The sequence below is a fragment of the Bradyrhizobium murdochi genome (genome assembly GCF_000472965.1).
GTDB classification, from domain to species: domain Bacteria; phylum Pseudomonadota; class Alphaproteobacteria; order Rhizobiales; family Xanthobacteraceae; genus Bradyrhizobium; species Bradyrhizobium murdochi.
This window is the reverse complement of the sequence record NZ_AXAU01000017.1, coordinates 57672-115342: the sequence shown is the minus strand read 5'-3', so window position 1 is coordinate 115342 and position 57671 is coordinate 57672. Positions and strand designations below refer to the sequence as shown.

Annotated in this window: 49 protein-coding genes and 1 pseudogene (2 of these 50 cut by a window edge); 30 read left to right on the top strand and 20 right to left on the bottom strand. The window is 63.0% G+C overall.

From position 1 onward, the window contains the following. The 3 genes from YUO_RS0127255 to bla form a co-directional block, all read left to right on the top strand. On the top strand, positions 1-868 hold the 3' portion of the coding sequence (locus YUO_RS0127255; RefSeq protein ID WP_028350116.1) for a transketolase. The gene continues 1499 nt to the left of window position 1, outside the view; only the last 868 of its 2367 coding nucleotides appear in the window; the start codon falls outside the window, past its left edge; its stop codon occupies positions 866-868. Between the two features lie 360 nt (positions 869-1228). Then, positions 1229-2659 carry an aldehyde dehydrogenase family protein gene (locus YUO_RS0127245; RefSeq protein ID WP_028350115.1) on the top strand — a complete coding sequence of 477 codons (1431 nt, stop codon included), beginning with the start codon at positions 1229-1231 and terminating at the stop codon, positions 2657-2659. A gap of 147 nt (positions 2660-2806) precedes the next feature. Beyond that, positions 2807-3697 carry a subclass B3 metallo-beta-lactamase gene (gene bla, locus YUO_RS0127235; RefSeq protein WP_028350114.1) on the top strand — a complete coding sequence of 297 codons (891 nt, stop codon included), beginning with the start codon at positions 2807-2809 and terminating at the stop codon, positions 3695-3697. A 2-nt stretch (positions 3698-3699) separates the two neighbouring features. On the opposite strand, the gene YUO_RS0127230 is transcribed toward bla, so the two are convergent. Continuing rightward, a complete protein-coding gene (locus tag YUO_RS0127230) occupies positions 3700-4668 on the bottom strand; it encodes an SMP-30/gluconolactonase/LRE family protein (protein ID WP_028350113.1) in 969 nt (322 codons plus the stop codon). 94 nt (positions 4669-4762) lie between these two features. On the opposite strand from YUO_RS0127230, the gene YUO_RS0127225 reads away from it, so the two are divergent. Beyond that, positions 4763-5587 carry an NAD-dependent epimerase/dehydratase family protein gene (locus YUO_RS0127225; RefSeq protein WP_028350112.1) on the top strand — a complete coding sequence of 275 codons (825 nt, stop codon included), beginning with the start codon at positions 4763-4765 and terminating at the stop codon, positions 5585-5587. Here the strand turns inward: YUO_RS0127225 and YUO_RS0127220 are convergent. Then, positions 5584-6276 carry a GntR family transcriptional regulator gene (locus tag YUO_RS0127220; protein WP_028350111.1) on the bottom strand — a complete coding sequence of 231 codons (693 nt, stop codon included), beginning with the start codon at positions 6274-6276 and terminating at the stop codon, positions 5584-5586. The two genes, YUO_RS0127225 and YUO_RS0127220, sit on opposite strands and share 4 nt — an antisense overlap. 299 nt (positions 6277-6575) lie before the next feature. Here YUO_RS0127220 and YUO_RS0127210 point away from each other — a divergent pair, with 299 nt between their 5' ends. Continuing rightward, the gene (locus YUO_RS0127210) at positions 6576-8282 is read left to right on the top strand and encodes an IlvD/Edd family dehydratase (protein WP_028350110.1); all 1707 of its coding nucleotides are present in this window, start codon (positions 6576-6578) and stop codon (positions 8280-8282) included. 161 nt (positions 8283-8443) lie between these two features. Here the strand turns inward: YUO_RS0127210 and YUO_RS0127205 are convergent, their stop codons facing one another. Further along, positions 8444-9235: an enoyl-CoA hydratase/isomerase family protein gene (locus YUO_RS0127205; protein WP_028350109.1), complete on the bottom strand. Its 792-nt coding sequence runs from the start codon at positions 9233-9235 to the stop codon at positions 8444-8446. 260 nt (positions 9236-9495) lie between these two features. Here YUO_RS0127205 and YUO_RS0127200 point away from each other — a divergent pair, with 260 nt between their 5' ends. Next, positions 9496-10716: an NAD(P)/FAD-dependent oxidoreductase gene (locus YUO_RS0127200; RefSeq protein ID WP_028350108.1), complete on the top strand. Its 1221-nt coding sequence runs from the start codon at positions 9496-9498 to the stop codon at positions 10714-10716. 19 nt (positions 10717-10735) lie between these two features. On the opposite strand, the gene rbsK is transcribed toward YUO_RS0127200, so the two are convergent. Both rbsK and YUO_RS0127190 read right to left on the bottom strand, forming a co-directional pair. Beyond that, on the bottom strand, positions 10736-11650 hold the full coding sequence (gene rbsK, locus YUO_RS0127195; RefSeq protein WP_028350107.1) for a ribokinase: 915 nt from the start codon (positions 11648-11650) through the stop codon (positions 10736-10738). A 24-nt stretch (positions 11651-11674) separates the two neighbouring features. Beyond that, positions 11675-12568 carry a sugar kinase gene (locus YUO_RS0127190; protein WP_028350106.1) on the bottom strand — a complete coding sequence of 298 codons (894 nt, stop codon included), beginning with the start codon at positions 12566-12568 and terminating at the stop codon, positions 11675-11677. 241 nt (positions 12569-12809) lie between these two features. On the opposite strand from YUO_RS0127190, the gene YUO_RS0127185 reads away from it, so the two are divergent. The 14 genes from YUO_RS0127185 (at position 12810) to YUO_RS0127115 (ending at position 27092) form a co-directional block, all read left to right on the top strand. Then, complete coding sequence (locus tag YUO_RS0127185; protein WP_028350105.1) at positions 12810-14069, top strand: Glu/Leu/Phe/Val family dehydrogenase; 1260 nt, start codon at positions 12810-12812, stop codon at positions 14067-14069. Further along, positions 14066-14938, top strand: a complete 873-nt coding sequence (locus YUO_RS0127180; RefSeq protein ID WP_028350104.1) for a VOC family protein — start codon at positions 14066-14068, stop codon at positions 14936-14938. The genes YUO_RS0127185 and YUO_RS0127180 overlap by 4 nt, the downstream gene beginning before the upstream one ends. Before the next feature lie 97 nt (positions 14939-15035). Continuing rightward, the gene (locus YUO_RS0127175) at positions 15036-15743 is read left to right on the top strand and encodes a TetR/AcrR family transcriptional regulator (RefSeq protein WP_198028104.1); all 708 of its coding nucleotides are present in this window, start codon (positions 15036-15038) and stop codon (positions 15741-15743) included. Positions 15744-15999: 256 nt separating this feature from the next. After that, the gene (locus tag YUO_RS0127170) at positions 16000-16809 is read left to right on the top strand and encodes an ABC transporter permease (RefSeq protein WP_028350102.1); all 810 of its coding nucleotides are present in this window, start codon (positions 16000-16002) and stop codon (positions 16807-16809) included. A 55-nt stretch (positions 16810-16864) separates the two neighbouring features. Next, positions 16865-17863 (top strand): ABC transporter substrate-binding protein, encoded by a 999-nt coding sequence (locus YUO_RS0127165; RefSeq protein WP_028350101.1) that lies wholly within the window; start codon positions 16865-16867, stop codon positions 17861-17863. 190 nt (positions 17864-18053) lie between these two features. Continuing rightward, a complete protein-coding gene (locus tag YUO_RS0127160) occupies positions 18054-18902 on the top strand; it encodes an ABC transporter ATP-binding protein (RefSeq protein WP_028350100.1) in 849 nt (282 codons plus the stop codon). Positions 18903-18913: 11 nt separating this feature from the next. Then, the gene (locus tag YUO_RS0127155) at positions 18914-20317 is read left to right on the top strand and encodes an enolase-like domain-containing protein (RefSeq protein WP_028350099.1); all 1404 of its coding nucleotides are present in this window, start codon (positions 18914-18916) and stop codon (positions 20315-20317) included. Then, positions 20314-21465 (top strand): Gfo/Idh/MocA family protein, encoded by a 1152-nt coding sequence (locus YUO_RS0127150; protein ID WP_028350098.1) that lies wholly within the window; start codon positions 20314-20316, stop codon positions 21463-21465. The genes YUO_RS0127155 and YUO_RS0127150 overlap by 4 nt, the downstream gene beginning before the upstream one ends. Before the next feature lie 12 nt (positions 21466-21477). Then, complete coding sequence (locus tag YUO_RS0127145; protein ID WP_028350097.1) at positions 21478-22671, top strand: dihydrodipicolinate synthase family protein; 1194 nt, start codon at positions 21478-21480, stop codon at positions 22669-22671. Next, entirely contained in the window at positions 22671-23534 is an 864-nt protein-coding gene (locus YUO_RS0127140) for a sugar phosphate isomerase/epimerase family protein (protein ID WP_028350096.1), read from the top strand. Before YUO_RS0127145 ends, YUO_RS0127140 begins: the two co-directional genes overlap by 1 nt. A gap of 234 nt (positions 23535-23768) precedes the next feature. Next, entirely contained in the window at positions 23769-24059 is a 291-nt protein-coding gene (locus YUO_RS0127135) for a hypothetical protein (RefSeq protein WP_156908787.1), read from the top strand. A 190-nt stretch (positions 24060-24249) separates the two neighbouring features. Beyond that, a complete protein-coding gene (locus YUO_RS0127130) occupies positions 24250-24630 on the top strand; it encodes a hypothetical protein (protein ID WP_028350094.1) in 381 nt (126 codons plus the stop codon). Between the two features lie 112 nt (positions 24631-24742). Next, on the top strand, positions 24743-26104 hold the full coding sequence (locus YUO_RS0127125; RefSeq protein WP_028350093.1) for an MBOAT family O-acyltransferase: 1362 nt from the start codon (positions 24743-24745) through the stop codon (positions 26102-26104). Positions 26105-26216: 112 nt separating this feature from the next. After that, on the top strand, positions 26217-27092 hold the full coding sequence (locus YUO_RS0127115) for a hypothetical protein (protein WP_156908786.1): 876 nt from the start codon (positions 26217-26219) through the stop codon (positions 27090-27092). 37 nt (positions 27093-27129) lie between these two features. Here YUO_RS0127115 and YUO_RS0127110 read toward each other — a convergent pair whose 3' ends face one another. From YUO_RS0127110 to YUO_RS0127100, 3 genes are all read right to left on the bottom strand, one after another. Then, positions 27130-27480 carry a c-type cytochrome gene (locus YUO_RS0127110; protein WP_156908793.1) on the bottom strand — a complete coding sequence of 117 codons (351 nt, stop codon included), beginning with the start codon at positions 27478-27480 and terminating at the stop codon, positions 27130-27132. A gap of 152 nt (positions 27481-27632) precedes the next feature. Beyond that, complete coding sequence (locus tag YUO_RS0127105; RefSeq protein ID WP_235782842.1) at positions 27633-29093, bottom strand: Spy/CpxP family protein refolding chaperone; 1461 nt, start codon at positions 29091-29093, stop codon at positions 27633-27635. A 458-nt stretch (positions 29094-29551) separates the two neighbouring features. Further along, entirely contained in the window at positions 29552-30802 is a 1251-nt protein-coding gene (locus YUO_RS0127100; protein ID WP_028350089.1) for a cytochrome P450, read from the bottom strand. 329 nt (positions 30803-31131) lie between these two features. On the opposite strand from YUO_RS0127100, the gene YUO_RS0127095 reads away from it, so the two are divergent. From YUO_RS0127095 to cnbZ, 4 genes are all read left to right on the top strand, one after another. Further along, positions 31132-31833: a TetR/AcrR family transcriptional regulator gene (locus tag YUO_RS0127095; protein WP_028350088.1), complete on the top strand. Its 702-nt coding sequence runs from the start codon at positions 31132-31134 to the stop codon at positions 31831-31833. Between the two features lies 1 nt (position 31834). Further along, on the top strand, positions 31835-33028 hold the full coding sequence (locus YUO_RS0127090) for an efflux RND transporter periplasmic adaptor subunit (RefSeq protein ID WP_028350087.1): 1194 nt from the start codon (positions 31835-31837) through the stop codon (positions 33026-33028). 106 nt (positions 33029-33134) lie between these two features. After that, positions 33135-36227 (top strand): MexW/MexI family multidrug efflux RND transporter permease subunit, encoded by a 3093-nt coding sequence (locus YUO_RS0127085; RefSeq protein ID WP_028350086.1) that lies wholly within the window; start codon positions 33135-33137, stop codon positions 36225-36227. A gap of 122 nt (positions 36228-36349) precedes the next feature. Further along, a complete protein-coding gene (gene cnbZ, locus YUO_RS0127080; RefSeq protein ID WP_028350085.1) occupies positions 36350-37093 on the top strand; it encodes a 2-amino-5-chloromuconate deaminase CnbZ in 744 nt (247 codons plus the stop codon). A 142-nt stretch (positions 37094-37235) separates the two neighbouring features. Here the strand turns inward: cnbZ and YUO_RS0127075 are convergent, their stop codons facing one another. The 12 genes and pseudogenes from YUO_RS0127075 to YUO_RS0127020 all read right to left on the bottom strand — a co-directional run bounded on the left by YUO_RS0127075 (position 37236) and on the right by YUO_RS0127020 (position 51410). Further along, complete coding sequence (locus YUO_RS0127075; protein ID WP_028350084.1) at positions 37236-38123, bottom strand: ABC transporter permease; 888 nt, start codon at positions 38121-38123, stop codon at positions 37236-37238. 4 nt (positions 38124-38127) lie between these two features. Continuing rightward, a complete protein-coding gene (locus tag YUO_RS0127070) occupies positions 38128-39069 on the bottom strand; it encodes an ABC transporter permease (RefSeq protein ID WP_028350083.1) in 942 nt (313 codons plus the stop codon). Positions 39070-39232: 163 nt separating this feature from the next. After that, entirely contained in the window at positions 39233-40744 is a 1512-nt protein-coding gene (locus YUO_RS0127065) for an ABC transporter substrate-binding protein (protein ID WP_028350082.1), read from the bottom strand. A 22-nt stretch (positions 40745-40766) separates the two neighbouring features. After that, a pseudogene (locus YUO_RS41865) lies at positions 40767-41875 on the bottom strand (ABC transporter ATP-binding protein). A 163-nt stretch (positions 41876-42038) separates the two neighbouring features. Beyond that, the gene (locus YUO_RS0127055; protein WP_028350081.1) at positions 42039-43028 is read right to left on the bottom strand and encodes an ABC transporter ATP-binding protein; all 990 of its coding nucleotides are present in this window, start codon (positions 43026-43028) and stop codon (positions 42039-42041) included. Continuing rightward, positions 43025-43735, bottom strand: coding sequence for a DUF1028 domain-containing protein (locus tag YUO_RS0127050; RefSeq protein WP_028350080.1), 711 nt, complete (start codon positions 43733-43735; stop codon positions 43025-43027). Before YUO_RS0127050 ends, YUO_RS0127055 begins: the two co-directional genes overlap by 4 nt. Before the next feature lie 12 nt (positions 43736-43747). Continuing rightward, positions 43748-45553: a gamma-glutamyltransferase family protein gene (locus YUO_RS0127045; protein WP_028350079.1), complete on the bottom strand. Its 1806-nt coding sequence runs from the start codon at positions 45551-45553 to the stop codon at positions 43748-43750. A 202-nt stretch (positions 45554-45755) separates the two neighbouring features. Continuing rightward, the gene (locus YUO_RS0127040; RefSeq protein ID WP_028350078.1) at positions 45756-46754 is read right to left on the bottom strand and encodes an ABC transporter ATP-binding protein; all 999 of its coding nucleotides are present in this window, start codon (positions 46752-46754) and stop codon (positions 45756-45758) included. Then, complete coding sequence (locus tag YUO_RS0127035; protein ID WP_028350077.1) at positions 46751-47749, bottom strand: ABC transporter ATP-binding protein; 999 nt, start codon at positions 47747-47749, stop codon at positions 46751-46753. The genes YUO_RS0127040 and YUO_RS0127035 overlap by 4 nt, the downstream gene beginning before the upstream one ends. Next, positions 47746-48717, bottom strand: coding sequence for an ABC transporter permease (locus YUO_RS0127030; protein WP_028350076.1), 972 nt, complete (start codon positions 48715-48717; stop codon positions 47746-47748). Before YUO_RS0127030 ends, YUO_RS0127035 begins: the two co-directional genes overlap by 4 nt. Positions 48718-48728: 11 nt before the next feature. Then, complete coding sequence (locus YUO_RS0127025) at positions 48729-49709, bottom strand: ABC transporter permease (protein WP_028350075.1); 981 nt, start codon at positions 49707-49709, stop codon at positions 48729-48731. A 105-nt stretch (positions 49710-49814) separates the two neighbouring features. After that, positions 49815-51410: an ABC transporter substrate-binding protein gene (locus YUO_RS0127020; protein ID WP_028350074.1), complete on the bottom strand. Its 1596-nt coding sequence runs from the start codon at positions 51408-51410 to the stop codon at positions 49815-49817. Positions 51411-51599: 189 nt separating this feature from the next. Between YUO_RS0127020 and YUO_RS0127015 the strand changes: the two genes are divergently transcribed. The 6 genes from YUO_RS0127015 to YUO_RS0126990 form a co-directional block, all read left to right on the top strand. After that, positions 51600-52853 carry an NAD(P)/FAD-dependent oxidoreductase gene (locus YUO_RS0127015; RefSeq protein WP_028350073.1) on the top strand — a complete coding sequence of 418 codons (1254 nt, stop codon included), beginning with the start codon at positions 51600-51602 and terminating at the stop codon, positions 52851-52853. A gap of 101 nt (positions 52854-52954) precedes the next feature. Then, on the top strand, positions 52955-53206 hold the full coding sequence (locus tag YUO_RS0127010; RefSeq protein ID WP_028350072.1) for a DUF6489 family protein: 252 nt from the start codon (positions 52955-52957) through the stop codon (positions 53204-53206). Between the two features lie 66 nt (positions 53207-53272). Further along, on the top strand, positions 53273-54007 hold the full coding sequence (locus YUO_RS0127005; RefSeq protein WP_235782844.1) for an esterase/lipase family protein: 735 nt from the start codon (positions 53273-53275) through the stop codon (positions 54005-54007). A 171-nt stretch (positions 54008-54178) separates the two neighbouring features. Continuing rightward, entirely contained in the window at positions 54179-55723 is a 1545-nt protein-coding gene (locus YUO_RS0127000; RefSeq protein ID WP_028350070.1) for a WS/DGAT/MGAT family O-acyltransferase, read from the top strand. Positions 55724-55733: 10 nt separating this feature from the next. Continuing rightward, positions 55734-56729, top strand: a complete 996-nt coding sequence (locus YUO_RS0126995; protein WP_028350069.1) for an alpha/beta fold hydrolase — start codon at positions 55734-55736, stop codon at positions 56727-56729. Between the two features lie 153 nt (positions 56730-56882). Then, positions 56883-57671, top strand: partial view of a bifunctional cytochrome P450/NADPH--P450 reductase gene (locus YUO_RS0126990; protein ID WP_028350068.1) — the start only. It continues 2451 nt past the right edge of the window; 789 of the gene's 3240 nt are visible here — the first part of the coding sequence; it begins with the start codon at positions 56883-56885; the stop codon falls past the right edge of the window.

The window sequence follows — 57671 nt, the reverse complement described above, 5'->3', positions numbered from 1 at the left end:
CCTCGGGCTGTCGCATCAGATCAACGGCGAGCGGCTGCTGCCGGTCGGCACGTTGTACGATCCCTTCATCGAGCGCGGCCTCGATGCGCTGAACTACGCCTGTTACCAGGACGCGCGCTTCATGGTGGTGGCGACGCCATCCGGCATCACGCTGGCGCCGGAAGGCGGCGCGCATCAGTCGATCGCGACGCCCTTGATCGGCATGGCGCAGGACGGGCTGGCTTCGTTCGAGCCGGCGTTCGTCGATGAACTTGCCGTGATCATGGGGTGGGGCTTCCGCCATATGCAGCGCGAAGACGGCGACGGCGGTTCGGTCTATCTGCGGCTGTCGACCCGCACGGTCGACCAGCCGCAGCGCATCATGACGCCGGCCTTACAGAGTGACATCACCGCGGGCGCTTACTGGCTGCGCGAGCCCGGCGCCAATTGCGATATCGTGATCGCCTATACCGGCGCGGTCGCGCCCGAGGCGATCGAGGCGGTGGGCTTGATCGGCGAAAGCCACCGCGATGTCGGTTTACTGGCGGTAACCTCCGCGGACCGGCTCCATGCGGGGTGGTCCGCCGCGCGGAACTTGCGCCGTGACCGCCGTGGCATCCAGCATCTCAGTCATATCGAAAAGCTGCTGGCGCCGCTGTCGCGCGATTGCGGCCTCGTCACCGTGATCGACGGCCACCCGGCGGCGCTCGGCTGGCTCGGCAGCGTCCGCGGCCACCGCACTGAAGCGCTCGGCGTCGAGCAGTTCGGCCAGACCGGCACTATTCGTGACCTCTACCGCCACTACGGCATCGACGCCAACGCCATCATCGACGCCGCCGAAAGCCTCACCGTAGGCGCGCCGGTGCGGCATCGGAAGATGGCGGTGTGATTTCACCCTCCCCCGGAGCGGGAGGGTCGACGAGCATTGAGCGCAGCGAAATGTGAGACGGGGTGGGGTGATCTCTCCACTCGGGCACTGTTGGATGTGGAGAGACCGTCACCCCGCCCCGCCGCGCGTTGCACGCGCGTCGACCCACGAGCGAGCTTTGCTCGTCTCGGACCCCTCCAGGGGAGGGTAAGCAAAGAGGTACGCACCTTGCCTCCCTCCGCTCGCCGTCCTTATATCCAGCGCCTGCCGCATCGCGGCATCCCGCATATGGCGGGTTCAACTGCCCTGGCTTTCGTGCAAGGATGCCTGCCGAACGCTTCCGTTCCTCCCTCCATTGCTCCGAGATTAAAGAGGTTTCCGATGGTCAATCGCATGCAGTTCTACATCGATGGCGCCTGGGTCGATCCTGTCGTCAAGAAGTCCACGCCCGTCGTAAATCCGGCGACCGAAGAAACGATGTATGAAGTTGCGCTCGGCTCCAAGGCCGACCTCGACAAGGCCGTTGCCGCCGCCAAGCGCGCCTTCGTGACCTATTCGCAGACCAGCCGCGAAGAGCGCATTGCGCTGTTCGAGAAGATCATCGAGATCTACAAGGGCCGCATGAAGGAGATCGGCGCCGCCGTGTCCGACGAGATGGGCGCGCCGCTGCCGATGGCCGAACGCCTGCAGGCCGGCGCCGGCCTCGGCCACATCGCCTCCACGCTCGAGGTGCTGAAGAACTATCATTTCGAGGAGACGCTTCCTTCGGCCGTCGTCGTGCGCGAGCCGGTCGGCGTCGTCGGCATGATCACGCCGTGGAACTGGCCGCTCAACCAGATCGCCTGCAAGGTCGCGCCCGCGCTCGCCGCCGGCTGCACCATGATCCTGAAACCTTCGGAATTCACGCCGACCTCGGCCCTGATCTTCGCCGAAATCCTCCATGAAGCGGGCGTGCCGAAGGGCGTATTCAACCTGCTCAACGGCCTCGGCCCCGAGGTCGGCGCCGCGATGGCCGAGCACCCGGATATCGACATGATCTCGTTCACCGGCTCGACCCGCGCCGGCGTCGACGTCGCCAAGCGCGCAGCGCCGACCGTGAAGCGCGTCAGCCAGGAACTCGGTGGCAAGTCGCCGAACGTCATCCTCGAAGGCGCCGACCTCACCAAGGCCGTCACCGGCGGCGTAATGCACATGTTCAACAACTCCGGACAGTCGTGCAACGCGCCATCGCGGATGATCGTGCCGCTATCGAAGATGAAGGAAGTCGCCGCCATCGCCAAGGGTGTCGCCGACAAGACCAAGGCAGGCGATCCGCGCGCCGAAGGCACCACCATCGGCCCCGTGGTCAATCGCGGCCAGTGGGACAAGATCCAGGCGCTGATTAAGAAGGGCATCGACGAAGGCGCCACGCTGGTTGCCGGCGGCCCGGGGCTGCCTGAGGGCGTCAACAAGGGCTTCTATGTCCGCCCGACCATCTTCGCCGACGTCACCAACGAGATGACGATCGCCCGCGAGGAAATTTTCGGACCGGTGCTGACGATCATCGGCGCCAAGGATGAAGCCGATGCGGTGCGCATCGCCAACGACACGCCCTATGGTCTCGCCGGTTACGTCTCCGGCGATACGGTAGAAAGCGCGCGTCGCGTGGCCCGCCAGATCCGCGCCGGCAACGTCAACCTGCAGGGCGTGCCGAACGACCGCACCGCGCCGTTCGGCGGCTACAAGCAGTCCGGCAACGGCCGCGAATGGGGCAAGTACGGCCTCGAAGAATATCTCGAGGTGAAGGCGGTCGCCGGCTACAACGCGGCGTAATTGATGCGGCGCTCGCGCCGATCGTGAAAGATGCCGGCTGCGGAACCGCGGCCGGCATTTTTTTGACCAGAATCGTCGGCAAGCTGAAGCCAAGTCAATGCGCGCCGATACAGCGACGATCTAACAAGAAGAGTGTGGAGGATGCCCGTGAAGAAGATTGCCGTTGCACTCGTCGCGCTGATGTCGCTGACTGCCGCTGCGGAGGCGCAGACGCCGAAGGATCTGATCGCGGCCCTCAAGGTAAAGTGGAACACGCCGACCGAGCCATTCAAGATGATCGGCAACGTCTATTATGTCGGAACCGACGGCCTCGCGTCCTATCTGATCACGTCGCCGCAGGGCCATATCCTGGTCGATACGGTAATGCCGGAATCAACGACGCAGATCAAAGCCAACATCGAGAAACTCGGATTCAAGATCACGGACGTCAAATACCTCCTCAACACCCACGCCCACATCGATCACACCGGCGGCCTTGCCGAGATGAAACAGGCCACCGGCGGCCAGATGGTCGCCGGCGAAGCCGACAAGCCGCTGCTTGAAGGCGGCTACTATCCGGGCGCGCGGGAAGACACTTCGCTGGCGTTCCCGCCCGTTAAGGTCGACCGCACGGTTCGCGAAGGCGACACGGTCACCGTAGGTGACGTCACGTTGACCGCCCGCGAAACCCCCGGCCATTCGCCTGGCTGCACGAGCTGGTCGTTCTCGGTGAAGGACGGTGATGCCTCGCGCTCGGTCCTCATCTTCTGCAGTGGCACGGTGGCGCTGAATCGCCTCGCCGGCAACCCGACCTATTCCGGAATCGTTACCGATTACCGGAAGACGTTCGCGCGGGCAAAGGACATCAAGCCGGATGTGCTGATCGCGCCGCATCCGGAAATGTACAAGATGGCGGAAAAGCGCGCCAAGCTCGCCGAAGGTGGACCCAATCCGTTCGTCAGCCCCGGCGAGTTCGATGCCTATGCGGCGACGCTGGAGAAGGTGTTCGAAGACGCGCTTGCCAAGCAAACCGCCGCCGCGCAGGAGAAGAAGGGGTAAACCTATCCCCCCGGCGCGCCCTGCGTGTTCACATAGAGCGCGTAGATCGACTGGCTCGCGGCCATGAACAGGCGGTTGCGCTTCAAGCCGCCGAAGCAGAGGTTGGCGCAGCGTTCCGGTAGCGCAATGCGGCCGATCATGACGCCGTCTGGCGCGAACACCACGACGCCGTCGAGTTCGGGATCGCCCATGCCCCAGCCGCACCACAGATTGCCGTCGATGTCTATTCGGAAGCCGTCCGGCGTGCCTGGGCCGGCATCGACAAACACGCGCTTATCGGAAAGCTTGTCGCCGGAAGGCGCGACGTCATAAGCGAGGATCTTGCGGTTGGGCACACCACGGGACTCGATGATGTAGAGGATTTTTTCATCCGGCGAGAAGGCAAGCCCGTTCGGTCCCAGCACGCCCTCGGCAACGATGGTCGCCTTGCCGGTCGCGGCATCAAGCCGATAGACATTGGCGTCGATCTCGGACTCGGCCTTGTAGCCCTCGTAATTGCCGAGCAGGCCGAACACCGGATCGGTGAACCAGATCGAACCGTCGGACTTCACGACGACATCATTCGGAGAGTTCAGCCGCTTGCCGTCGAAGGAATCGATCAGCACCGTGATCGAACCGTCATATTCGGTGCGCGTCACCCGCCGCCCGCCGTGCTCGCAGGTGACCAGGCGTCCCTGACGGTCGCGGGTGTTGCCATTGGCGAAATTCGACGGCTTGCGGAAGATGCTGACCGCGCCGGTCTCCTCCTCCCACTTGATGATGCGCTGGTTCGGAATGTCGCTGCACAGCAGATACCGTCCGTCGCCGAACCACACCGGCCCTTCGGCCCAGCGCAACCCTGTGGTCAGCCGCTCCACCGCCGACAGCTTGAGCCAGTATTTTTCGAACCGTGGATCGAGCGCGCGGATAGCCGGATCGGGATAAGAGGTGGCCGGGCGCCAGCCGGCTGAATGCGATGTTGCATCGGACATTTGCTGTTCTCGTTGGTGCGTTCCCAGAGCGTTTGGGTTAGCTATCATTACCTGCTAATGACCGCAAATCGATCGCGAGACTAAGAGGAAACAAATGCCACGCATATTGATGACCGGCGCGGCCGGGGGGATCGGCACATCCTTGCGCAAGCTGTTGCCGCCGATCTATCCGGACCTGTTGCTGAGCGACTTGAAGCCGCCGGCCGATCTCGGCAAGGACGAGAAGTTCAAGCCGGCCGATCTCGCCGACATGGCGCAGGTCGAGGCGATCTGCGAAGGCATCGACGGCATCCTGCATTTCGGCGGCTACTCGGTCGAAGGTCCCTGGGATTCGATCCTGCAATCCAACATTATCGGCGGCTACAATCTGTTCGAAGCGGCGCGGAAAAAAGGCGTCAAGCGGGTGGTGTTCGCCTCGTCGAACCACGCGGTCGGCTTCTATCCGCGCCATCACCGGATCGGCACCGACGTCACCGCACGGCCCGACAGCCGCTATGGCGTCAGCAAGGTGTTCGGCGAGGCCGTGGGCGCGCTCTATGCCGACAAGCACGGGCTTGGCGTCACCTGTATTCGGATCGGCAATTTCGGCGAGATGCCGCTGGATCACCGCCGCCTGTCAATCTGGCTGAAGCCGGAGGACCTCGTGCAGCTCTGCCGCATCGGGCTCGATCATCCCGACATTCACTTCGAAATCTTCTACGGCGCCTCCTACAACGAGCGCGCCTGGTGGGACAACCATCGCGCCTACGAGCTGGGCTATCGGCCGGCTGGCCGGGCCGAGGATTTCCGCGAGCACGCGATGGCCGAGCAGGCCAAGCTGAAATCTGATCCGGTCGGCGATTACTACCAGGGCGGCACGTTCTGCAGCATGGAGTTCGACGGCGACGAGAGCCGGATCGTGGATTGGAGCAAGCGCTAGCGCTTGCCCTCATCCTCGGCGATGCAGCCGAGATAATCCGACTTGCTGAACTGCATATGATCGACGCAGAGCTGCGCCAGCGCCCAGCTATCGCGGCCCTTCAACAGCTCGATCATCAATTCATGCTGCCGGCGTGACAGTGCCAGTCCCTCCCTGTCGGCGAGATTCTTGGCGCGCATCGGCAGCGTCAGGTTCATGTAATCCTGCAGCGAGCGCACCAGATACGGGTTGCCGCAGGCGGAAAACAGCGCGACGTGAAACGCGTCGTTGGCCTCGTGGATGCCGCGCAGATCCTGCGCGTCGGCTCTGGCGCAATATTGCTGCTGCAGCTCGTTCAACTGCTCGATCAGGCTGGCCGGGGCGGGCAGCGCAATCATCAGCGCCGCCTGCCGCGTCAGCATTTCCCGGACCTCGTAGATCTGGCGCACCTCCTCGGCCGAGTAGAACCGCACGGTGGCGCCGATGTTTTTTTCACGCAGCACGATGCCTTGGCGTTCGAGTTGGAATAGCGCCTGGCGGACGAAATGCCGGCTGGCGCCGTAGCGCTGCATCAGCGTGTCCTCGACCAGCCGCGAGCCCGGCGCGAAGCGGCCGAAGATGATGTCCTCTTCCAGCCGGCGGATGACTTCCGCCTGTTCCTCCTCGCGCGTCGGCGCGGAAGTTTCCGTCAATGATTCCTGCGGCTTCATCGCAAGGCCTCCCGGCCCGACAGCCCATAGCAATCCTCGACGCGGGCTTGATCTGATATGCTCGCCCAGGCGATGAGATGCTGGCGGCTCATCATGCCGGCGCCGACGATGCCAATGCGCAACGGTTAGTTCATGAGCGCGTTTCCAGTTTGGACGGAAAGTCAGCACGCAAGCGCATTATTGTCAATAATACCGCGGTATGTTGGCCGATACCCCCGCCCACGGCGCAAAATGATCAAACATTGACAATAATCTGCCGGGCTCCTTAAGTGCCCATCCACGACGACAGGAAGAAGAAAATGGCCGACGGACTTCGCAAGGGACTGACGAGTTATGGCGATGCTGGCTTCTCGCTATTCCTGCGCAAGGCCTTCATCAAGGCCATGGGCTACTCGGATGATGCGCTGAACAGGCCGATCGTCGGCATCACCAACACCTACAGCGACTACAATCCCTGTCACGGCAATGTTCCGCAGATCATCGAAGCGGTGAAGCGCGGCGTGATGCTGTCGGGTGCGATGCCGATGGTGTTCCCGACGGTTTCGATCGCCGAGAGCTTTGCCTATCCAACCTCGATGTATCTGCGCAATCTGATGGCGATGGATACCGAGGAGATGATCCGCGCGCAGCCGATGGACGCCGTGGTCGTGATCGGGGGATGCGACAAGACGTTGCCGGCGCAGATCATGGCCGCTGTCTCAGCCGATCTGCCGACCGTCGTCATTCCGGTGGGCCCGATGGTGGTCGGGCATCACCGGGGCGAGGTGCTCGGCGCCTGTACCGATTGCCGCCGGCTCTGGGCGAAATATCGCGCGGGCGAAATCGATGACGTCGAAATCGAAGCCGTCAACGGCCGGCTGGCGCCGTCGGTCGGCACCTGCATGGTGATGGGTACCGCCAGCACCATGGCGTGCATCACCGAGGCGCTTGGGCTGTCGCTGCCGATGAGCGCGACGATCCCGGCGCCGCATGCCGAACGTTTTCGTTCGGCGGAGGCGAGCGGCAGGGTCGCGGCCGAAATGGCGAAAGCCAAGGGACCGAGGCCGAGCGAGATTCTGACGCCGGCATCGTTCCGCAACGCGCAGGTCGTGATGCAGGCGATCGGCGGCTCGACCAATGGCCTGATCCATCTCACCGCGATCGCCCATCGCTCGCCGCACAAGATCGACCTCGAGACATTCGACAGGCTCGGCCGCGAGGTGCCGGTGCTCGTCGATCTGAAACCGTCGGGCGAGCATTACATGGAGCATTTCCATCATGCCGGCGGCGTGCCGAAGTTGATGGCGCAACTTGGCGATCTCATCGATCTTGACGCCAAGACCATCACGGGTCAGACGCTGCGCGAGGTCGTTGCTCGTGCGGAAGATGTGCCAGGACAGGACGCCATCCGTCCGCGCGACAATCCGATCAAGGCCGAAGGCGCAATGGCGGTACTGCATGGCAACCTCGCGCCGCGTGGCGCCGTCATCAAGCAGTCGGCGGCGAGCCCAAAACTGCTGCAGCACACCGGGCGCGCCGTGGTATTCGAATCGGTCGAGGACATGACGCTGCGGGTCGACGACCCCGATCTCGACGTCAACGCCGACGACGTGCTGGTGCTGCGCAACGCCGGCCCCAAAGGCGCGCCGGGCATGCCGGAAGCGGGCTATCTGCCGATCCCGAAGAAGCTCGCGCGTGGCGGCACCAAGGACATGGTGCGGATATCGGACGCGCGGATGAGCGGAACGGCGTTCGGCACCATCGTGCTGCACATCACGCCGGAGTCGGCCGTGGGCGGGCCGCTGGCGCTGGTGAAGAATGGCGACATGATCCGGCTCGACGTCGCCAAGCGTAGCATCGACCTGCTCATCGACGAGGCGGAGCTGGAAAAGCGGCGCGCGGCGCTGGCACCGGCCGTGACGCCCGATTGGGCCAAGCGCGGCTACGCGCATCTGTTCAACGAGACGATCCTGCAGGCCGACGAGGGCTGCGATTTCGATTTTATGCGAGGGCAGGGAAAGAACTAACTTGTCGAAGCCACGATGTCGTCCCTGCGCACGCAGGGACCCATACCGCGTTGCTCTCGCGGTTAGAACAAGACGGCTCACGCCTTCGAAAACAACGAACGCTTGTGGTTATGGGTCCCTGCGTTCGCAGGGACGACAGCTAGTCTACTTGCTCGGCGCCCTCATTTCGACTTGCTGGTGAACTTCCTCACCGCTACGCGAAATTCGTCCGTTTGCATGGCGTCGATGATCTTCGCCTCCTCGGCGTCGAGCTGCTGCTTGGTCGGCGTAACCGCGGCCTGATAGATTAGCGACTTGGTGCCGCTAATCGCCGCCGGCGGGTTCTGTGCCAGCCGCTCGGCGAATTTGCGCGTTTCAGCCTTCAACTCTGCCGCCGGAACGACGCGGGCGACCAGGCCCCAATCATAGGCCTGCTGCGCAGTAAAACTGTCTTCGGCCAGAAATATCTGCAGGGCGCGGCGGGTGCCGACGGTGCCGACCATGCCGACCGTGCTGCCGCCATCCGGCGAGACGCCAATCTTCGCATAGGCCGGCGTGAAGCGGGCGTCATCGGCTGCGATGCAGAGGTCGGTGACGAATGCCAAGCCCATGCCGGCGCCGGCGGCGGAGCCGTGGACGCTCGACAACACGATCTTCGGCATCCGCCGCACCGCTTCGATGAAGGCGTGGTAGTGCTTCAACAGTTCCCCGACCACGGGCGCAATGGTGTCGTTGGCGGCGGCGGCACCGATGGTCTGCAGATCGCCGCCGGCCGAGAAGGCGCGGCCTTCGCCCTCGATCACCAGCACCCTTATGTCGTCATTGCCCTCGACCTCCGCGCCGAGTTGCTCGAGCTTTTGCGCGATCGACAGATTGATCGAGTTGAAAGCCGCAGGGCGATTGAGCGTGATCGTGGCAATCGGGCCCTCGATCCTGAGCAGGGCAGGGGCGGCGGTATCATCGGAAGTCGACATGGCAAGGCCTCCGGGGGCGCGCGGATGGGCCGAGCATTTAAATAGAGAAGGCAACAGGTGACAATCCCCGGCCAAGCCCGCAAAATGCGGCAAGGGCCGCCGTCGCCCTTGCGTCTCGTCGTTCCATGAGGTCAGATAGCGCCCGTCATCGTTCGGGACGGACACGAGCGCCGCTCCCAAGGGACGAGGCAGGCAAGCCAAAATCACTGGAGAGGAAACGACATGGGTCATTCCCGTGCGCTCGAACGTAGGATGTCCCTATGACGGCAGGAGCGGTTGTCATCATCGGCGCGGGCCACGCCGGCTATCAGGTTGCGGCCTCGCTGCGCCAGCACGGCTTTTCGGAACGCATCGTGTTGTTGAACGATGAAGGCCATCTGCCCTACCAGCGGCCGCCACTATCAAAAGCCTATCTGAAAGGAACCGGCGGGCCCGACAGCCTGATGTTCCGGCCGGAAAAATTCTATCTCGACCAGAAGATCGACCTGATCTCCGATCGCGCGGTGTTGATCGACCGCGCCGCCCGCAAGGTCGCGCTCGCCTCCGGCGCTTCGCTCGACTACGGGCATCTGGTGCTGGCGACCGGCGCGCGCAACCGTCTGCTCGACATTCCCAACGCCAATCTCGACAGCGTGCGTTACTTGCGCACGCTCGACGAAAGCCAGTCGCTGCGCGACTACATCACTGAAGGCCAACGCGTCGTCGTCATCGGCGCCGGATTCATCGGGCTGGAGTTCGCGGCGACGGCGCGGGCCAAGGGCCTCGAAGTCGACGTCGTCGAACTTGGCCCGCGCGTGATGGCGCGCGCGGTGACGGCGGAGATCTCGGAATTCTTCCAGGCGCGCCATACCGCGGCGGGCATTCGCATTCATCTGGGCGTGCAGGTCACCAGCATCGAGAGCGACGGCCACAAGGTCACGGGCGTCAGCCTTAGCGATGGCCGGCACATGAAAGCCGACCTGATTGTGGTCGGCGTTGGCGTGTTGCCGAATGTGGAACTGGCGGCGGACGCCGGCCTTCCGGTTGCGTCGGGCATCATCGTCGATGAGCACCTGCTGACCGCCGATCCCACTATCTCGGCGATCGGCGACTGCGCGCTGTTTGCGAGCCCGCGTTTCGGCGGCTCGCTGCGGCTGGAGTCGGTGCAGAACGCTACCGACCACGCGCGCTGCGTCGCGGTCCGGCTGACCGGCGATGCCAAGCCGTATGACGGTTTGCCATGGTTCTGGAGCGATCAGGGACCCGACAAGCTCCAGATTGCGGGACTGACGACCGGCTACGACCGCGTGGTGGTGCGCGGCGATCAAGCCCAGGCGGCATTCTCGGCGTTTTGCTACAGGGGCGGGCAACTCGTCGGCATCGAGTCCGTCAATCGCGCGGGCGATCATATGTTCGGACGGCGCCTGCTTGCCGCCCATGGCTCGATCACGCCCGAGCAGGCTGCCGACGCGAGCTTCGACCTGAAGGGTGCGTTGACTTAGCCCACCCTACGAAGTCAGGCTACGAACGCAAAACCGCCGTCACTTCCGCCGCCGTCGGCATCGACGGTGCGGCGCCCATTCGCTGCACGCAGATCGATGCGGCGGCATTGGCGTATTCGAGCGCGTCGTGGATTGCCTTGCCGTTGGCAAGCTGCGCGGCGAGGGCGCCGACGAAGCAATCGCCGGCGCCGGTGGTGTCCACGGCCTTTACGGCCCGTCCCGAAATCAGCGAGGGTTCGCCGCCTACAAGCGCGAGCACGCCGCGCTTGCCGAGTGTAACGCAGATGGTTTTGTCGAGGCCCGTTGGCAGGCGCCGCGCCGCTTCGACGAAACAGATGGGGTCGTCAGTGTCGTGAAGCTCGATCTGCGCGAGAAGCCCGAGCTCCGTTTCGTTGAGAACAAGGATATCGACGAGATCGAGCAACTCGTGGCTGCAGACGGTCGCCGGCGCCGGATTGAGGATGGTGGTCGCGCCGGCCGCGCGTGCCCGTTTGAAGAAGGCGATGATCGTGGTTTGCGGAATTTCGAACTGACTTACGGCAACGTCGCCTTTGGCAAGCACGGGGGCTGTGACATCCCCGGCACTGACCAGCGCGTTGGCGCCGGGTACGACGACGATGGTGTTGTCGGCGTCGGCGATGGTGATCACGGCCGTTCCGGTATGGACATTCGCAGTGTCCTTGACCAGAGCGAGGTCGACGCCTTGGGCGGAGAGAAACTGCCGCAATTGCTGGCCGAACGCATCCGCGCCCAGCCGGCCGATCAGCGTTGACGGTGCGCCGAGTTTTGCGGCGGCCACGGCCTGGTTGGCGCCCTTGCCGCCTGGAAAATAATGCACCGCTTGGCCTGCGACGGTCTCGCCGACCTTCGGATGGCGGTCGGCCGTCGCCACCACATCCATGTTGATGCTGCCGGCGACGAACACGCGCCCCATGCGTACTAACCCCTGTTCGCTTCTTCAGGCGCTGACCTGAAACTCCCGCGTGATCGCCTCGATGTCGGCGAGCGTCGGCAGGCCGGCCTCGTTGCCGAGACGCTGGACCTTGAAGGTTGAGGCGGCGCGCGCAAGCTCGAAATGCTCCTGCCAGCTTTTAGCGGGATTGGCGAGATAGGAATAGACATAGGCGCCGTGGAAGACGTCGCCTGCGCCGTTGGTATCAATAACGCGTTCGGGTGTAACCGGAAGTGCGGGAAGGCGGCGGACGGCGCCGGTCTCGTCATACCAGAGCAGGCCCTTTTCGCCCATGGTGACGCCGCCGATCCGGCATCCGCGGCTCTTCAGATAATCCAGCATGGCCTCCGGCGTCTTGTCCATCTGTTCGCACAGCCGTTCGGCCACGATGGCGACATCGATGAATTCCAGCAACTCATGGGTATTGGTGCGCAGGCCGCCGCCGTCGAGCGATGTCAGAATGCCGTCCTCGCGGCAGAGTTTGGCATAATGGATTGCAGCGTCCGGCTGATGGCCGTCGACATGCAGCGCGCGGCAACCCTTCAAGTTCAACATCGGGAAGGGATGAATGTGCTCGTCGTCGCGGCAGCGTACGATGGCGCGTTTGCCGTCTTTCGGCATGATGAACGACAGCGACGAGGAGTTGACCTTGCGCGGATGGATCGAGATTCCATATTTCGCGGCCATGTCCTGAAACATGCGGCCGAGCCAGTCGTTGGCCATGGTCGCGATCAGGTCCGGCACGATCCCAAGCTTGGCGCAGCAGAACGCCGCCGTCACGGCGTTGCCGCCAAACGACACCGCGTAGGCCGAGGCCACATGTTTTTCGTCGCCGGTCGGCATGTGGTCGGTGATGAAGGTAACATCGATATAGGTCTGTCCGATGAAGAGGGCCTGCATGCGTTTTCCGTCATATCCTGCAGAGTGTTGGGCGAAGATGCTCCCAGCGCGGCGCACACACATTAGCACTGGTTATCGGATGCATTCGCTGAAATTATTCGCAACCGTGCCGTCTTTGCTGCTTGAGATCGGAGTATAGAGGAGACTGCGACCGTCCTTAAGGGGGGCTTGGGCATACCGTCGTATAACGGCTGACGGCTGCCCGGGTTTCCCCAGCAGCGCGACAAAAGTGGAGAAAATGATGACGGTTTATTCCGGTCCCGTGTTCGACATGGCCGTTAATCAGTTTGGCGTCATAGCCAACCATCTGGAAATCCCGATGGATGAGCGCGGCCGCATCCTGATGCCGAAGCGGGCGGTTACTGTCTCTTGCCCGATCCACCGCGACGACGGCACGGTCGCAGTATTCGAAGGCTATCGTGTCCAGCACCATCTCACCCTCGGTCCGACCAAAGGCGGCACGCGGTTTGCACCCTCTGTCGACATCGGCGAGGTCGCGGCGCTCGCGATCTGGATGAGCTGGAAGTGTGCCCTTGTCGGTTTGCCCTATGGCGGTGCCAAGGGCGGCGTCAATGTCGACCTCTCCACCATTTCCAAGCGCGAGTTGGAAGGGCTGTCGCGGCGTTACATGCAGGAGATGATCCCGTTCGTTGGTCCGCATACCGACGTGATGGCGCCGGACATGGGCACCAACGAGCAGGTGATGGCCTGGTTCATGGACACCTATTCGATGTACCAGGGCCAAACCGTGACCGAGATCGTGACCGGCAAGCCGGTCTCATCCGGCGGTACGCTCGGCCGGCGCGAAGCAACCGGGCGCGGCGTGGCCTATCTCGCCAAGCGGGTGCTCAAGGAGCTATCGATCAATCCGGGCAGCGCGACCGCCGTGATCCAGGGCTTTGGCAATGTCGGCTCCTATGCCGCGCTGGAACTACAACAATATGGCCTGAAGATCATAGCGGTCAGCGATCACACCGGCGCGCTGCATGATCCAAAGGGACTGGATATTCCGGCATTGATGCGACATGCGGGCGCGCATGGAAGTATCGCCGGGTTCTCCAACGAGCTGACTTTCGATCCCGAGCAAATCCTCACGCTGCCCTGCGATGTGCTGGTGCCTGCGGCGATGGAGCGGGTGATCGATGCCAGGGTCGCCGAGAACCTGAAGTGCCGCGTGCTGGCCGAGGGCGCCAACGGTCCGACCACGCCGGAAGCCGATCTGGTGCTGGAAATGCGCCAGGGCGAAGTGTTCCTGATCCCCGACATTCTCTGCAATTCCGGCGGCGTGGTCGTCAGCTACTTCGAGTGGGTGCAGGACCTGCAGCAATTATTCTGGGAGGAAGAAGAAGTGACGCGGCGCGATTACGCGATCCTCGATCGCGCCTTCGACCAGATGCTGCAGCGGGCCAAAGCCGACAAGATCCCGCACCGCACGGCGGCGATGGCGATCGGCGTCGAGAAGGTGCGCGCCGCCAAAAACGTCCGGGGACTTTTTCCGTGATCACCGGCCTCGATCACGTCGTCGTTCTCACCGGCGACATCAACGCAGCCTCCGCCGCATACCAGACCTTGTTTGCCCGCGCACCGGCCTGGCAGAACAGCGGGGACGGCGCCGACCGCGTGCTGTTCACGCTCGACAACACCACGCTGGAATTGATGGCGCCGAGCGGCGACGGCGCCAACGCCGACCGGATTCGCAGCGTGCTTGCCGCGCAAGGCGAGGGGCTCGCAAGCATCTGCTTCCGAACCAGCGACATCACCAAAATGCATCGCAGACTCGACCGGCTGACGCTGAAGCCGGACGTGATCGCCGACGTCGAAAGCCGCGACGCGATCTCGGGCGCTGTGCTGTCGTGGAAGCGCACACGCGCGGCAACAGATGCCACGCGCGGCGTCCGCATGTTTTTCCTCGAGCGTGACAAGGAGCGCCCGCTGTCGGTTAGAACAACGCCCGGCTCGATCACGGCGCTGGACCACGTCGTGGTCTCGACGTCGGACCCGGAACGGGCCGCAGCGCTCTACGGTGCGCGGCTCGGCCTCGACATGGCGCTCGACCGCTCGCACCCCGATTGGGGCCGGCTGATGTTCTTCCGCTGCGGCGACCTCATCGTCGAGGTCACGCACCGGCCGGGCAAGGAGACGGATACGTCGCGGGACAAATTTCAGGACAAACTTCAAGACAGGCTTCGTGGCCTGTGCTGGCGCGTCACCGACATCGACGCCACCCGCGCGCGGCTTGTCCAGGCCGGCGTCGACGTCTCGGAAGTCCGCACCGGCCGCAAGCCCGGAACGCAGGTGATGACGGTACGGAGCGGCACATGTGGTGTGCCCACGCTGCTGGTGCAGCCTTCGGCGGGGAAGCCCGACTGAAGCTTACCCTACTTGGAGGGGGAGGGTGAACAAGCTTCATTCTCAAACGCTTCCCTGCATGCTACAGCTTGCCCGACGCGACCAACGGGCGATTGATTTGGCAAAGGCAAAACGCGTTCAGAAATGGCAGCGCGACCCCGAGGGGATGCGGCTTCGCATTCTCGAGGCCGCCAAGCAGGAATTCGCCGCCCATGGCCTGGCCGGCGCGCGCGTCGATCGCATCGCGGCCAACGCCGGCGCCAACAAGCGCATGCTGTACTACCACGTCGGCAACAAGGAAGACCTCTACCTCGCGGTGCTGGAAGGCGCCTATGAGAAGATCCGTTCCGAGGAGCGTGGGCTCGATCTCGAACACCTCGATCCGCCCGAGGCGATCGAACGGCTGATCGATTTCACCTGGAATTATTTCCTCCGCAACCCGGAGTTTTTGGCGCTGCTCAATACCGAGAACCTTGCAAAGGCGCGCCATCTGAAGCGCTCAACCAAGGTCAAGTCGATGCACTCGCCGTTCGTCGAGATGATCCGCACCGTGGTGACGCGCGGCGTCGAAAGCGGCGATTTCCGCGTCGCCGTCGATCCCGTCCAGCTCTATATCTCGATCGCCGCGCTGTGCTTCTTCTATCTCTCCAACAGCGCGACGCTTTCCGTGATCTTCGGCCGCGACCTCCTGAAGAAGGAGGCGAGGGACGAGCGTCTGGCGCATATGGTGGCGCTGGTGCTGGCGGCGCTGACGGGGAAATCGACCGCGGATTTCGGCAAGCCTGCGACATCTGGCGTGCGGCCGCCGGCGCATCAGCCGGTCTAACCGTCGTTCCTGCGAACGCAGGAACCCATAACCACCGATCTTGACTGTCGTGCCCGGGACGGCGGCCCCAGCGTTCGCAAAACAGACGCCTGTGTGGCTGCGTTCGCAGGGGCGACGGCGTTCTGGGGTTCATACGCCAGGGTACGTTCGCGGGACGACGGCGATAGTCCAAATTGCCGCATAAAAACCTGCTTGCCAGTATTTATCCAACGGGTTAATTTCCCCCGCCCATAAGACGATGACCAGGGAGCGGAACGTGGCCGAGCTGAAGCGCGAGAGTGGCGTGTCGAAAGCGCTGAACGCGGCGTGGGTGCGGCCATTTTTGTTTCTGCTGTTCATCGTGGTGATGTGGGACGTCACCATTCGCCTGTTCCAGATTCCGGCCTACCAGATCCCGGCGCCGGGCGATGTCGTGGCGGTGCTGCGGACGGATTGGCCGGAACTGCTGCGGCAGGCTTGGCCCACCACTTACGCCACCATATGCGGCTTCCTGTTGTCGGCCGTGTTCGGCATTCCCGTCGCCATGCTGATCGCAGGATCGAAGACGGTGGAGAGCTATGTCTATCCGCTGCTGGTGTTCTCCCAATCGGTGCCGAAGATTGCGATCGCGCCGCTGTTCGTGGTGTGGTTTGGCTTCGGCATCATCCCGAAGGTGATCTCGGCGTTTCTGCTCGGGTTTTTCCCGGTGGTGGTCTCCGCCGTGCAGGGTTTCAAATCGGTCGATCCCGACATGGTCGATCTCGCCCGCGCGATGCAGGGCAGCCGCTTCCAGGTGTTTCGCGCCGTCAACCTGCCGCATGCGATGCCGGCGATCTTCTCCGGCCTGAAAGTCTCGGTGACGCTTGCCGTCGTCGGTGCCGTCGTCGGCGAGTTCGTCGGCTCCAATTCCGGCATCGGCTACGTGATGCAGCGCTCGATCGGCACCTTCGACCTGCCGACGATGTTTGCGGCGCTGGTGATCCTGGCGCTGCTCGGCGTCGTCCTGTTCTGGATCGTCGATCGGATCGAACGCTTCGTGATTCCCTGGCATGTCAGCCAGCGCGAGGACATTGTTTTTGCTTCCTAAGCCAAACTAACAGGCGGCCTATCCAAGGGCTGCATCACCAAACGGGAGGATGACCATGATACGCGTGATAACGGCGATCTCCGCCGCCCTGATCTGGACCGCGCTTTCGGTGCTTCCGGCATCGGCCGCCGACAAGGTCGTGCTGATGCTGAATTGGTACGTCTATGGCGAGCACGCGCCGTTCTATTACGGCAAGGCCAAGGGCATTTATGCCGCCGAAGGCATCGATCTCGAGATACAGGAAGGGCGCGGCTCGGCGGCGACCACGCAGGCCGTTGCGGCCAAGACTGCCAATTTCGGCTATGTCGACGTGCCCACCATGATGCGCGCGGCTGTGAAGGGTGCGCCGATCGTGGCCACCGGCGTGCTGCTGCAGACCAGCCCGATGTCGGCGATGGGCTTTGTCGAAAAGAACATCACGAAGCCCGAGGACATCAAGGGCAAGACGGTGGCGATCACGCCTGCGGACTCGATGACGCAGATCTGGCCGCTGTTTTTGAAGAAGACCGGCCTGAAGGAAAGCGACTTCCAGACGGTGGCCGGCGACGGCCAGACCAAGCTCAACGCCGTCATCAACGGCCAGGCTGATCTGTTGCTCGGCTATGTCATGGACCAGTCGATGAAGATCAAGGACGCGACGGGTAAGGACGTCAACGCGATCAAGTTCGCCGACTACGGCATCAACATGGTCTGCTCGGGCGTCGTCGCCAACACCGATTTCGTCAAGGCCAATGCCGATCTCGTCAAGCGCTTCATGTCGGCGACGACCAAAGCGGTCGAAGCCGCCGAGAAAGATCCGAAGGGGGCGGCGCAGTCGATCCTCGATGACAACCCGAAGGGCGGCAAGATCGAGACGCTGACGAAGGGTTTTGAGCTGACGATCCCGCTCTACCGTACGGCTGAAACCAAGAACAAGCGGCCGTTCCAGGTGACCGACCAAAACATGACCGACACGGTCAATCTGATGGTCGAATATGGCGGGTTGGATGCCAAGGCCAAGGACAATCCGAAGGCGTTTTATACCAACGACTACCTGCCGCAGGGCGGTTCGTGAGCCGACGCGTGCGATCGGGCAATTGAGGCCTCGTGGTTCGAGACGCGCGGCGTTGCCGCGCTCCTCACCATGAGGGTCTCGCACCGCATCCTCGGGCCTCAAACCTCATCCTGAGGAGGCGCGAAGCGCCGTCTCGAAGGATGAAGCCCGAGCTGGTGCGGAAAGGACTTCTCTAGATGGACTCAACTTTATGAATCCTGCGACCAAACCAACCGAGATCGACCAACCAGCCGCACATCTGCGCCTGGTATCGGATCGCGCCGGCGGCGCGGCGTCCGGGATCACGCTATCCGGCGTCTCAAAAACCTATCGTTCGCGGGACGGCGACGTGCCGTCGCTGCGGCCGCTGGATTTCCACATCAACGAGGGCGAGTTCTTTGTCGTCGTCGGCCCGTCCGGCTGCGGCAAGTCCACGCTGTTGAAGATGATTTCCGGGCTGCTCGCGCCGTCGACGGGGGAGATTCTGGTCGAAGGCGAGCAGGTTACAAAGCCGCACGGCAATGTCGGCATCGTGTTCCAGAACGCGCTGCTGCTGCCCTGGCGCAACATCCTCTCCAACGTGATGTTGCCGATCGACATGAAGAAATTGCCGCGCGACGAGTATCTGCCGCGGGCGAAAGCGCTGTTGAAGCTGGTCGGCCTCGAAGGGTTCGAGAAGAAGCTGCCGTGGCAATTGTCGGGCGGCATGCAGCAACGCGCTTCGATCTGCCGGGCGCTGGTGCATGATCCTAAGATCATGCTGATGGACGAGCCGTTCGGCGCGCTCGATGCCATGACGCGCGAGAAGATGAATGTCGAGCTGATGCGCATCCAGCGCGAGACCGGCAAAACCGTGCTGCTGATCACGCACTCGATTCCGGAAGCTGTGTTCCTGGCCGATCGCGTGCTTGTCATGACCGAACGGCCCGGCGCGATCGCCGCGATCTACGACGTGCCGCTGCCGCGCCCGCGCTCGCTCGACGCGATGGCCGATCCCGCCTTCACCGAACTGGTGCAGCGGATCCGCAAGCACTTTTTCACGCAAAGCGCGCTGGACTGAAAGCTGGCTCGATGCCGTTACGCTTGGCCGTACGAGACATCTCCTTTTTCGAACGTCCGGTCACCTTCGTCCGGCCGTTCCGATTCGGCGCGGTCGTCATCAACGCGACCCCGCAGGCGTTTGTGCGCGTCGAGATCGAAGTCGAAGGCAAGGGCAGGGCTGTCGGCGCCTGCGCCGAGTTCTTGGTGCCAAAATGGTTCGACAAGCGGCCGCATCTCGCGCCAGAGCAGACAGTCGAAGAGCTGCGGCGCTCGCTTCTGATCGCACGAGGCATCTATCTGGCGCATTCCGGCTTCGAGACTGCGTTCGGCCTGCATGCGGCCTGCATCGGCGCGCAGATCGACGTCTGCGCGCGAGAAGACATTCCGCCGCTGGCGGCAGCCTACGGGCCGGCCGAGATCGACAAGGCGGTTCTCGACGCGCTGCTGCGTTGCACGGGAACCAGCTTCTTCGACGGCATGGCCGACAACATCGCAGGCGTGGATGCACGCCTTTCGCGCGATCTCGGCGATGATGACGTGTCGCGCTTTTTCGCAGGCCGAAAACGGCTGGAGCGCGTCGCGATCCGGCATACGGTCGGCATGGACGACAAGGTCGAAGGCGAGGGCGGCGTTGCCGACTTCAGAGAAAACGCCGGCGCGCGCTACTTCAAGCTCAAGCTAAACGGCGACCCCGCGCATGATGCCGATCGGCTGATCCGGATCGGCAATGAACTGGCGACGCTGTCGTACGATTACCGCGTCACGCTCGACGCCAATGAACAGTACGCCGACCTCACTGCATTGAATGCGCTTGTCGAGCAACTCGACCGCGATGCCGCGCTGCGGCCGATCGCGCAAAAGCTCCTCTATATCGAGCAGCCGATGCCACGCGACATCACGCGCCAATCGCCGCTCGGCGCACTCACGCGGTGCGATTTCATCATCGACGAGGCGGACGATTCCTACGACGCCTTCCCGGTGGCGCGGGCGCTCGGCTATCGCGGCATCTCCTCGAAATCCTGCAAGGGCATCTATAAGTCCGTCATCAACGCCACGCGCGCGGCCAAATGGAATGCCGCCGGCGAGAAATGCTTCATCGCCGGCGAGGACCTGACCTGCCAGGCGGGCCTTGCCGTGCAGCAGGACCTCGCGCTCGGTGCACTGATCGGCGTCACCCATGCCGAGCGCAACGGCCACCATTATGTGGACGGTTTTGGCGACACGCCTGCCGCGGAAGCGCAGGCGTTTCTCGCGGGCCATCCCGATCTCTACGCCCGCGACGGCAATAAGATTCGTCTCGCGATCCATGACGGCGACCTCCTGACGGGATCGCTGACCACACCTGGCTTCGCCACGGCCACGCATCCGGACTGGTCCGCGATGTCGCCGCTCGCGCAGCCCTCGCCCAGAATTCCTTTGGAGAAAGTAGTATGACGACCAAACGCCTCGGCCTGATCATGAACGGCGTGACCGGCCGGATGGGACTCAACCAGCATTTGGTCCGCTCCATCATCGCGATCCGCGACCAGGGCGGCGTGCTGCTGTCGAACGGCGACCGCATGCTGCCGGACCCGATCCTGATCGGTCGCGATGCGGACAAGGTCGAGCGTCTTGCGAAGCGCTTCAATGTGGAGCGCTGGTCGACCGATCTCGACAATGCGCTGGCCGCGAAGGACGACACCATCTTCTTCGACGCCGCGACCACGCAGGCGCGCCCCTCGCTGCTGACCAAGGCGATCGAGGCGGGCAAGCACGTCTATTGCGAAAAGCCGATCGCGACCAACCTGGAGGAGGCGGTCCAGGTGCTGAAGCTCGCCAAGGCCAGGGGCATCAAGCACGGCACGGTGCAGGACAAGCTGTTCCTGCCGGGCTTGAAGAAGCTCGCCTTCCTGCGCGATTCCGGCTTCTTCGGCCGCATGCTGTCGGTGCGCGGCGAGTTCGGCTATTGGGTGTTTGAAGGCGGCTGGCAGGAAGCGCAGCGGCCGTCGTGGAATTACCGCAGCGAGGACGGCGGCGGCATCATCCTCGACATGGTCTGCCACTGGCGCTACGTGCTCGACAATCTCTTCGGCGATGTGGAGAGCATCTCCTGCCTCGGCACGACCGACATCCCCGAACGTTTCGACGAAAAGGGCAAGAAGTACACGGCGACTGCCGATGATTCCGCCTATGCGACGTTCCGCCTCAAGGGTGGCGTGATCGCGCATATCAACATGAGCTGGGTGACGCGGGTCTACCGCGACGACCTCGTCACCTTCCAGGTCGACGGCACCCACGGCTCGGCAGTGGCGGGCCTGACCGATTGCGTGATCCAGGCGCGCCAGGCGACGCCGCGGCCGGTGTGGAATCCGGACGAGAAGCGCACCCATGATTTCTATGCCGACTGGCAGAAGGTTCCCGACAACGTTGTCTACGACAACGGCTTCAAGGAGCAGTGGGAAATGTTCATCCGCCACGTCTGCGAGGACGCGCCCTACAAATACACGTTGCTGGAAGGCGCCAAGGGCGTGCAGCTTGCCGAATGCGCGCTGCAGAGCTGGCGCGAGCGGCGCTGGATCGACGTTGCCCCGATCAAGGTGTGAGGAGGCTTAAGCATGAACAAGCCAGTCCTGCCGATGTCGTCGCTGTCGCTGAAGCTGCCGACGGCGGATCGCAAAATCGAGGATTATCGCCTGGCGGCATCGCGAACGTTTCCGGCGAAGCTTGAAGGCACGCTCAACCGCGTGGCGTTTTCTGCTGCCCATGTCGTGGCGGACCCACTCGCCGACAACGACCCGTGGCTGACATCTGCCATCGACTGGGACCGCACCATCGCGTTCCGCGAGCATGTCTGGGATCTCGGCCTTGGCGTTGCCGAGGCGATGGACACCGCGCAGCGCGGCATGGGGCTGGATTGGCCGACCTCGCTGGAACTGATCCAGCGCTCGGTGAAGGCTGCGAAAGCGAAGGGCAATGCGCTGGTGTTTTCCGGCGCCGGCACCGACCACCTCGCAGTGGAAGACGCAAAATCGATCGACGACGTGATCCGCGCCTATGAAGAGCAGATCGCGGCCGTCGAAAAGGCCGGTGGCCGCATCATCTTGATGGCGTCACGCGCATTGGCAAAGCTTGGCCGCAGCGCCGACGACTATGCAAAGGTCTACAACCGGGTGCTGTCACAGGTTCGCGAGCCCGTGATCATCCACTGGCTCGGCGACATGTTCGACCCGGCGCTATCGGGCTACTGGGGCACCGCCGATCTCGACACGGCGATGGATACGGCGGTTGCCATCATCAACGCCAATGCCGCCAAGGTCGATGGCGTAAAAGTCTCGCTGCTCGACAAGCAGCGCGAGATCGACATGCGCCGTCGCCTTGATCCCAAGGTGAAGATGTATACCGGCGACGATTTCAACTATGCCGAACTGATCGCGGGCGACGAGCAAGGCTTTTCGCATGCGCTGCTCGGCATCTTCGATGCCATCGCGCCGGCGGCGTCCTACGCGCTGTCACGGCTGGCTGCCGGCGACCAGGCCGGTTTCCATGACGTATTGGGGCCGACGGTGCCGCTGTCGCGGCATATCTTCAAGGCGCCGACGCGGTTCTACAAGACCGGCATCGTGTTCATGGCCTATCTCAACGGCCATCAGGATCATTTCACCATGGTCGGCGGGCAGGAGAGCACGCGCTCGACGCTGCATCTGGCCGAACTGTTTCGCCTTGCCGATAAAGCTGGGCTGCTCTCCAACCCCGAACTGGCAACGCGGCGCATGAAGACGGTGCTGGCAACGCGCGGCATCGAACCCTGATGCGTGATTTCTCGAGCGATCATCGCTGGCTGTCGCTGAACACGGCGACCGTCCGCAAGCAGGGCGACCTCGTTGCCATCATCGACGCCTGTGCGCGCCACGGCATCCGCGCCATCGATCCCTGGCGCGACCAGGTTGCGGCCATCGGCCTCGAGCGCGCAGTGCGGGCCGTGCGCGACGCTGGCCTTGGATTGTCCGGCTATTGCCGCGGCGGCATGTTCACGGCGGACGCAGCGCGCCGCGTCGAGGCGCGCGACGACAACCGCCGCGCGGTGGACGAAGCCAAGGCGCTGGGCGCGCCCTGCATCGTGCTGGTCGTCGGCGGCCTGCCGCAATATTCGCGGCCGGGAAGCGCGGCCTCGAAGGACATTGCGGCTGCGCGTACGCAGGTCCATGACGCGATCGCGGAAATGCTGGAGTATGCGAGAGAGGCCAACATGCCGCTCGCGATCGAGCCTTTGCATCCGGCCTACGCCGCCGACCGTGCCTGCGTGAACACGACGAAGCAGGCGCTGGACATCTGCGATCAGCTCGATCCGCAGCGCACCGGCGCGCTGGGCGTTGCGCTCGACGTCTATCACATCTGGTGGGACCCGGAACTGATGCCGCAAATTGCGCGCGCGGGGAAAGATCGATTGCTGGCGTTTCACGTCTGCGACTGGTTGGTGCCAACAAAAGACATCCTCAACGACCGCGGCATGATGGGCGACGGCGTCATCGACATCACATCTGTGCGATCAGCGGTCGAGGCGCAGGGCTTTGCCGGCTATTCCGAGATCGAAATCTTCTCCAACGAGTGGTGGGCAAGGCCGATGGACGAGGTCCTGCAGACCTGCATCGCGCGGCATCGGACGGTGGTCTAGCAGCCGTCACTCGAGAACGCTTGTTCCGCTGTCTCAATGGCGGACAATGTTGTCTCGTATGTGAACTGGCGCGCGTTCTGGTTGTGATAGCGTCACATGAAGAGACAGCGAGCGGTTCCAGATTTAACCTTTTCCGCGGGTATTTAGATTAACAAAGGGTTACCGTTGCGCCTCGATAATCTCCGGCGCTAGCTAGTCGCACGGAGAAAGTCTCCTCGAGCGATGAGCGACAACATGAAAGTCCTTTACGCAATTGCAACACTGGCCCTGCTGTCGACATCGGCGCAGGCCTGGCAGGTCGTGGAACGCTGCACCTACAGCAAGTTCTACGGCAGGGTGTGCACGACGTCCTATCTGGATGATCCGGTGCGCAGCGAGGCGCAGAATCAGGAAGACGCAAAGGCAAGGCGCGCCAGCATCGAGAAGTGGGAAGCGTTCTGCAAGCCGAAGCGCACCTATGATAACGAAGGCGTTGTCCGCCTGGTGTACGCCCGCAAGGGCTGCGAGTTCGGCCGCAGCGAGTAGCACGCTTCTCCTCGCCGCGAGCGGGGAGAATTCGCAAGCCTTACGCCTCGATGAATGGCTGATAACGCGCGCCCGACAGACCGCTAAACTTTTATCGATCAAATTGCGATCCGGTTAGTCACACAGCTTTACGCCGCCTCAATGCTTGTCGGTCATTCCTGACGGACGCATTCATCAAGGGGCAGTGTCCATGCGCGTCTTCATCGCAATCTCGATCGTCGTCGCTTCGGTATCGTCTGCATCCGCGCAATTTGCGATGGACCACGGCCATGCCGCAGATGCCGCTCAGGCCGCCCGCGCGGCGCGGGCCGCAGCGGATGCCAAGGCCGCGGCCATTGCCTCGGGCGCGCCGCTGCTTCCCAGCCAGCAAACCAATTTCTACGTCGGCGGCAGCGGCGTTGTGAAGATTACGCCTCGAACCGCCGAAGAGCTCAAGGCCGATGAAGCCGCCCAGGCTGCCTGGAGGGAACGCTGCCGGCCGACCGTGGTCGAGGACCGCGAGGGCCTGCGGCGCGTGAGATATGCCGAACGGGATTGCGACCTTTCCCGCTTCAACACTGCGGGCAACTAGAACTTCCCGATATCAGGGCCGAATTGAGCCGTCCGCTCCGGACCCATCCGGGTTCCGGCTAGGCCCTCCCGGGCCGAAATGCTAGAGCTTCCCCAACCACCGTTGGGGCGGCATGACTTTCACATCATGGCAGTTCGGCATTTTCGTCGCGATCGTATTTGCGGCGTATTATCTTCCGGCGCTGCGAGCATTTCAGGTCCAACTGCTGGTCTTCGCCAGCCTGTTCTTCTACGGCTATGGCCAACCGGAACTGCTGGCGCTGTTGGCTGTCGCGGTTCTCGGAACATATCTTTTCCTGCTCTTGGCGTTGCGAAACCGGCAGCTCTGGCTGCCGGCCGGCATTGCCTTCAACCTCGCGCTGCTGGCGTTCTTCAAGTACAAACTGCTGTTCATCGATGCGTCACCCAGCCTGGTCGATTTCGCGCCGCTTGATTTTCTTCTGAAGCTGCCGCTGCCGATCGGCATTTCATTTTTCGTCTTCCACAACATCAGCCTCTTGGTCGACTTGACCCGGCAGAAGGGAGCGGCGCCGACGCTGACCGGCGTCTTCCTCTACATCATTTTCTTTCCGCAGCTCGTTTCCGGTCCGATCACGCGCGCGGAAATGTTCATGCCGCAGATCAAGCCGAAATACGTTGCGGACATTCCGTTCGTCGAGGCCGCGAAATGGATCCTGATCGGGTTTTTCTTCAAGCTCTACGTCGCCAACAACCTCAATGAAATGACGTCACACATGAGCTACCCGCTCTACGAGACGTTACAGACCCAGGATCGCTGGCTGCTGGTTTTCCTCTACAGTTATCAGATTTATGCGGACTTCTTCGGCTATTCCGCGATCGCGATCGGCCTAGCCCTGCTGTTCGGTTATCGTTTGCCGATCAATTTCAATCTTCCCTATATCTCGAGCTCGTTCTCCGAGTTCTGGACGCGCTGGCATATCTCGCTGTCGACCTGGCTGCGGACCTATCTTTACGTCCCGCTCGGCGGCAATCGTCACGGCGTATGGCGCACTTATTTGAATTTGATGATCGTGATGGGGCTGGGCGGCCTCTGGCACGGCGCCGGCCTCAGCTATCTGATCTGGGGGCTGTTGCACGGCCTGTTGCTGGTGCTCGAACGCCCCTTGTTGGCGCGTCTGGCATCGATCGACTTTGCGGTATTTCGAGCAGCCCGGATAACCGTCGTTTTCGTCTGCGTCACCATGCTCTGGATCTTCTTCAAATTGCCGAACTTCGATCATGCGGTCGGCTATCTCACGGGCATGTTTACGCCGAACACGAATCCCAATCCGACGAAGCTGTTCTACAATCTGGCGCTGCTCTATTCGCTGCCGGTCATCATTCAGCATCTTGGTCTTCGTCCGCTGTCCGAGGGAAGGCTTCGCTGGGCGGAGCCATATCTCTACGGCGCGATGGCCGCGCTGATGTATCTGGAAGCCGGCCCGGAAACGTCGTTCATTTACTTTCAGTTCTAGAGCATGATCCGGAAAAGTGGGAACCGGTTTTCCGAAAAGATCATGCTGAAATTAAAGAGGAGAGCGGATGACGATTCGAAGAAAGTCATCCCGCTCTAAGAGCGAGGAAGACGTGTCTGCCGTTCGGTGGTTGATAAAATGCGGTGCCGGCGCGGCGATTGTCTTGACCGCTTGCGGCTTTGCTACTGTGCGCTTCGGCAGCGGGCTGCAAATGCCGGCGACGACGACGCGGGACGGCACGCTGATTACGCTCAGCCGTTACCTGCGTGAGCCGTTGCCTGATGTCGTGCTGTTGGGCAGCTCGATCACGTTCCGCCTCAAGGAGGAATATTTTGCAACGCCCAAGTTGAGAAATCTGGCGCTTGCGGGCGGCTCGCCGCTCACCGGGCTGGAGATCGTTGCGAGCCAGCCGCAGCTTCCAGGGCTCATACTAGTCGAAGCGAATGTTCTCGCCCGTCAGACCGACGCTGCGCTGGTCGAACGTTATTCACGCGGCGATGCCGAGCCATTGTTCTTTCGCCCGGTCAGAGCCGCGGTAGCTGCCTATGAGCAGCAGCTTCATACGCCGCTGACGCATGAGCAGGTCGCGCTCGAGCTGCGCAGATTGGTCGGGCAGCCGCCGAGCGATTTCGACAACCGGATCTATGCGGATCGCGCGCTGCAGCAACTCAATGCGGAGGATCCGACGGATGCGGTGCGACTTAACGCGAAACGGATTGGGGAGCTGATCCGGATCGTGGAACAACGCGGTGCGCGCGTGTTGCTGTTCGAGCTACCCTATTTCGAGCCGATCGAAGGCTCGCGGCATGCGGCGATCACACGGGAAATTATTCATGCCGCATTTCCGGATTCCAATCGATGGCTATCCATCGAAGTGAACCGAAGCGAGCTGCGCTGGGCCGACGGTGTTCATCTCGACGAGCGCTCTGCCGTCATCGTAGCGCAGGCGATGGAGCGCGCTTTGGCATTGGCGCGCGCAGCGCAGTGACCGGGTCGTTTTGCTCGAAAGAGCCCAGGCTGTGGCGCTACTTTGATTGAGCCAGGAAGGCGATGATCTTTTTTCTGTCCTCGCTCGATGAGAGGCCGCCATACGGCTTCATGCTGTTGCCGGGCACGACCTCATCGGGGTTGGCAATGAAGCGATCGAGCTTCTCCTCATCCCATACGAATCCTGCCTCCTTCATGGCGCTGGAAAACCCGTAGTCCGGTAGCGATCCCGCTTTCCGTCCAATAATCTTGTGCAGGTTGGGACCCAGCCGATTGTCGCCCTCTCTCATGATGTGGCACGTCCGACAGGCATTGTTGAACGCCTGTTGTCCTGAGACGCCCTCTGCGCCTTGCGGCGCCTGGGGCAGGGCGGAAGGCGATAAAAGCATGCACGCCAGCCCGCCCAACGCACCTATCAAGAACGTCCGACCGTGCCGCAAACGTGCCTCTCGCCGGCTGGATGTCGGCCGGACGAGCAGCGTGACGAAATGCGATTGCCTCATTCGAGTCCTCATCAAGAAGGATGGTTGGCATCTTTCGGTCACTGGCTTGCGACCTGCGGCATTGTATTGAAGCGCGCCTTCTGCTCGTTGCTCAGCGTGGCATAGAACTTATCCAACGCCTCCTGCACCCAATCGGCTGCCTCGAGCATGGCCTTGAGCCGCTTCTCCATCGCGTCCAGCCGGCCGACCGGCGTAAGCGGCACGTCGTCCGGGCAGGCAGCTTGCAGCCCTGCAACCGCCTTCTTGGTCACGTCGCTCAAGCGGTCAAGCGCCTCCTTTTGCTCGCCCGCCGGCCGTACGACAGCCTCGATCCGCTCAATCGGTAGCCGCGTGAGGCTGGATTTCGGATCGCCGCAAGCCTCGGCTTGCGCATTTGCTTGCTGCTGCGGCTGTTGCGAGCGGTCGCCGACGTTCGGGCCGAGTGCGTTGAAACGCGCTTTTTGCTCATCATTTAGCGAATTGTAAAACCGTTCAAGCGCCGGACGCACGATCCTTACCGCGTCGAGCGTAGCCGTCACGCGGTTCGTCATCGCCCGCAGGCGACCGGGCGGCGTCATGGCAAAGGAGTCGGCGCAAGTATCCTTGAACACGTCGGCGGCCTTTGCTGCGGCGGCCTTCAACTCGTCGAGCAGGGCGCGCTGCTCGGGCGTCGGCTGCACGGCGCGCACGATCGATGCAATCGGCCAGGCGGTCACGCCCTCGTCCGGTTCTCTGCACACCTGCCGAAGCGTCTGCTGGCTCACGCTTGCGCGCTTGCCCGCTCGGAAATCGGTGACCGCCGCCCCGGGATCAGGATATCTGGCGTAGGCGGAATACGGGCTGTCCGTACCCCAAAACACCGTATCGACGAAGTCGTCGTAGGCGTACGCCCAATAGCCGGGATCATAGGCGTGAGGCCAGAACGTGTAATTGAAGATGTCGGAATAGGCGTAAGGCCAGAAGACCGGACCGAGCCAGGCCACGAACGCGGCGCGATGGCCGTGCCGCCAGGCGTGCCGCGGAGCCCAGCGGTTCTCCCGGGCGGTCAGCGCCGCACGGGCTTGCAGAGCATCATTGCTGCGGAACTGCGCGGAAAATCGCCCGCGAGCGGCGGCCTGCATGGCCGCGGCAGAGGCGGATCGTTCAGCCGAGGGCTGTGGCCCAAGCCGCTGCAGGCGTGCCTGGTCACGTTCCTGGATGCGCTGCTCGCGCTGGAGCAGGCGGTTTTGAGCTTGCAGCGATCTTTGCTGTTCGCGTTGCGCCCGCAGCCCTTCCGGCCTTTGCGACTGCAATTGCTGGACGCGCTGCTGCAAGCGATCGATGCGGCTCTGCCGCTCCGTGCTCTGGCGCGACAGCATGTTACGCTGCCGCTCCTGCACCATTTGCTGCCGCTGCTGGAGGCGCTGCTCGCGCTGCTGCGCACGCGTTTCGATCTGTTCCTGTCGCGACGGTCGAGCGCCTACGACAGGAGATGCGCCCGGCCGCGATGGTGCGGCGATGCGCGGCTCGGGTCTCGTCATGGCCGGTCGCTGCGCCGGCGCGGCACGCTGGATATCGGGTCGTGGCCCTGCAACGCGCGGTGTGACCGCTCGCGGCGGTGCGGCGATTTGCGGCGCCGCGCGTGGGGCCATTGCTGGACGCTGAGGCGGGGGAGCTGCACGGATCGCCGGAGCGGCGGGTCGCGCCATGGCCGGAGGCGCCGCCGGGCGAGCCATCGCCGGTGGCGCCGCTGGGCGGGCCATCGCCGGTGGCGGTGCAGCCGGTCGGGCTGCGGGCGCCGCCCCGCCGCCTTGGCCAAGGCCTCTTCCTGGTTGGGCAGACGAGCCGGTGCTCACCGCTATCGCGGAGACACCAAGAAAAAATGCTGCGATGCGAGCGCCGCTCGAAAGCATGATCTCACTCCCTCGCTTCGCCGCCCGAGAGCATCAACGCGCAAGCGCAGGAATCGTTCGTCGCCGCTATGACTTACGTTGCGATTTTACGACGCAGGACTGAGTTCGCCTGCGCCTTGGCTGACCGTGCAGGGCACGCTCAGAAATCCACGGAAGCGCACGCGGCCGCCGCGTACCGGTTCGCCGTCGAGCGCATAATCCGGAAAGCGCGCGAGGAAACGCGAGATCGCGATGGCGCCCTCGAGCCGCGCCAACGCCATGCCGGCGCATTGATGCGCGCCGGTGCCGAAGGCCAGATGCCGGTTCGGCGTGCGGCCGATGTCGAAACGTTCGGGATCGGCGAACTGGGCGGGGTCGCGGTTGGCGGCGCCGATGCACAGCGTCACCGGTGTGCCCGCCGGCATCGCGACGCCGCCGAGTTCGAACGGCTCGACGGTCATGCGGTTGCCGAGCTGGTTGGAGCTCTCGAACCGCAGCATTTCCTCGATCGCGGTTTTGATCAGATCGGGATTTTCAATCAGCCGGCGTTTCTCGCCTGCGTGGTTCAGTAACGCGACGAGCCCGTTGCCGATCAGGTTGGTGGTGGTCTCGTGGCCGGCATTGAGCAGGAAGATGCAGTTGTGCAGCAGCTCCTTTTCGGTCAGCCGCTCGCCATTGTCTTCGCCCTGAATGAGCCGCGTCAGCACGTCGCGGTCGGGATTGCCGGGCTTGGCCCGTCGCCGCGCCACCAGCCCTTCGAGATACGCCAGGAAATCCTCGACCGCCTTGTTGCCGCGGGCGAAGGCGTCCGGGCCGATCACCGGCTCCAGCGCGCCGAGAATGGCCAGCGACCAGTCGCGCAAGGGATCGCGCTCGCTCTGCGGCACATCGAGCAGATTGCCGATCACTTCGATCGGAATGGCAGCAGCGAAATCGTCGATCAGGTCCACCTTGCCCTTGGCGGCGATGGCGCCGAGCAGGCGGTCGACCAGCCGGACCAGGTCGGGCTCCATGCCGGCGATCGCGCGCGGCGATAATGCGCCCATGATCAGCCGGCGGACGCGGGTGTGGGCGGGAGGATCGTTGAACACGAGGCTCGTGGTGTGGTGCTCGTAGAGCAGGGAGTCGCCATACTTCGGCGAGAACTCCTTCTTCTTGTCGGACGAGAACGCCTTGGTGTTCTTGTAGGCCGCGACCAGATCGTCGTAGCGGGTCAGGAAGTACGACCCATTCGGCAACCGTTTGATCGGTTCGCTCTCGCGCAGCGCGCGATAGGTCGGGTAGGGGTTGGCATAAAATTCCGGCGTCAGCTTTTCGAGGTCGAATGTGGCCGCCAGTTCGCGCGCATCCAGATTCATGGCTCGCCGCACTCGTTGGAAGACGGAAGGGTAAGCGGGCGTCAAATTAGTCGCATTTGCAACTATCTTAGACGCCGCTTTCAAAGCGTCAAGTCGGCGCTTTCAGCCCACACCATCCAGGCGCCGTGATCGAAAGCGCCTTGATCCAAGCGCCTTGGGGTTGCGACCAATTCGGGATAAGTCTGCAACGCGAGAGCCCGATTTGCCGAAAACTCGTGCTCAAACAAAGCGATGAGGCCGTGTCTTTGACGCCACCCGGTGGCAGAATCCGCCTGGTGCGCTGCAATGTATCCTTGACTTCGTCAAGGTGAGTGATTACTCACGCCCGCATGTCTACCCTGCGCATGACCAGTGATTTGCGGCGGCAATTGATCTTGAGCGCCGCCAAGCGGTGCTTTGCCCGTCACGGCTTTGCCGGCACCACGACCAAGAGCGTGGCGGCGGCTGCGGCCATTTCGGAAGGGCTGTTGTTCAAGCATTTCCCGTCCAAGGCCGCGCTCTATGCCGAAATCCTCGCCGAGGAGTGCGAGGCCGATCCGGATTTCGCGCAACTGCTCGGCCAGCAGCCTTCAACTGCCACACTGGTTGAACTGGTCAAGGGCATGGTTGGCCATTTCATGGAAGTGTCGGACGGCTCGGACCAGGAGGAAGCGCAGCGGCTGCGGCTGATGACGACGAGCCATCTCGATGACGGCGAGTTCGCGCGCTTGCTCTACGACAAGGTCGCCGGCCTGATCGGGCCGGTGTTCACGGCATCGATCGAGCGCGCTGTAACGGCCGGCGACGCGGCGCGGATCGGCAGCGATCCGCTCAACCTTTTCTGGTTCGCGCACCACACCGTGCTGATGGCGGCGCTGACGAGGCTTCCGCCGGTGCCCTGTCTTTCTTACGGCAACGCCGCCGACCTGGAGCGGCAGTTGTGTCAATTCATTCTGCGCGGCATCGGACTTACCGAAGCCGCAATTGCTTCTCATTTGGACGGCGAGCTGTCACCGAATTCGGGACAATCGGTAACTGCAGAAAGTGCATGACATGAATATCGTGACCGAACACAAGATTTCGGGAAAGCCGATAACGGAAAAGCCGCACAAGCGGCCCGTCCGGATGGTGCGGTGGCTCATCATCGTCGGAACGCTGCTGGCCTTGCTGGTTGGCGGCCTGGTCTGGTTCAACTACTTCCGCGGCAAGATGATCGCGCAGTTCTTCGCGACCATGAAGCCGCCGCCGACCAGCGTCAACATCGCCACGGCGAAGTCCGAAACGATTCCGAATCTTCTGACTGCGGTCGGCGATCTCGCTGCCGTGCACCAGGTCAACGTGACCTCCGACGTCAACGGCCGCATCACCGATATCCTGTTTACGGCGGGCGCCAGCGTGAAGGAGGGCACGCCACTGGTGCAGTTGTTCGACGGTCCCGAGCAGGCGGATCTCGCCAACTACAAGGCGCAGCAGCGGTTGGCGCAGCTCTCGCTCGATCGCGCCAAGCAGTTGGCCGAGCGTCAGGTCGGACCACAGGCGACGGTGGATAACGCCCAGGCTGTGTTCGATCAGGCCAGCGCCGGCATCGCCAGGACCGAAGCGATCATTTCGCAGAAGCTGGTGCGGGCGCCGTTCGATGGCGAACTCGGCGTGCGCAGGGTCGAAGTCGGGCAATATCTGACTGCGGGTACGCAGATCGTCTCGCTGACTGATCTGTCGATGCTGTATGCGAACTTCACCGTGACGGAGAAGGACTCCGGACAGCTCAAGGTCGGCCAGATCGTTCGGATCGCGGTCGACGCCTATCCGGGCCGCACCTTCGAGGGCAAGATCACCACCATCGAGCCGCAGATCGCGGCGGACACGCGCAACATTCGCGTGCAGGCGACGATCCAGAATCCGGACAAGATCCTCAAGCCGGGCATGTTCGCGACCACCACCGTAGTGCTGCCCGACAAGCCGCCGGTCGTCACCGTGCCCGAAACCGCGGTCGACTACACGCTCTACGGCGACTCCGTCTACCTCCTCAGTGAAAAGAAGGAAGAGGACGGCAAGACCAGCCTGATCGCGACACGCACCTTCGTGCAGACCGGAAAGCGCATCGAGGGCCGCGCCGAAGTTCTGAAGGGCTTGAAGGAGGGCGACCGCGTCGTGGCGGTGGGCCAGCTCAAGCTCCAGTCCGGAGCTGCCGTGACGATTTCGAACGATCCGGTGCCGGCGATTCCGGCGAAGCCGCCGCGCTACTGATCCATGATGCGGCTCCCTTGAGGAGCCGCGGCGAAAGAAAGATGGGCGGCGGTCTTGTGGCTCGGCCGCGCCCCCGAAATGCTGAGCCCAGCGGGATGACTTTGCGATGGCCTTCACCGATATCTTCATCAAGCGTCCGGTCCTGTCGGTCGTCGTCAGCCTGCTGATCCTTCTGATCGGTCTGCGCGCCGCCAGCGTATTGCCGATCCGGCAATATCCGAAGCTGTCGAACACGGTGGTCAACATCACCACCTCATATCCGGGCGCGTCGGCTAACCTGATTCAAGGCTTCATCACCACGCCGATCGAGCAGGCGGTCGCTTCCGCCGAGGGCGTCGACTACATCACCTCCTCGTCGGTGCAGGGCACCAGCACGATTCAGGTCTACATCAAGCTGAATTTCGATCCGAACCAGGCGCTGACCGAAGTTCTCGCCAAGGTAAACTCGGTCAAATACCTGATCCCGAAGGAATCGAACGACCCGGTCATAACCAAGACGACTGGCCAAACCACGGCCGTGATGTATCTGGGCTTCTCCAGCGAAGAACTCTCAGGGTCGGCGATTTCAGACTATCTGACGCGCGTGGTGCAGCCGGTGCTGTCGACGGTCGATGGTGTGGCGTCGGCCGACATTCTCGGCGGCCAGACCTTTGCGATGCGGCTGTGGCTCGATCCGATACGAATGGCGGGCCGCGGCGTGTCGCCGAGCGACGTTTCCGCGGCGATTGCCGCCAACAACTTCCAGGCAGCAGCCGGTCAGTCCAAGGGCTATTTTATCGTCTCGAACGTCCAGACTAATACCGACCTGCGGAACCTCGAGCAGTTCAAGAAGATGATCGTCAAGTCCAAGGACGGCGGCTTCGTGCGGATCGAGGATATCGCAACCGTCGAGCTTGCGGCGCAAAGCTCGGACGCAAGCGTCGCGTTCAGCGGCGAGCGCGCGATCTTCATCGGCGTGCAGGCGACCCCGCAAGGCAACCCGCTGACGCTGGTCAAGGGCGTGCGCGCGTTGATGCCGGAGATCGAACGCAACCTGCCGCCGTCGATGAAAATGAAAGTGGCCTACGATTCCACCAAGTTCATTCAGTCGTCGATCGACGAGGTGAAGAACACGCTGATCGAGGCCGTGCTGATCGTGGTGGTCGTGATCTTCCTGTTCCTGGCCTCGTTCCGCTCGGTCATCATTCCCGTGGTGACGATTCCGCTGTCGCTGATCGGCGTCTGCAGCCTGATGCTAATGATGGGATTCAGCTTCAATCTTCTGACGCTGCTGGCAATGGTGCTGGCGATCGGGCTCGTGGTCGACGACGCCATCGTGGTGGTGGAGAACATCCATCGCCATCTGGAGGAAGGAAAGACGCCCGTCCAGGCGTCGCTGCAAGGCGCACGCGAAATCGTCGGCCCCGTGATCTCCATGACGATTACACTTGCCGCCGTGTACGCCCCGATCGGCTTCCTCGGCGGCCTGACCGGTTCGCTGTTCCGCGAATTCGCCTTCACGCTGGCGGGCTCGGTGATCGTATCGGGCGTGATCGCGTTGACGCTGTCGCCGATGATGTGCTCGGTCCTCCTGAAGAGCGCGGACGAGGGGCGGTTCTCGAGGCTGGTCAACAGGGTGTTCGGTTCGATGACACGCTGGTACGGCCGCCAGCTCGACCGCTCGCTCGACTATCGTCCGATCACCGGCTTGTTCGCGTTGACGATCCTCGGTCTGGTCGGGTTCCTCTACATGAACACCTCCAAGGAGCTCGCGCCCGAGGAGGACCAGGGCATCGTGTTCTCGGTGACCAAGGCGCCGAAATACGCTAACATCGATTATGTCGACTTCTACGGCGACAAGCTCGACAAGGCTTTTGCCAAGTTTCCGGAAACGGACCTGCGCTTTGTCCTCAACGGCATCAACGGCCCGCAGGGCGGCATTGCCGGCATGCTGCTCAAGCCGTGGGACGAGCGTGAGCGATCCTCGATAGCGCTGAAGCCGCTGGTGCAGGCCGAGATCAGCAAGATCGAAGGCGTCCAGGCGTTTGCGTTCAACCTGCCGCCGTTGCCGGGCGGACCGGGTGGCCTGCCGATACAGATGGTGATCAATTCGACCGCCGGCTTCCAGGCCGTCTATGACCAGATGGCGAAGCTGAAGGATGCCGCACGCAAGAGTGGTATGTTCATCGTCTCCGACAGCGACCTCGAATTCAATCAGCCGGTGGTTCGCGTCTCGATCGACCGCTCCAAGGCGAGCGACCTCGGCATCAACATGTCGCAGGTCGGCGCTACCTTGCAGACGCTGTTGGGCGGCAATTACGTCAACCGCTTCAACCTCGAGGGACGCTCGTATCAAGTGATCCCGCAGGTGTCGCGTGACAAGCGGCTGTCGCCGGAATCGCTTGGCGGTTACTACGTCCCGACCAACACCGGGCAGCTAGTGCCGCTGTCGACCATTGTGTCGATCGAAACCGCCACCGATCCGAATGCGCTGACGCATTACAACCAGCTCAATTCGGCGACCTTCTCCGCGGTGCCGATGCCGGGCGTGACGGTTGGGCAGGCGGTGGATTTCCTGGAGGGCGAAGCGAAGAAGATGCCTGCCGGTTTTGGCCACGATTATCTGGCCGACTCCCGGCAATATGTGCAGGAAGGCAATCAGCTCGCGATCACCTTCGGCTTCGCGCTGATCATCATCTTCCTGGTGCTGGCCGCGCAGTTCGAAAGCCTGCGCGATCCGCTGGTGATCATGATCAGCGTTCCCATGGCGATCGTCGGTGCGCTGATCCCGCTGTTCTTCGGCGTGGCGACCATCAACATCTACACCCAGGTTGGATTGCTGACGCTGGTCGGCCTGATCACCAAGCACGGCATCCTGATGGTCGAGTTCGCCAACGAACTGCAGCTCAAGGAAGGCCTCGACAAGCGTTCGGCGATCGAAATGGCTGCCCGCATCCGGCTGCGTCCGATCCTGATGACGACGGCGGCGATGGTCACCGGTCTGATCCCGTTGCTGACTGCCACGGGCGCGGGCGCTGCCAGCCGGTTCTCGATCGGCCTCGTGGTGGTAGCCGGCATGTCGATCGGCACGCTGTTCACGCTGTTCGTGCTGCCGGCGGTCTATGTCTGGTTGGCCACCGATCACCAGGCCAAGATCGGCTCCAGGCGGACCAAGGAGATCGCGGATTTCGATCTTGGGTCCGCGCTCAAGCCGACCTGAGCCTTTGTAACCGCAGAATAGCAAGCGGCGGCAGCGGGAAACCGTTGCCGCCGCTTTTTCATGCCGGGAGATGCGACGCCGGTGTGTCTCCATGCTAAAAGATAGAAAAACAGGGAGGCAACATGACAAGCGACTTTCCCGCCGGCAACTACCGCTTCATTCCCGCCGTGTTCCAGTATTCGGGCGGTGTCGCAGCCAATCCCGGATTTGAGATCGAGCGGGTGCGTTTCGACAAATGGCTGCCGCTGGCCGAAGGCTTTGCGCGGATCGCAAGGTACATCGAGGCGGCGGGCAGGCCGCTGACGTCGTTCTGCGCCTGTGAATTGCGCTCGCCGGCGGCATTCACCGACGAGGGATTCCGCAATTTCAACCTGCATTACGTCAAGACGCTCGGCGAATGGGGCATCTATGACGGCACGACCAATCCGGTGGCGCGCAGCAATGTCTGCCCGGAGATCGATCCGCCGGCCGAACCGTCATTCTACGCCTTTTCATTCACGCGGCCGAGCCAAAGCACGGCGCCGAGCTTCGTGATTGCGGGCAGCGGCGAGTCGCAGGAGGGCAATGCAAGCTATGCCGAACGCACCGTGCGTTACCGCGACGTCAGCCCCGAGGGAATTGCGGAGAAGATCCGCTACGTCGCCGGCGTGATGGAGCGGCGCATGGGCGAGTTCGGGTTCGGCTGGAGAGACGCGACAAATGTGCAGACCTACACCATCCACGATTTCCATCACGTCTTTGCCGATGCGCTGGTTCGCCGCGGCGCCGCGCGTTCGGGTTTGACCTGGCATTTTGCCCGGCCGCCGGTGATTGATCTGGAATACGAGATGGATTGCCGAAGGGTGATGCGGGAGTTGGTTATCTAGACCCTCATCCTGAGGAGCCGCGTAGCGGCGTCTCGAAGGATGAGGCCACAGTGGGGCCGCATGGTTCGAGACGGCGCGGAGCCTGTCATCGGGCCGCGCTTCGCGCGGACCCGTTGGCGCCTCCTCACCATGAGGGTCTTAACTACCTCTCCCTCGGATCGAGCGCGTCGCGCAGGCCATCACCGACCAGATTGAACGACAGCACCACGAGAAAGATCGCCAGTCCCGGCCAGACCGCCATCCACGGCGCATTGGTCAGGAAGCGCTGTGCGGCATTGAGCATGCTGCCCCAGGACGGGGCGGGCGGCTGCTGGCCGAGGCCGAGGAACGACAGCGCGGCTTCGGCGATGATGGCAGCAGCTATCGACAGCGTCGCCTGCACCAATAGCGCCGGCATGATGTTCGGTAAAATGTGAAACAGCGCGATGCGCCAGCGCGGATTGCCCATGGCGCGCGCGGCCTCGACATAATCCTCGACCTTGACGCTCATCACCTGGCCGCGGGTCAGCCGCACGAAGATTGGCGTTGCCGAGATGCCGATCGCGATCATGGCGTTGCCGAGGCTGGGCCCTAAGAATGCCGCGAGCGCAATCGCCAGGATCAGGAACGGGCAGGCCAGCATCGCATCCGTGATGCGGCTGATCAGGGCATCGATGAAGCCGCCGCGATAGCCCGACAGGAGGCCGAGCGGCACGCCGATCGACAGCGCGATCCCGACCGAGATGGCGCCGGCCAGAAGCGAAGCCCGCGCGCCGTAGATCACCCGGGCGAGAATGTCCCGGCCGAGCTCGTCGGTGCCGAACCAGTGCAGCGCGGACGGCGGCTTGCGCACCAGCGACCAACTTGTCGCGATCGGCTCATAGGGCGAGATCAGCGGCGCAAATAGCGCGAGCAACATGAAGGTTGCGATCACGACAAGCCCGGCCACCGCGCCCTTGCGCTTGAACAGCCGACGCAGCGCGCGGCGCGCCGGGCTCTCCAGCTCGTCGGAGGCGGCAACCGGCAACGCATTGAGTGTGGTGTCGGCCATGGCTTTAAGCCCGCAGCCGCGGATTGACGAGGACATAGGCGATGTCGGCAATGAGATTGAGCGTGATGTAGATCGTTGCCGTCGTCAGCACGACGCCTTGCACGACGGCATAATCGCGGTTGAAGACCGCGTCGACGATCAGCTTGCCGAAACCGGGAATCGAGAAAATCTGCTCCGTCAATACCGCGCCCGACAACAGCGTGCCCAGCTCTAGCGCGCCGAGCGTGATCACCGGCGTCAGCGCGTTGCGCATGGCATGCTTGAGAATGACCGAGCGCTCGAGAAGCCCTTTGGCGCGGGCGGTGCGGACATAATCGCTTTCCAGCACCTGCAGCATGGCGCTGCGGGTATGCCGCATCAGGATCGCGGCGATCGCGTTGCCGAGCACGAAGGCCGGCATGATGGTGGAGGCGATGCTGGCGCGCCAGTTTTCGGTCAGCGGCACATAGCCCGATGCCGGCAGCCAGCCGAGCTGGATCGAGAACAGGAAGATCAGCATGATGCCGAGCCAGAAATTCGGCGTCGAGATCCCCCATAGCGCAAAGAAATTGGCGCCATAGTCCCAGGCCGTGCCTTTCTTGACAGCCGAGATGATTCCGGCCGGAATGCCGATCAGGAAAGCGATCACGATCGCCATCGACGCAAGCTGCATCGTCACCGGTAGCTTCTGAGCGATCAGTTCGCGCACCGGCACCTTGTTGCGAAGCGACTCGCCGAAATCGCCGGACAGCACGCCCTTCACCCAGTAGACATATTGCACCGGCACCGGCTGATCGAGCCGGTACTGCTCCCGGATCTGCGCGATCACATCAGGATCGCGTTCCTCTCCGGCCATCACCAGCGCCGGATCGCCCGGCAGCAATTGCTGCAGCGAGAAGATCAGGATCGAGACGAAGAACAGCGTCGGGATGAGCTGGACGATCCGCCGGGCGAGGAAATTCAGCATGGCACTATCCGTGTCCCGGGCGCAGCGCGGCGTGCAACGCTGCGCTGCAGAACCGGGACCCACCTCGTTGAGATCGGGAACGTCGGATCGATGGGTCCCGGCTCTGCGGAGCAGCGCTGCCGCGCTGCACCGCGTCCGGGACACGAGAGCGTGTAGGCGCGCCTCACTTCAGCCTCAGCCCGACCACGCGCACCAGCCCGTCCGGCATCTGCTTGTAGCCTTCGAGCTTCGTCGTATGCGCGATCAGGATGCGGCGGTGGTAGATGTAAAGCAGCGGCTTCTCCTCCAGCACGATCTTGGCCAGCTTTTCGTAAATCGCCTTGCGCTGCGCCTGATCGGTGACGAGGCGGCCGTCATCGAGCGCCTTGTCGGCCTCCTTGTTGGACCAGGCGCTGTAGTTCTGCGGCGCGTCGCTCTTCTGGAAGACATAGGAGTTGCCGTCCGGGTCGATCCGACCGCTCCAGGCCAGAAGAAAGGCCTGGTATTCTCCGGCCTCGGCCTGCTTCAACGACGTCGCGAACTCGGTGACCCTAAGCTTCATGTCGAAGCCGCTCTCCGCCGCCATCGCCTGGATCACCTGAGCCGCCGCTTCGGTTTCCGCGCCCTTCGAGACCATGAAATCCACGCTGACCGGTGGCGTGACGCCGGCTTCCTTCAACAGCGCCTTGGCCTTGGCGACGTCGCGCTTCGGTATCGGAAAGGCTTTCTGGTAGTAGGGATGATCCGGGTTGATCCACTGATTTCCAGGCTTGAACTCGCCGTTGGACACCACCTGGCTGATCGCGTCGCGGTCGAGCGAGAGATCGAGCGCCTGCCGCACCTTGGCGGACTGGCTGAGTGGCCCCTTGGCCTTGTCCTTGCCGACGTTCAGCGTCACGCCCTGATAGCCGAGCTCGATCGCGCTGGACAATTTCAGCTTCGAGTCCGCCTGCACTTCCTTGAGGTCCGTCGCGAGCACGCGTTCGATCAGGTCGAGCCCGCCGGATTTCAAATTGGCCAGGCGGACGGTCGCGTCCACCAAGGGCAGATAGACGATGCGATCGATATGGATATTGTCCTTGTTCCAATAGTCGGCGAATTTCTCGAACACCATGCGGTCCTGCTGCACGCGCTCGACGAATTTGTAGGGACCGGCGCAAACCGGACGCAGGCCGAATTTGTCGACGGCCTCTTTGGCGGCCTTAGGCGATACCATCATCCCGGCGCGATCGGTGAGCTGCGCGACCAGCGGGGAATAGGGCGCCTTCAATGCCAGCTTGATGGTGAGGGGATCGACGACGTCGACACGATCGACGGCTGCCAGTTCCGGTTTGCGGAACGAGCCTTGCATCGTCAGGTGGCGCTCCAGCGAAAACTTCGCGGCCTCCGCATTGAAGGCCTCGCCATCGTGAAACTTGACGCCGGGCCGGAGCTTGATGGTGACTTCCTTGCCGTCGGCCGAGGTCTCGTGGCTCAGCGCGAGTTGCGGCACGATATTGAGCTTGTCGTCGATGTCGAACAGCTTGTCGCAGAACGATGCGAACACGATGCGGCCGACATAAGTGCGGGCCATGGTCGGGTCGAGGATGTCAGGGTCCTCGGCAAGTCCGATCCGCAGCGTGGTCTGGGCCTGAACGGTTGCCGGAAGCGACAGCAGCAGCGCCGCCGCGGTGATTGCCAAACGAAAGATTTTCATGCTGCCATCCCCTTATCCACGATTACACCGCACCTGGCCGTGTCCCTGATACATCAACCCCGACGCGACCTGCACCTTCCGTGCCACCGCTGAAGGCGGCGACCAATTTTTCCAGCACCGGCGAAAATCCGCCATCGGCGGGAACGATGGCCCCGGGTGACGGCAATTCGGCCGTGCGGTGGCACGCCGTCGCGTGTCCCGTGCTGTCGGCGAGCAGGGGCGGAATTTCGGTGCGGCAGCGCTCGATGACATAAGGGCAGCGGGTATGAAAGCGGCAGCCGGAGGGCGGATTGAGCGCGCTCGGCATCTCGCCTTCCAGCACGATGCGGCCGCGCCGCGCCTGCGGTTTGGGTACGGGAATCGCCGACAGTAGCGCACGGCTATAGGGATGTCGGGGCGCGGCGAACAGCGCTTCGGCGTCCGCCGTCTCGACGATACCGCCGAGGTTCATCACGGCGACGCGGTCGGCGATGTGCTTCACGACCGCCAGATCGTGCGAGACGAAGATGTAGGCGAGGCCGAGTCGGTCCTGCAGATCGCGCAGCAGATTGAGGATTTGCGAGCGGATCGAGACGTCGAGCGCGGAGACCGGCTCGTCGCAGATGATCAGTTCGGCTCTACCGCCAGCGCCCGCGCAATCGCGATGCGCTGGCGCTGGCCCCCGGAAAATTCGTGTGGGTAGCGGCGGGCAAAGCGCGGCTCGAGCCCGACCAGCCGCAACAGCTCTTCGACCCGTTCGCGGCGGCGCGGGGCCGGCACCAGATCGTGCAGCGCCAGCGGCTCGCTCAGAATCTGGCTCACCGTCATGCGCGGGTTGAGCGACGCATAAGGATCCTGGAAAATGATCTGCGCATCGCGGCGGAAGGCGCGCAATTCGTTGGCGCCGAGCGCGCCGAGGTCGCGGCCCTCAAAGCGAACGTTGCCCGCATCCGGCTCGATCAGCCGCAGCACCAGCCGGCTGACGGTGGACTTGCCGCAACCGGATTCACCGACCAGCGCCAGCGTCTTGCCTGCCTCGACCGTGAAGCTGACGCCGTCGACCGCTTTTACGTAGGCGGTGGGGCGGCCGAATACCGACCGCGTGGCGACGAAATGCTTTACCAGGCCTTCGACTTCGAGCAGCGCCGTCATCGTCGGCACCGTACGTGGCGCAGCGCAGCGTCTCTTGGCCGTGCGCTGCAGAACCGGGACCTATGTCGTGTGGGACTACAGGTGGTCCCCGGTTCAGCAGTGCACCGCTGCGCTTCGCTTGCGCTGCACTGCGCCCGGGGAGCGAGAGCGGAGGGCAGCGCGGTCATGATACCAGCCGCTCCAGCGGCGCGCGGATGCAGCGCGAGGCATGGTCGGGGCTCACCGTCGCAAGTGGCGGCGGCGCGGCGATGCAGGCTTCCAGGACGAACGGACAGCGCGCGGCGAAGCGGCAGCCGGCGGGCGGGTTCGCCATGTTCGGCACCATGCCGTCGATCGTCGCCAAGTGTTCGGTACGGCGGCCGAGCCGTGGGATCGAGCCGAGCAGGCCGACGGTGTAAGGATGTTGCGGGCTGGCGAACAGTTCATCGACCGGTGCGCGTTCGACGATCTCGCCGGCATACATCACTGCGACCTCGTCGCAGACTTCGGCGACCACGCCGAGATCGTGGGTGATCAGGATGATCGCGGCGCCGCTGGCGGCCTTCAGCTCGCGCATCAGGTCGAGGATCTGCGCCTGCAGCGTGACGTCGAGCGCGGTGGTCGGCTCGTCGGCGATCAGGAGGCGCGGGTCGCAGGCCAGCGCCATCGCGATCATCACGCGCTGGCGCATGCCGCCGGACAGCTTGTGCGGATATTCGTCGACACGTTTCTCGGGCGAGGGGATGTGTACCCGCCGCAGCAGCTCGATCGCGCGCTCGCGCGCCTGCCGCCGCGACCCGCCGCGATGGCGCAGGATGGTCTCGATGATCTGGTCGCCGATGGTGAAGCTCGGATTGAGCGAAGTCATCGGCTCCTGGAAGATCATCGCGAGCCGATTGCCGCGCAGATCGCGCAGCGTATCGTCGGGAATGTCGAGGAGATCAAAACCGTCGAAACGGATCGACCCCGACACCTCAGCGGAACGCCTTGGCAATAATCCCATAACGGCGAGCGAGGTCACGCTCTTGCCGCAGCCGGATTCGCCGACGAGGCCAAGCGTCGCGCCATTGGCCACGCTGAGATCGACACCGTCGACCGCGTGCGTGGTGCGGCCGTCATCGCCGTGGAAGACCACGCGCAGGCCCTCGATTTCGATCAGCGGGCTCGCGGTCATGCCTTGCCCGTCGTCGCCGCTTCGATGCGGGCATCGATGACCATGCGGTCGGTGATCCCCGCCGGATTTGTGCGCGTCGGCAGGAAGGGGCGGAAATGCACCCAGCGCTCGCGGCTCACTTGTTCGAGACGCTCGAGTTCGGCCAACGGATCGGCATGGTCGTCGACACGCAGGTCGAGATCTGACCATTCCTCCTCGCCATGGATCAACAGCGCCGCCGATTGCTTGCCGCGCTTGTCGCCGCCGGCGGCTTCGCCGGCCTTCATCGCTACGATCAGCCGCTGCGCAAAGGGCAGGCTGGCATTGGCGACAAAGGCTTTCGCCGTGTCATCGAGCACGGCCGCACCCGCCAGCATGTTGCCGGCGAGGGAGAAGCCGTCACCCTGGATATGCCCACACCAGTCGATGCATTCGCGGCCGGTATGCGCTGCGATGCGGCCCTTGATATCCATGACATGAAGTTGGCGGGCTTCGTATCCATCGTCGGTAACGAGCAGAATGTCCACCACCTCGCGGGGGCTGCGGCCTTCGCGCAGCAACTTCACGCCGTCGATGCCGTAGTAGGGATTGACCAGCGCCTGCGTTGCGATGCCGCCGATGCCGGGCGCGATATGCGGCACGCGCGCGCCGACCGCAAAAAATCGGGTCGCGACCGCGATGCCGATCTGGCCGGTTTGGGGATCGCGGGCAATGATCGACCAGGTCATCTCAAGTCGCCTCTACCGCCCCGCCGCGTAGCCCTGCATGCCCCTCGGATTGGCGGCGGCGCGGCGGCGACGACCGATCTTGGAGGCCGCGGTGAGGCGGCCTTCCGACCATTCGGGACCGATCTCGACCACATGTCCGCGGTTCTTCAATGTGTCGACGGTCGCGTTCGGTACGCGGCTTTCGAGCACGAGCACGCCGGGACGCGCGGTGCGCGGCCAGAACGAGATCGGAAAATGTTCGGAGTGCCAGGCCGGTGCGTCGATCGCTTCCTGCAGGTTCAGTTTGGCGTGGACATGCCGCAGGAAGAACTGCGTGGTCCATTGATCCTGCTGGTCGCCGCCGGGCGACCCCCAGGCCATGTAGGGCTCGCCGTCGCGCAGCGCCATGGTGGGCGAGAGCGTGGTGCGCGGCCGTTTGCCGGGCGCAAGTGCTGCCGGGTGATCTTCCTCCAGCCAGAACATCTGCGCGCGACTGCCGAGGCAGAAGCCGAGTTCGGGAATGACCGGCGAGGATTGCAGCCAGCCGCCGGACGGCGTCGCCGAGACCATGTTGCCGGCCTGGTCGATGATGTCGAAATGCACGGTGTCGCCGCGCACCTCGCCGAACCGGCCGACGGTCGGCTCGCCCGCGCCCATGGCACCGACCGCCTCGCGATGGCCTTCCGCACGGCGCAGCTTGACGATCGAACCGAAGCCCTCGACCGAACCCGGGATGAAGTCGAGTGAGGCCTTATCCCTCGAGATCAGCTTGCGGCGCTCGTCATTGTAGGCGTCCGACAACAGCGTCGCGATCGGGATGTCGGTGAATTTCGGGTCGCCATAAAACTTCTCGCGATCAGCGAAGGCGAGTTTCGCGCATTCGATCTGCAGATGGATGAAGTCGGGCCCGGCCGGATCGAGCCCGTCGAGCTCAAACCCCTTGAGCAGCGCGAGTTGCTGTAGCATCACCGGGCCTTGGCTCCAGACGCCGGGCTTGCAGACAGTGTAGCGGCCGTAATCATAGGTCAGCGGCGCCTCGACGGTCGGCTGCCAACGTGCCATGTCGTCGGCGCTTAGTACGCCGCGATGCGGTGAGCCGCTCACGTCCATCACGTCCTGGGTGCGGCAGAACTTGTCGATTGCTTCCGCCACAAAACCCTGCGACCAGGACTTTCGCGCGCGCTCGATCTGTGCGACGCGGTCACCGCCTGCGCTTTCCGCCTCTTTGAGAATGCGGGCGTAGGTTTCGGAGAGCTGCTTGTTGGTGAACAGCGTGCCGGGTTTTGGCACTTCATTGTTCGGCAGGTAGACCGCCGCCGATGTCGTCCAGTGCTTCCTGAATAACTGCTCGACGACCTGGATCGTTGCGGAAGCGCGCTCGACCAGCGGGTAGCCATCGCGGGCGTAGGCGATCGCGGGCTCCAGCACGTCGCGCAGCCGCATCGTGCCGTAGTCGCGCAAGAGCAGCATCCAGGATTCGAACGTGCCGGGCACGCACGCCGCGAGGAGCCCGGTGCCGGGCACCATCTCCAGCCCTTCGCTCTTGTAGTGCGCAATGGTTGCCTTCGCAGGCGCCGGACCCTGGCCGCAGATCACCTCGGTGCGGCCGCGCCTGGTGTCATGCACGATGATCGGCACGTCACCGCCGGGACCGTTCAGATGCGGCTCCACCACCTGCAGCGTGAAGGCTGTGGCAACGCCGGCATCGAATGCGTTGCCGCCTTTTTCCAGAATGCTCATCCCGACGGCGGTCGCGATCCAGTGGGTCGACGTGACGACGCCAAAGGTGCCTTCGATTTCCGGCCTTGTGGTGAACGGATCGGGATTGATGTTGCTCATGGGAATCCAATGCCGTGCTGGTATCCTAGAGCATGATCCGGAAAAGTGGACACCGGTTTTCCGAAAAGATCATGCTCAAACAAGAAGATGATCGACGAGCATGCTTCAACTCAGTTGAAGCATGCTCTAGCGCGCGCACTTGACCACAGGCGAGGCTGGATGCCAACCGCTGGGATGCCACGCATTGCACCCATCCCCGTGATCATACCAAGGCTTTGGCCTCAACCGGTTGGTTGACGGCGTGGCAGGCAACCCCGTTGATCAGCTCGGGCGTTTGCCGCCGGCACAGATCGAAGGCGAGCGGACAGCGCGGGTTGAAGGCGCAGCCGGGCGGCGGATCGATCGGATTCGGGATTTCGCCCTTGACCGGAATGCGCTGCCGGCCGGACATCGCGAGATCAGGAACCGCGCCGAGCAGCATTTTGGTGTAGGGCATCCGCGGATTGGCGAACAATTCGCGCCCTTCGGCGATTTCAACAATACGACCGAGATACATCACGCCGATGCGCGTCGCCATGTGGCGGACCACGGCGAGGTTATGGCTGATGAGTAGATAGGTGAGGCCGAATTTGTCCTGCAGGTCGCGCATCAGATTGAGGATCTGCGCCTGCACGGAGACATCGAGCGCCGAGGTCGGTTCATCGCAAACAATAAATTCGGCATCTGACGCCAGCGCGCGTGCAATCGCGATGCGCTGGCGCTGGCCGCCGGAGAATTCATGCGGATATTTCAGGCCGTCATCAGGATGCAAGCCCACGAGATTCAACAATTCGCCGACGCGCAGGCGGATATCGCGCTCGCCCTGGATCAGGTCGAAGGCGCGGATCGGCTCGGAGACGATGGCATCGACCCGGAAGCGGGGATTGAGGCTCGCGTAGGGGTCCTGAAAAATCATCTGGATGCGGCGGCGCAGCCGCTGCCGTGCCTGCGCCTGCCTGGCATTCGTCATCGAGACGCCGTCGATGACGACTTCGCCCGAAGTCGGCGGCAGAAGTCCCACGACCATCCGCGCCACGGTCGTCTTGCCCGAGCCGGATTCCCCGACGAGAGCAAAAGTCTCGCCCTTCCTGATGTCGAACGTCACGCCATCGACCGCTTTCAGGAATTCCGGACGGCCGCCTTCCAGCACGCGGTTGAGCCACGGCTTCGAGACGTCGAACACGCGGCGCAAATTCCTCACATCGACAAAGGGCGGGCTCATGCCGCGGTCTCCTTCGGCGCTTCATGGGGCGCGGTGTCGAAGAGATGGCAGGCCACAGCGTGCGAACCGTGCTTGAGCGGCTCCGGCCGGTCGACGCGGCAGCGGTCGAATACAAAGGCGCAGCGCGGATTGAATGGGCAGCCTGGCGGGATCGCCGACAGCCGCGGCATCGAACCTGGTATCTGCACCAGCCGCTTGTCTTCACCGGCGAGCGTCGGGATCGCGCCCATCAAGCCCTTGGCGTAGGGGTGCAGCGGGTTCTGCACCACATCCTGCACCGGGCCGATCTCGGCGATCCGGCCCGAATACATCACCGCGACCCGGTCGGAAGTCTCGGCGATCACGCCCATATCGTGGGTGACCAGCATCACCGCCGTGCCGTGGTCGCGCCCGAGGCGCTTGATCAGCGAGATGATCTGCGCCTGCACGGAGACGTCGAGCGCGGTGGTCGGCTCGTCGGCGATGATCAGTTCCGGCTCGGCGCAGATCGCCAGCGCAATCACGACGCGTTGGCGCATGCCGCCGGAGAATTCGTGCGGATAGGCGTCGATGCGTTTGTCCGGCGCGGGGATGCCGACCTCGGCCAAGAGATCGATGGCGCGCTTGCGCGCGGCGGTCTCCGACAGATTCAAGTGGGTTCGAATCGTTTCGACGATCTGGTCGCCGATCCGGTAGAGCGGATTGAGGCTTGTCAGCGGATCCTGAAAGATCATCCCGATCCGTTTGCCCCGGATACGGCGGATTTCTTCCGGCGGCAGGTGATCGATCCGCGTTCCCGACAGGTAGATCTCACCGCCCGAAATGCGGCCGGGAGGATCGATCAGTCCGATCACGGCCAGTCCCGTGACCGATTTGCCGGCGCCGGATTCGCCGACCACGCCGAGCACTTCGCCCTTGGCTATGTCGAACGAAACGCCGTTGATCGCGCGCAGCGTGCTGCGGCGGGTGAGGAATTCCACCTCGAGGTTACGCACGGAGAGGACGGGAACGGTCATCGGAGTTTTGGATTGAGCGCGTCGCGCAGCCAGTCGCCGAGCAGGTTGATGGAAAGGATCAGCCCCGCCAGCGCGATGCCGGGGAAGGCGACGATCCACCACTCGCCGGCAAACAGATAGTTGTTGCCGATCCGGATCAGGGTGCCGAGCGAGGGCATGGTGTCGGGCATGCCGGCGCCCAGGAACGACAGCGTCGCCTCGGTGATGATGGCAAGCGCGAGGTTGATGGTCGCAATCACCAGGATCGGACCCATGGTGTTGGGCAGCACGTGGCGCAGCATGATCTTCGGCGCGGGAAGGCCGATCAGTTGGGCGGCCGCGACATAGTCTTTGTTCTTCTCGACCATGACCGAGCCGCGCACGGTGCGGGCGTACTGCACCCAGAAACTGAGGCCGATCGCAACCACCAAGACTGCCAGCGTGCTCACGGCGTCGAGCCGGTTATTGAACACCGATTTGGCGACGCCGTTGACCAATAGCGCGATCAGAATGGCCGGGAAGGTGAGCTGCACGTCGGCGATACGCATGATCAGCCCGTCGACCGCGCCACCGACATAGCCTGCAATGAGGCCAAGCGTGATGCCGAGCGTGCCGGCGAAGATGACGCCGAGCACGCCGACGACGAGCGAAATCCGCAAGCCGTAAAGGATCGCAGAAAACACGTCGCGGCCCTGTTCATCGGTGCCGAGCAGGAACGGGCTTTGGCCCTCGGCAGTCCACAGCGGCGAGATCCGCGAATTCATCAACTGCAGTTGCGCCGGATCGAACGGGTTTTGCACGGCGAGTTGGGATGCAAAGATCGCCAGCAGGAAGAACAGGACCGTTACCGCCGCTGCCACCATCGTCATTCGGGAGCGGCGGAACGAGTAAAAGATGTCGCTGTCGAGCACGCGGTTCAGCCAGCTCGCGTTAGGGCGCGCCCGCTGCGGGCTCGACTCTACTCGGTGTGGTACTACGGCGTCAGACATATCAGTCTCGCTTATGCCGGACGGCGGATGGTCGAGCGCAGGCGCGGATCGACGACGGTGTAGAGGATATCGACCACCAGATTGATGGTAACGAAAATCAGCGACACCATCAGCAGATAGGCGGCCATGATCGGGATATCGACATTTTGCACGGCCTGCACGAACAACAATCCCATACCCGGCCACTGGAAGACGGTTTCGGTGATGATGGCAAATGCAATTACCGAGCCAAACTGCAGCCCGGCGACGGTGATGACGGGAACCAGCGTGTTCTTCAGCGCGTGGCCGAAATGGATCGCGCGCGTGGTCAGGCCGCGGGCGCGGGCGAAGCGGATGTAGTCGGTGCGGAGCACTTCGAGCATTTCAGCGCGCACCAGCCGCATGATCAAGGTCATCTGGAACAGGCCCAGCGTAATCGATGGCATGATCAGCGCCTTCAGGCCGGAGAGGGTGAGCAGGCCGGTGGTCCACCAGCCGATCCGCACCACCTCGCCGCGGCCGAATGAAGGCAGCCAGCCCAGCGTCACCGAAAACAGATAGATGAGAAGAATGCCGATCAGGAAGGTCGGCAGCGAGATTCCGATCAGCGACACCGCCTGGAAGAACTTTGTCAGAATCGTATCGCGCCGCAGCGCCGAATAGACCCCCATCAGGATGCCGAACACCATGGCGAGAACGGTGGCGCAGGCGGCCAGCTCCAGCGTCGCCGGCATTCGTTCCATCAACAGGTTCGAAACCGGCTGACGGAACTGATAGGAGACCCCGAACTTGAATTGCGCGGCATTGGCGAAATAGCGTGCGAATTGCACCGGCACGGGATCGTCGAGCCCGAGCGACTTGCGGACCGCCTCGCGTTCGGCGGCCGGCGTGTCCAATGAGACGATCTGGTTGACGGGATCGCCGGCGAAACGGAACATCGAGAACGCGATCACGCCGACTGCGATCATGACGCCAATGGCCTGGATTGCGCGGCGAAGAGTGAAAGCGAGCATGTATTCCTTTCACTGCTCTCTTGGTGCGGCGGCGAACGTCGCTGTCGCCTGGAAACGAAAGGTCCCGGAAGCTGCTAGAGCCACCGGGACCCGTGTCGTGCCTGACTAATCCTGCTTGGTCGCCCAGTAGAGCAAGACCTGGTTGTCGGCGCGCTGGCTCAGTTTCACTTTCTTCGACACGCCCCAGGCCAGCGCCTGCTGGTGCAGCGGGATGTACCCAAAGTCCTTTGCGCCAACTTCGTACGCTTGCTTGATCAGGAGATCGCGCTTGGTCATGTCGGATTCCTGCAGCACCTTGTCGGTGAGCTCGTCGAGCTTCTTGTTGCAGTAGCCGCCAAGATTGGCCTCGCCGCGGCTGGATTTCGGATCGTCACGGCAGCCCATGATGTCATACAGGACGTTGTGGGAGTCGAGCGTGCCGGGTGTCCAGCCGAGTAGATAGAACGAGGTCTGATAGCCGCCCGGCTTCAGCACCTTGGCGAAATACTGCGCCTTGGGCTGTGCCAGCAGCGTCACCTTGACGCCGATGCGCGCGAGCATGCCGACGACGGCCTGACAGATCGCGGCGTCGTTGACATAACGGTCGTTGGGGCAGTCCATCGTGACTTCGAAACCATCGGGATAGCCGGCTTCGGTGAGCAGCTTCTTGGCGCCGTCGGGATCGAATTTCGGACGGGTAAAGTCGCCGGACAATTTGAACAATTGCGGCGCGATCATCAGCGCCGAAGGCGTCGCCAGGCCGCGCATGACGCGGGTCTTGATCAGTTCGACATCGACGGCCTTGAAGAAGGCCTCGCGCACCTTGATGTCCTTGAACGGGTTCTTGCCCTTGATGCTGGAGTAGAGCAGTTCGTCACGCACCTGATCCATGCCGAGGAAGATGGTGCGGAGTTCGGGTCCCTTCAGTACCTGGGCATTGGGGCTGGAATCGACGCGCGTGATATCCTGGATTGGAACCGGCTCGATGACATCGACTTCGCCCGAGAGCAGGGCGGCGACGCGCGTGGCGTCCGAGCCGATCGGGGTGAAGATGATTTCCTTGAGATTATGCTCGGGCTTGCGCCACCAGTTCGGATTAGCCTTGTACACGGTCTTGACGCCGGGCTGATGACTCTCGACGGTGAAGGGGCCGGTGCCGTTGGCATTGAGCGAGGCAAAGCTCGGCGTGGTGGCGGCAGCAGGCGTCGGTTCGACGGCGTTGTTCGTCTCGGCCCACTTCTTGTTCATGATGTACCAGGTATCCCATTGCGAATTGAGAATGGGATTTGGTGAGGTCAGGATGAAATCTACCGTGTGGTCGTCGACCTTGACGACCTTGGCGTCGGCGGGAATACGGGTCTGCAGGTTTGAGCCCTTCTTGCGGACACGATCCGCCGAGAAGACGACATCGTCTGCGGTGAACGGGTCGCCATTGTGGAATTTCACGCCCTTGCGCAGATGGAACCGCCAGCGGGTCGGCTCCGGGGTCTCCCAGCTTTCCGCCAGCGCCGGGATGATCTTCAGATCCTTGTCGCGAGCGGTAAGGCCTTCGAAGACATGTGCGAGATGCGCGTGGGTGGTGCTCTCGTTCAGCGTGTGCGGGTCGAGCGACTTGAGGTCACCCTGATTGGCATAGCGAAGGCTTTGGGCCGATGCCGGCGCCATTGCCACGGCTAGGATGGCAGCCGTGGCCGCTGCAAGCAAAGTTTGACGTACCGACATTTGTCCGATTTCCCCGCTTTTGATCAGCAATTTCCGCCGGATATTGCCGAGCCATGTTGCCAGAGTCCAGCCACCGCGCAAGCTTCATTATCCCGCACTGCGTGCCGGTTTGCGCGGCGGTGCGGCAATGACTAGTCTCACCTTAAGACGCATGTGCAACCACGTTACATTGAACTTTCGGAGTGCCGGATGGCGGAACTGAAGGCCGACGTACTCGTCCTGGGTGCGGGCATGGTCGGCGTCAGCGCCGCTTTGCACCTGCAAAAACGCGGCCGGAACGTGGTTCTGATCGACCGCCATGATACAGCCGGCGAGGAAACCAGTTACGGCAATGGCGGGTTGATCGAGTGCGCTTCGGTCTTTCCCTATATGTTTCCGCGGGACGTGGGCCAGATCCTGCGCTACGCGTTTCTTCGCGCGCCGCAGGTGCATTACCACTTCAGGGATCTGCCGGTCTTCCTGCCGTGGCTGGCCCGGTATTTCCTCGCCTCTTCACCGGAGCGTGCACTGCACAGCGCAATGGCCGAATTGCCGCTGATCCAGCGCAGCCTGATCGAGCATGAGGCGCTGATTGCGGAAGCCAATGTGCCGGAGCTTTTGCGGCGGACCGGCTGGATCAAGCTGTTTCGTTCCGAGGCGACCCTTGCGGATGCGGTGCAGGATCTCAAGCGCGCCGGGGAGCACGGCGTCGCCGGCGAGGTGCTGGATCGGCTCGCGATATCAGCGCGCGAGCCGCATCTGAGCGGCGATTTCAGCGGCGCGATCCATTTTCCCGCGCCGGGATTTGTGCCCGATCCCGGTGGGCTGGCCAAGGCCTATGCGGCGCTGTTCGGCCGCAAGGGCGGGCGTTATCTGGTCGGCGACGCCCGAACGCTCGAACAGGCGAGCGGACGGTGGCGGGTGGCGACGCTGGAAGGCACTATTGCGGCGCGCGAAGTGGTGGTGGCGATGGGGCCGTGGTCCGACCAGATCCTCGCCCCGCTCGGCTATTCGATCCCGCTTCAGGTCAAGCGTGGTTACCATTTGCATCTCAAGCCGCGCGGCAACGCGGTCTTGAACCATCCCGTGCTGGACACCGATCTCGGCTATCTTCTGGCGCCGATGAACCGCGGCATTCGGCTCACGACCGGCGCCGAGTTTGCCCACCGCGATGCACCACCAACGCCGATCCAGGTTGAGCGGGCCCTGCCGCGGGCGCACCGACTGTTCCCGCTCGGCGAGCCGGTAGACACCAAGCCCTGGATGGGTGCGCGGCCCTGCCTGCCGGATATGCTGCCGGTGATCGGCAAAGCCCCCCGCCATGGCGGGCTATGGTTCGACTTCGGCCACCAGCATCACGGGCTGACGCTCGGACCCGCGACCGGCCGCCTGCTGGCCGAAATGATGACCGGCGAGACGCCGTTTGCCGATGTCAGGCCGTTTGCGATCGAACGCTTTGGTTGACCATATCGAGAATTGAAGGGACCGGGGGCCGGCTCTGGTCCTTGCATGACTCGCTCCGTCGTGTCGATACTGCAGCAAGGGCAGCGCGATAAGGAGCGGTCATGAAAGTTAATGTCGAAATCGATTGCACGCCGCTGGAGGCCAGGCAGTTCTTCGGATTGCCCGATGTCTCGCCGATGCAGACCGCCGTGATGGACAAGATGCAGCAGCAGGTGATGGCCAACATCGAAAAGGTGTCGCCGGAATCGCTGATCCAGAGTTGGTTCACGTTCGATCCCAAGATCGCCGAGCGATTCCAGGAGATGTTCGTGACCATGGCCGGGCTCGGCGGCATGGCCAAGAAGGACAAGTGAGTGGCCATCGCGGAAAGCGGCGCAGCAACGGAAGAGCAGCGGCTTCGGCCGCCAAGCCTGTTTCTGATGCTGGCCGAGACGCGGGCGCTGTTCGAGCTGAATTCGAGCCTGTTACTGTCGCCGCTGTTGTTGCGTGCGCCGAGGGGCGACGGGCATCCGGTGCTGGCGCTGCCGGGGTTTCTCGCCAGCGATCTATCGATGGCGCCGATGCGGCGCTATCTGAAAGAACTCGGTTACGACACCTATGCCTGGGACATGGGCCGCAATTTCGGCGGCATCGCTTCCAAGCGCGGAGCACTGCAAGCTCTCCTGAGGCGCATCTATGAAGCCACGGGCCGCAAGGTCAGTCTCGTCGGCTGGAGCCTCGGCGGCGTCTATGCGCGCGATCTCGCATTGCAGATGCCGGACATGGTGCGCTCGGTGATCACGCTCGGCAGCCCGTTTGCCAGCGATATCCGCGCGACCAACGCCACGCGGCTCTATGAGGTGCTGTCGGGGGAAACTGTCGACGACAATCCGGAAATCCGCTTGGCCATTGCCGGTGACCTGCCGGTGCCGGCGACCTCGATCTATTCGCGGACCGACGGCATCGTGAACTGGCACACCAGCCTATTGCGTCCCTCTGCAACAGCCGAAAACATCGAGGTCCACCTTGCCAGCCATATCGGGCTCGGCGTCAACCCCGCAGCATTGTGGGCAGTAGCCGACCGACTGGCGCAGGCGGAAGGCGAGTTTAAGCATTTTGACCGATCAGGACCATTTGCCATTGCCTATGGGCCCCCTGAAAATGCACAATCCTGAATCCACGCCCTGAGCTAAGGGCATGATCGCGAAAGATCCCGCCCTGCAATTGATGCAGGATGGCTGTCGGTTTTCGGATATGCTCCAATAACGATATGCTCCAATAACAAAGACATTCCAGACGCCAGAAGCGCCGCCAAGGCGCCGCGTTTTCTACTGCGGGAGGAAAATATGGCGGACGCCAAGAAGCTGTCTTCGCTGGACGCGTCGTTTCTGTATCTGGAAACCCCGGAAATGCCGATGCATGTCGGCAGCATGGCGATCTTCCGCCTGCCCGAAGGCTACAAGGGCGACTTCTTCGAAGAGTTCAAGGCGATGATCGCCTCGCGGCTGCACATCGCGCCGATCCTGAAAGCCCGCCTGGAGAAGGCGCCGCTCGACATCGATCATCCGTCCTGGGTCGAGGACGACCAGTTCGACATCGACCGCCACATCTTCCGCGCCAGCCTGCCGGCGCCGCGCGACCGCGCGACGCTGGAGCGCATCGTCGGCTGGATGCATGCCAAGCTGCTCAACCGCGCCCGCCCGCTCTGGGAGTTCTATGTCTTCGAAGGCATGAAGGACAACGAGATCGGGCTTTATTCCAAGATGCACCATGCCTGCATCGACGGCGGCGCCGGGGCTGCGCTCACCAGTATGATCTATGACATCACCCCGGTGCCGCGCCAGGTCGATCCGCCTACCGCGCGCAAGGTGGCACCGGAGCCGCGCGACATCGCCGCCAACCTGATCGATTCCTACCAGCAGCTCTGGACCCAGCCGTTCGACCCGAAGGCGGCGCCAAAGAGCCTCGAGCTGCCGCGCTCGGGCAAAAGCGATCTCGGCTCGATCCTGTTCGACAACGCCATGTTCCAGATCGAGAGCGCGGTGAAGTTCGCCAGCAGCATTCCGACGATGCTCAAGAGCGTGTCAGATGTGCTCGGCAAGGTTTCGGATCCGAAGTCTCGCGATAGTCTGGCCAGCATGGCCTCGCCGCCCACCATCCTGAACAAGGCGATCTCGTCGGAGCGCAGCTTCGCCGGCACCTCGATCTCGCTGTCGCGCGCCAAGGCGCTGGCAAAGACGTCCGGCGGCAAGCTCAACGACGTCGTGCTGGCGCTGTCTTCAGGCGTGGTGCGCCGCTACCTGATCAGCCAGGGCGCGCTGCCCAGCAAATCGCTGACCGCAGCGGTGCCGATCTCGCTGCGCGAGGAGGGCAACGCCGATGCCAACAACCAGGTGTTCGGCATGATCTGCGCGATCGCCACCAATGTCGACGATCCCAAGACGCGGCTGGAAACCATCATCGCGCAATCCACCAAGTCGAAGGAGATGTCGCATCCGCTGCGGGCGCTGATGCCGCAAGTCTCCAACCTTTCGATGCTGGGCGCGCCGATCGTGACCCAGATCCTTGCGCTGCTCTACAGCCGCTCCAATCTCTCCGACGTGCTGCCGCCGGCAGCCAACATCACCGTGTCAAACGTGCCCGGGCCGCGGCAGACGCTGTATGCCGCCGGCGCCGAGCTGCTGCACATCTTCCCGGTGTCGATCTCGACGCATGGCATCGCGCTCAACATCACCGTGCAAAGCTATCGCGACCAGCTCGATTTCGGCTTCATCGCCGGCGCCAACATCATTCCGCATGTCCAGGTTCTCTGCGACATGCTTCCGGTCGAATTTGAAGCGCTGGAGGCGGCGTTCGCGCCGCCGCCGAGCATGACCCGCGCCGCTGAATAGGGGGCCCGCCATGATTGAAATGCCGCCGCTGCAATTCGCCGAGGTGAACGGTATTCGCATGGGCTATTACGAGGCGGGGCCCAAATCGGACAAGCCGCCGGTCATTCTCTGCCATGGCTGGCCGGAGATCGCGTTCTCCTGGCGTCACCAGATCAGGGCGCTGAGCGAGGCCGGCATCCGGGTGATTGCGCCGGATCAGCGCGGCTATGGCGCGACCGACCGCCCCGAGCCGGTCGAGGATTACGACATGGAGCATCTGACCGGCGATCTCGTCGGTCTGCTCGATCATCTCAAAATCGACAAGGCGATCTTCGTCGGCCACGATTGGGGCGGCTTCGTCGTCTGGCAGATGCCGCTGCGTCATCTTGATCGCGTCGCCGGTGTCGTCGGCGTCAACACCCCGCACTGGGATCGCATGCCGGCCGATCCGATCGAGCTATTTCGGCAGCGCTTCGGCGACAAGATGTACATCGTGCAATTCCAGGACCCTGGCCACGAGCCTGACAGGATTTTCGGCAGCCGGGTCGAGCAGACCTTTGACGCATTCATGCGCAAGCCGGTGGCGCGGCCCCCGGGTACGCCGGAGGAACAGCCGATTGCTGGTGTCGGCGCATCGGCGCGACTCAACCTCGCGTTTCCACAGATGATCGCGAATTACGATGCCAAGCACGATCCGCGCACGCCGATCCTGTCGGCGGAAGAAAAGCAGGTATTCGTCGATACCTTCACCAAGACCGGCTTCACCGGCGGCATCAACTGGTACCGCAATTTTTCCCGCAACTGGCAGCGCTCGGAAGGGCTCGACCATACCGTCCGCGTGCCGTCGCTGATGATCATGGCCGAGAACGACGCGGTGCTGCCACCGTCGGCCACCGAGGGCATGGAAAAGCTGGTACCCGACCTCGAGAAATATCTCGTGCGCGACAGTGGCCATTGGACGCAGCAGGAAAAGCCGGACGAAGTCAGTAGCAAGCTGATCGAGTGGCGTAGAAAAAGATTTGGATGAGGATGACGCGTCACGCGAGCGAAAACGCCTTGCGCCGTCATTCCGGGATGGTCCGAAGGACCAGACCCGGAATCTCGAGATTCCGGGTTCGATGCCTCGCATCGCCCCGGAATGACTGTGTGGATGGGGTAAGGCAGGGGAGACACTTCGACAATGGCGTCCAGCAATAAACTCAGTCCGATCCCGCATCCGCCGAAGAAGCCCGTCGTCGGCAACATGCTGTCGCTGGATCCCAACGCGCCGGTGCAGCATCTGGTCAAGCTGTCCAAGGAGCTCGGGCCGATCTTCTGGCTCGACATGATGGGCGCGCCGATCGTGATTGTCTCCGGCCACGATCTGATCGACGAGCTCTCCGACGAGAAACGTTTCGACAAGACCGTCCGCGGCTCGCTGCGCCGCGTCCGCGCCGTCGGCGGTGACGGGCTGTTCACCGCCGACACGACAGAGCCGAACTGGAGCAAGGCGCACAACATCCTGCTGCAGCCGTTCGGTAACCGCGCGATGCAATCCTATCACCCAAGCATGGTCGATATCGCCGAGCAGCTCGTCAAGAAATGGGAGCGGCTCAACGCCGACGAGGAGATCGACGTCGTGCACGACATGACGGCGCTGACGCTCGACACGATTGGTCTCTGCGGCTTCGACTACCGTTTCAATTCGTTCTACCGCCGCGACTATCACCCGTTCGTGGAGTCGCTGGTGCGCTCGCTCGAGACCATCATGATGACCCGCGGCCTGCCGTTGGAAAATCTGTGGATGCAGAAGCGGCGCAAGACGCTGGCTCAGGACGTCGCCTTCATGAACAAGATGGTCGACGAGATCATCGCCGAGCGCCGCGGCAATGCGGAAGCCGCCGAGGCAAAGAAGGATATGCTGGGCGCGATGATGACCGGCATCGACCGCTCGACCGGCGAGCAGCTCGACGACATCAACATCCGCTAC

Bases quoted from the DNA above. Each gene is read 5' to 3' on its own strand.
- YUO_RS0127020 (WP_028350074.1), bottom strand. From the start codon at position 51,410: ATGTCGGTACGTCAAACTTTGCTTGCAGCGGCCACGGCTGCCATCCTA.
- YUO_RS0127145 (WP_028350097.1), top strand. From the start codon at position 21,478: ATGAACAAGCCAGTCCTGCCGATGTCGTCGCTGTCGCTGAAGCTGCCG.
- YUO_RS0126995 (WP_028350069.1), top strand. From the start codon at position 55,734: ATGATTGAAATGCCGCCGCTGCAATTCGCCGAGGTGAACGGTATTCGC.
- YUO_RS0127125 (WP_028350093.1), top strand. From the start codon at position 24,743: ATGACTTTCACATCATGGCAGTTCGGCATTTTCGTCGCGATCGTATTT.
- YUO_RS0127110 (WP_156908793.1), bottom strand. From the start codon at position 27,480: ATGCTTTTATCGCCTTCCGCCCTGCCCCAGGCGCCGCAAGGCGCAGAG.
- YUO_RS0127070 (WP_028350083.1), bottom strand. From the start codon at position 39,069: ATGCTGAATTTCCTCGCCCGGCGGATCGTCCAGCTCATCCCGACGCTG.
- YUO_RS0127130 (WP_028350094.1), top strand. From the start codon at position 24,250: ATGCGCGTCTTCATCGCAATCTCGATCGTCGTCGCTTCGGTATCGTCT.
- YUO_RS0127140 (WP_028350096.1), top strand. From the start codon at position 22,671: ATGCGTGATTTCTCGAGCGATCATCGCTGGCTGTCGCTGAACACGGCG.
- YUO_RS0127105 (WP_235782842.1), bottom strand. From the start codon at position 29,093: ATGACGAGACCCGAGCCGCGCATCGCCGCACCATCGCGGCCGGGCGCA.
- YUO_RS0127090 (WP_028350087.1), top strand. From the start codon at position 31,835: ATGAATATCGTGACCGAACACAAGATTTCGGGAAAGCCGATAACGGAA.
- YUO_RS0127230 (WP_028350113.1), bottom strand. From the start codon at position 4,668: ATGTCCGATGCAACATCGCATTCAGCCGGCTGGCGCCCGGCCACCTCT.
- YUO_RS0127005 (WP_235782844.1), top strand. From the start codon at position 53,273: ATGCTGGCCGAGACGCGGGCGCTGTTCGAGCTGAATTCGAGCCTGTTA.
- YUO_RS0127245 (WP_028350115.1), top strand. From the start codon at position 1,229: ATGGTCAATCGCATGCAGTTCTACATCGATGGCGCCTGGGTCGATCCT.
- YUO_RS0127000 (WP_028350070.1), top strand. From the start codon at position 54,179: ATGGCGGACGCCAAGAAGCTGTCTTCGCTGGACGCGTCGTTTCTGTAT.
- YUO_RS0127045 (WP_028350079.1), bottom strand. From the start codon at position 45,553: ATGAGCAACATCAATCCCGATCCGTTCACCACAAGGCCGGAAATCGAA.
- YUO_RS0127065 (WP_028350082.1), bottom strand. From the start codon at position 40,744: ATGAAAATCTTTCGTTTGGCAATCACCGCGGCGGCGCTGCTGCTGTCG.
- YUO_RS0127015 (WP_028350073.1), top strand. From the start codon at position 51,600: ATGGCGGAACTGAAGGCCGACGTACTCGTCCTGGGTGCGGGCATGGTC.
- YUO_RS0127055 (WP_028350081.1), bottom strand. From the start codon at position 43,028: ATGACCGCGAGCCCGCTGATCGAAATCGAGGGCCTGCGCGTGGTCTTC.
- YUO_RS0127185 (WP_028350105.1), top strand. From the start codon at position 12,810: ATGACGGTTTATTCCGGTCCCGTGTTCGACATGGCCGTTAATCAGTTT.
- YUO_RS0127190 (WP_028350106.1), bottom strand. From the start codon at position 12,568: ATGCAGGCCCTCTTCATCGGACAGACCTATATCGATGTTACCTTCATC.
- YUO_RS0127085 (WP_028350086.1), top strand. From the start codon at position 33,135: ATGGCCTTCACCGATATCTTCATCAAGCGTCCGGTCCTGTCGGTCGTC.
- YUO_RS0127050 (WP_028350080.1), bottom strand. From the start codon at position 43,735: ATGACCTGGTCGATCATTGCCCGCGATCCCCAAACCGGCCAGATCGGC.
- YUO_RS0127220 (WP_028350111.1), bottom strand. From the start codon at position 6,276: ATGAAGCCGCAGGAATCATTGACGGAAACTTCCGCGCCGACGCGCGAG.
- YUO_RS0127075 (WP_028350084.1), bottom strand. From the start codon at position 38,123: ATGGCCGACACCACACTCAATGCGTTGCCGGTTGCCGCCTCCGACGAG.
- YUO_RS0127150 (WP_028350098.1), top strand. From the start codon at position 20,314: ATGACGACCAAACGCCTCGGCCTGATCATGAACGGCGTGACCGGCCGG.
- YUO_RS0127160 (WP_028350100.1), top strand. From the start codon at position 18,054: ATGAATCCTGCGACCAAACCAACCGAGATCGACCAACCAGCCGCACAT.
- YUO_RS0127205 (WP_028350109.1), bottom strand. From the start codon at position 9,235: ATGTCGACTTCCGATGATACCGCCGCCCCTGCCCTGCTCAGGATCGAG.
- rbsK (WP_028350107.1), bottom strand. From the start codon at position 11,650: ATGGGGCGCGTGTTCGTCGCCGGCAGCATCAACATGGATGTGGTGGCG.
- YUO_RS0127030 (WP_028350076.1), bottom strand. From the start codon at position 48,717: ATGTCTGACGCCGTAGTACCACACCGAGTAGAGTCGAGCCCGCAGCGG.
- YUO_RS0127025 (WP_028350075.1), bottom strand. From the start codon at position 49,709: ATGCTCGCTTTCACTCTTCGCCGCGCAATCCAGGCCATTGGCGTCATG.
- cnbZ (WP_028350085.1), top strand. From the start codon at position 36,350: ATGACAAGCGACTTTCCCGCCGGCAACTACCGCTTCATTCCCGCCGTG.
- YUO_RS0127200 (WP_028350108.1), top strand. From the start codon at position 9,496: ATGACGGCAGGAGCGGTTGTCATCATCGGCGCGGGCCACGCCGGCTAT.
- YUO_RS0127165 (WP_028350101.1), top strand. From the start codon at position 16,865: ATGATACGCGTGATAACGGCGATCTCCGCCGCCCTGATCTGGACCGCG.
- YUO_RS0127095 (WP_028350088.1), top strand. From the start codon at position 31,132: ATGTCTACCCTGCGCATGACCAGTGATTTGCGGCGGCAATTGATCTTG.
- YUO_RS0127040 (WP_028350078.1), bottom strand. From the start codon at position 46,754: ATGAGCCCGCCCTTTGTCGATGTGAGGAATTTGCGCCGCGTGTTCGAC.
- YUO_RS0127100 (WP_028350089.1), bottom strand. From the start codon at position 30,802: ATGAATCTGGATGCGCGCGAACTGGCGGCCACATTCGACCTCGAAAAG.
- YUO_RS0127135 (WP_156908787.1), top strand. From the start codon at position 23,769: ATGAAAGTCCTTTACGCAATTGCAACACTGGCCCTGCTGTCGACATCG.
- YUO_RS0127035 (WP_028350077.1), bottom strand. From the start codon at position 47,749: ATGACCGTTCCCGTCCTCTCCGTGCGTAACCTCGAGGTGGAATTCCTC.
- YUO_RS0127010 (WP_028350072.1), top strand. From the start codon at position 52,955: ATGAAAGTTAATGTCGAAATCGATTGCACGCCGCTGGAGGCCAGGCAG.
- YUO_RS0127225 (WP_028350112.1), top strand. From the start codon at position 4,763: ATGCCACGCATATTGATGACCGGCGCGGCCGGGGGGATCGGCACATCC.
- YUO_RS0127210 (WP_028350110.1), top strand. From the start codon at position 6,576: ATGGCCGACGGACTTCGCAAGGGACTGACGAGTTATGGCGATGCTGGC.
- YUO_RS0127155 (WP_028350099.1), top strand. From the start codon at position 18,914: ATGCCGTTACGCTTGGCCGTACGAGACATCTCCTTTTTCGAACGTCCG.